This is a genomic window from Vibrio eleionomae (assembly GCF_009874545.1).
Taxonomy (GTDB): domain Bacteria; phylum Pseudomonadota; class Gammaproteobacteria; order Enterobacterales; family Vibrionaceae; genus Vibrio; species Vibrio nitrifigilis.
This window is the reverse complement of the sequence record NZ_WEKT01000010.1, coordinates 1-57,671: the sequence shown is the minus strand read 5'-3', so window position 1 is coordinate 57,671 and position 57,671 is coordinate 1. Positions and strand designations below refer to the sequence as shown.

The 57,671-nt window shown below is 41.8% G+C and carries 48 protein-coding genes and 2 pseudogenes (1 of these 50 running past the window's edge); 34 read left to right on the top strand and 16 right to left on the bottom strand.

The window, feature by feature from the left end; genetic code table 11:
* Both F9817_RS07975 and F9817_RS07970 read right to left on the bottom strand, forming a co-directional pair.
* Positions 1-67 carry the start of a hypothetical protein gene (locus F9817_RS07975; protein WP_161154436.1) on the bottom strand. The gene continues 257 nt to the left of window position 1, outside the view, so 67 of the gene's 324 nt are visible here — the first part of the coding sequence; the start codon lies at positions 65-67; its stop codon lies beyond the left edge, outside the window.
* 63 nt (positions 68-130) lie between these two features.
* On the bottom strand, positions 131-463 hold the full coding sequence (locus F9817_RS07970) for a hypothetical protein (RefSeq protein WP_161154435.1): 333 nt from the start codon (positions 461-463) through the stop codon (positions 131-133).
* Positions 464-1,852: 1,389 nt separating this feature from the next.
* On the opposite strand from F9817_RS07970, the gene F9817_RS07965 reads away from it, so the two are divergent.
* Genes F9817_RS07965 through fecE form a run of 4 tightly spaced genes read left to right on the top strand, consistent with a single transcriptional unit; the run spans position 1,853 to position 5,492 of the window.
* Positions 1,853-2,758 (top strand): Fe(3+) dicitrate ABC transporter substrate-binding protein, encoded by a 906-nt coding sequence (locus F9817_RS07965; RefSeq protein ID WP_161154434.1) that lies wholly within the window; start codon positions 1,853-1,855, stop codon positions 2,756-2,758.
* Entirely contained in the window at positions 2,758-3,759 is a 1,002-nt protein-coding gene (locus tag F9817_RS07960; protein ID WP_161154433.1) for an iron chelate uptake ABC transporter family permease subunit, read from the top strand. Before F9817_RS07965 ends, F9817_RS07960 begins: the two co-directional genes overlap by 1 nt.
* Positions 3,756-4,718 carry a Fe(3+) dicitrate ABC transporter permease subunit FecD gene (fecD, locus tag F9817_RS07955; protein ID WP_161154432.1) on the top strand — a complete coding sequence of 321 codons (963 nt, stop codon included), beginning with the start codon at positions 3,756-3,758 and terminating at the stop codon, positions 4,716-4,718. Before F9817_RS07960 ends, fecD begins: the two co-directional genes overlap by 4 nt.
* Positions 4,719-4,721: 3 nt before the next feature.
* On the top strand, positions 4,722-5,492 hold the full coding sequence (gene fecE / locus F9817_RS07950) for a Fe(3+) dicitrate ABC transporter ATP-binding protein FecE (protein WP_161154479.1): 771 nt from the start codon (positions 4,722-4,724) through the stop codon (positions 5,490-5,492).
* A 35-nt stretch (positions 5,493-5,527) separates the two neighbouring features.
* On the opposite strand, the gene F9817_RS07945 is transcribed toward fecE, so the two are convergent.
* Positions 5,528-6,829 carry a hypothetical protein gene (locus F9817_RS07945; RefSeq protein WP_161154431.1) on the bottom strand — a complete coding sequence of 434 codons (1,302 nt, stop codon included), beginning with the start codon at positions 6,827-6,829 and terminating at the stop codon, positions 5,528-5,530.
* Positions 6,830-6,982: 153 nt separating this feature from the next.
* Positions 6,983-7,699, bottom strand: a complete 717-nt coding sequence (locus F9817_RS07940; RefSeq protein WP_161154430.1) for an NUDIX hydrolase — start codon at positions 7,697-7,699, stop codon at positions 6,983-6,985.
* A 293-nt stretch (positions 7,700-7,992) separates the two neighbouring features.
* Here F9817_RS07940 and pncB point away from each other — a divergent pair, with 293 nt between their 5' ends.
* The 3 genes from pncB (at position 7,993) to F9817_RS07925 (ending at position 11,928) form a co-directional block, all read left to right on the top strand.
* Complete coding sequence (gene pncB / locus F9817_RS07935; RefSeq protein ID WP_161154429.1) at positions 7,993-9,300, top strand: nicotinate phosphoribosyltransferase; 1,308 nt, start codon at positions 7,993-7,995, stop codon at positions 9,298-9,300.
* 286 nt (positions 9,301-9,586) lie between these two features.
* A complete protein-coding gene (locus F9817_RS07930) occupies positions 9,587-10,624 on the top strand; it encodes an oxidoreductase (protein WP_161154428.1) in 1,038 nt (345 codons plus the stop codon).
* A gap of 167 nt (positions 10,625-10,791) precedes the next feature.
* Positions 10,792-11,928, top strand: coding sequence for an amidohydrolase (locus F9817_RS07925; RefSeq protein ID WP_161154427.1), 1,137 nt, complete (start codon positions 10,792-10,794; stop codon positions 11,926-11,928).
* Between the two features lie 15 nt (positions 11,929-11,943).
* Here the strand turns inward: F9817_RS07925 and F9817_RS07920 are convergent, their stop codons facing one another.
* Genes F9817_RS07920 through F9817_RS07895 form a run of 6 tightly spaced genes read right to left on the bottom strand, consistent with a single transcriptional unit; the run spans position 11,944 to position 17,159 of the window.
* Positions 11,944-12,612 carry an HAD family hydrolase gene (locus tag F9817_RS07920; RefSeq protein ID WP_161154426.1) on the bottom strand — a complete coding sequence of 223 codons (669 nt, stop codon included), beginning with the start codon at positions 12,610-12,612 and terminating at the stop codon, positions 11,944-11,946.
* 1 nt (position 12,613) lies between these two features.
* The gene (locus tag F9817_RS07915; RefSeq protein WP_161154425.1) at positions 12,614-13,633 is read right to left on the bottom strand and encodes an ABC transporter ATP-binding protein; all 1,020 of its coding nucleotides are present in this window, start codon (positions 13,631-13,633) and stop codon (positions 12,614-12,616) included.
* Positions 13,630-14,412 carry an ABC transporter permease gene (locus F9817_RS07910; protein WP_161154424.1) on the bottom strand — a complete coding sequence of 261 codons (783 nt, stop codon included), beginning with the start codon at positions 14,410-14,412 and terminating at the stop codon, positions 13,630-13,632. The genes F9817_RS07915 and F9817_RS07910 overlap by 4 nt, the downstream gene beginning before the upstream one ends.
* Complete coding sequence (locus tag F9817_RS07905; RefSeq protein WP_161154423.1) at positions 14,399-15,292, bottom strand: ABC transporter permease; 894 nt, start codon at positions 15,290-15,292, stop codon at positions 14,399-14,401. The genes F9817_RS07910 and F9817_RS07905 overlap by 14 nt, the downstream gene beginning before the upstream one ends.
* A complete protein-coding gene (locus tag F9817_RS07900; RefSeq protein ID WP_161154422.1) occupies positions 15,289-16,095 on the bottom strand; it encodes an alkaline phosphatase family protein in 807 nt (268 codons plus the stop codon). The genes F9817_RS07905 and F9817_RS07900 overlap by 4 nt, the downstream gene beginning before the upstream one ends.
* Positions 16,096-16,109: 14 nt before the next feature.
* Positions 16,110-17,159, bottom strand: coding sequence for an ABC transporter substrate-binding protein (locus tag F9817_RS07895; protein WP_161154421.1), 1,050 nt, complete (start codon positions 17,157-17,159; stop codon positions 16,110-16,112).
* Positions 17,160-17,375: 216 nt separating this feature from the next.
* Between F9817_RS07895 and F9817_RS07890 the strand changes: the two genes are divergently transcribed.
* Positions 17,376-18,113, top strand: coding sequence for a UTRA domain-containing protein (locus tag F9817_RS07890; protein WP_161154420.1), 738 nt, complete (start codon positions 17,376-17,378; stop codon positions 18,111-18,113).
* Between the two features lie 4 nt (positions 18,114-18,117).
* Here F9817_RS07890 and F9817_RS07885 read toward each other — a convergent pair whose 3' ends face one another.
* From F9817_RS07885 to F9817_RS07860, 6 genes are all read right to left on the bottom strand, one after another.
* On the bottom strand, positions 18,118-18,786 hold the full coding sequence (locus F9817_RS07885) for an HAD family hydrolase (RefSeq protein WP_161154419.1): 669 nt from the start codon (positions 18,784-18,786) through the stop codon (positions 18,118-18,120).
* 132 nt (positions 18,787-18,918) lie between these two features.
* Positions 18,919-19,548, bottom strand: a complete 630-nt coding sequence (locus F9817_RS07880) for a glutathione S-transferase family protein (RefSeq protein ID WP_161154418.1) — start codon at positions 19,546-19,548, stop codon at positions 18,919-18,921.
* A gap of 24 nt (positions 19,549-19,572) precedes the next feature.
* On the bottom strand, positions 19,573-20,595 hold the full coding sequence (locus F9817_RS07875; protein ID WP_161154417.1) for an NADP-dependent oxidoreductase: 1,023 nt from the start codon (positions 20,593-20,595) through the stop codon (positions 19,573-19,575).
* 70 nt (positions 20,596-20,665) lie between these two features.
* The gene (locus tag F9817_RS07870) at positions 20,666-21,259 is read right to left on the bottom strand and encodes a TetR/AcrR family transcriptional regulator (RefSeq protein WP_161154416.1); all 594 of its coding nucleotides are present in this window, start codon (positions 21,257-21,259) and stop codon (positions 20,666-20,668) included.
* 56 nt (positions 21,260-21,315) lie between these two features.
* Positions 21,316-22,059, bottom strand: coding sequence for a 2'-5' RNA ligase family protein (locus F9817_RS07865; protein ID WP_161154415.1), 744 nt, complete (start codon positions 22,057-22,059; stop codon positions 21,316-21,318).
* A 143-nt stretch (positions 22,060-22,202) separates the two neighbouring features.
* Complete coding sequence (locus tag F9817_RS07860; RefSeq protein ID WP_161154414.1) at positions 22,203-23,882, bottom strand: RluA family pseudouridine synthase; 1,680 nt, start codon at positions 23,880-23,882, stop codon at positions 22,203-22,205.
* Between the two features lie 126 nt (positions 23,883-24,008).
* On the opposite strand from F9817_RS07860, the gene dmeF reads away from it, so the two are divergent.
* The 26 genes and pseudogenes from dmeF to F9817_RS07735 all read left to right on the top strand — a co-directional run bounded on the left by dmeF (position 24,009) and on the right by F9817_RS07735 (position 57,540).
* Entirely contained in the window at positions 24,009-24,947 is a 939-nt protein-coding gene (gene dmeF, locus F9817_RS07855; protein ID WP_161154413.1) for a CDF family Co(II)/Ni(II) efflux transporter DmeF, read from the top strand.
* A gap of 2 nt (positions 24,948-24,949) precedes the next feature.
* Complete coding sequence (locus F9817_RS07850; protein WP_161154412.1) at positions 24,950-25,366, top strand: MarR family winged helix-turn-helix transcriptional regulator; 417 nt, start codon at positions 24,950-24,952, stop codon at positions 25,364-25,366.
* Between the two features lie 1,127 nt (positions 25,367-26,493).
* Positions 26,494-27,513 carry an SEL1-like repeat protein gene (locus F9817_RS07845; protein WP_161154411.1) on the top strand — a complete coding sequence of 340 codons (1,020 nt, stop codon included), beginning with the start codon at positions 26,494-26,496 and terminating at the stop codon, positions 27,511-27,513.
* A gap of 414 nt (positions 27,514-27,927) precedes the next feature.
* Complete coding sequence (gene tssB, locus F9817_RS07840) at positions 27,928-28,422, top strand: type VI secretion system contractile sheath small subunit (RefSeq protein WP_161154410.1); 495 nt, start codon at positions 27,928-27,930, stop codon at positions 28,420-28,422.
* A gap of 58 nt (positions 28,423-28,480) precedes the next feature.
* A complete protein-coding gene (gene tssC / locus F9817_RS07835; RefSeq protein WP_161154409.1) occupies positions 28,481-29,953 on the top strand; it encodes a type VI secretion system contractile sheath large subunit in 1,473 nt (490 codons plus the stop codon).
* Between the two features lie 2 nt (positions 29,954-29,955).
* A complete protein-coding gene (gene tssE / locus F9817_RS07830; protein ID WP_161154408.1) occupies positions 29,956-30,393 on the top strand; it encodes a type VI secretion system baseplate subunit TssE in 438 nt (145 codons plus the stop codon).
* Between the two features lie 5 nt (positions 30,394-30,398).
* Positions 30,399-32,168 carry a type VI secretion system baseplate subunit TssF gene (gene tssF, locus F9817_RS07825; RefSeq protein WP_161154407.1) on the top strand — a complete coding sequence of 590 codons (1,770 nt, stop codon included), beginning with the start codon at positions 30,399-30,401 and terminating at the stop codon, positions 32,166-32,168.
* Positions 32,132-33,154 carry a type VI secretion system baseplate subunit TssG gene (gene tssG, locus F9817_RS07820; RefSeq protein ID WP_161154406.1) on the top strand — a complete coding sequence of 341 codons (1,023 nt, stop codon included), beginning with the start codon at positions 32,132-32,134 and terminating at the stop codon, positions 33,152-33,154. The genes tssF and tssG overlap by 37 nt, the downstream gene beginning before the upstream one ends.
* A gap of 3 nt (positions 33,155-33,157) precedes the next feature.
* Positions 33,158-34,645 (top strand): type VI secretion system-associated FHA domain protein TagH, encoded by a 1,488-nt coding sequence (gene tagH, locus F9817_RS07815; RefSeq protein WP_161154405.1) that lies wholly within the window; start codon positions 33,158-33,160, stop codon positions 34,643-34,645.
* Positions 34,645-35,148: a type VI secretion system lipoprotein TssJ gene (tssJ, locus tag F9817_RS07810; RefSeq protein WP_202436384.1), complete on the top strand. Its 504-nt coding sequence runs from the start codon at positions 34,645-34,647 to the stop codon at positions 35,146-35,148. The genes tagH and tssJ overlap by 1 nt, the downstream gene beginning before the upstream one ends.
* A gap of 6 nt (positions 35,149-35,154) precedes the next feature.
* Positions 35,155-36,489, top strand: a complete 1,335-nt coding sequence (gene tssK / locus F9817_RS07805) for a type VI secretion system baseplate subunit TssK (RefSeq protein WP_161154404.1) — start codon at positions 35,155-35,157, stop codon at positions 36,487-36,489.
* 2 nt (positions 36,490-36,491) lie between these two features.
* Positions 36,492-37,265: a type IVB secretion system protein IcmH/DotU gene (gene icmH, locus F9817_RS07800; protein ID WP_161154403.1), complete on the top strand. Its 774-nt coding sequence runs from the start codon at positions 36,492-36,494 to the stop codon at positions 37,263-37,265.
* Positions 37,266-37,293: 28 nt separating this feature from the next.
* A complete protein-coding gene (gene tssH / locus F9817_RS07795) occupies positions 37,294-39,906 on the top strand; it encodes a type VI secretion system ATPase TssH (RefSeq protein ID WP_161154402.1) in 2,613 nt (870 codons plus the stop codon).
* 2 nt (positions 39,907-39,908) lie between these two features.
* Positions 39,909-41,226: pseudogene (locus tag F9817_RS07790) on the top strand (sigma-54 interaction domain-containing protein); the annotation flags it as partial.
* Positions 41,227-41,333: 107 nt separating this feature from the next.
* Positions 41,334-41,507, top strand: a pseudogene (locus F9817_RS24485) (helix-turn-helix domain-containing protein); the annotation flags it as partial.
* Positions 41,504-42,175 (top strand): type VI secretion system-associated protein VasI, encoded by a 672-nt coding sequence (vasI, locus tag F9817_RS07785; protein ID WP_161154400.1) that lies wholly within the window; start codon positions 41,504-41,506, stop codon positions 42,173-42,175. The pseudogene F9817_RS24485 and the gene vasI, both read left to right, overlap by 4 nt.
* Positions 42,176-42,183: 8 nt before the next feature.
* Positions 42,184-43,590, top strand: a complete 1,407-nt coding sequence (gene tssA / locus F9817_RS07780; protein WP_161154399.1) for a type VI secretion system protein TssA — start codon at positions 42,184-42,186, stop codon at positions 43,588-43,590.
* A gap of 16 nt (positions 43,591-43,606) precedes the next feature.
* A complete protein-coding gene (gene tssM, locus F9817_RS07775) occupies positions 43,607-47,149 on the top strand; it encodes a type VI secretion system membrane subunit TssM (RefSeq protein ID WP_161154398.1) in 3,543 nt (1,180 codons plus the stop codon).
* A gap of 67 nt (positions 47,150-47,216) precedes the next feature.
* Positions 47,217-48,512, top strand: coding sequence for a type VI secretion system ImpA family N-terminal domain-containing protein (locus F9817_RS07770; protein WP_161154397.1), 1,296 nt, complete (start codon positions 47,217-47,219; stop codon positions 48,510-48,512).
* Positions 48,513-48,753: 241 nt separating this feature from the next.
* Positions 48,754-50,829, top strand: coding sequence for a type VI secretion system Vgr family protein (locus F9817_RS07765; protein WP_161154396.1), 2,076 nt, complete (start codon positions 48,754-48,756; stop codon positions 50,827-50,829).
* On the top strand, positions 50,817-51,539 hold the full coding sequence (locus F9817_RS07760) for a DUF4123 domain-containing protein (protein WP_161154395.1): 723 nt from the start codon (positions 50,817-50,819) through the stop codon (positions 51,537-51,539). The genes F9817_RS07765 and F9817_RS07760 overlap by 13 nt, the downstream gene beginning before the upstream one ends.
* Positions 51,536-52,555 carry a Rhs family protein gene (locus F9817_RS07755; protein ID WP_161154394.1) on the top strand — a complete coding sequence of 340 codons (1,020 nt, stop codon included), beginning with the start codon at positions 51,536-51,538 and terminating at the stop codon, positions 52,553-52,555. The genes F9817_RS07760 and F9817_RS07755 overlap by 4 nt, the downstream gene beginning before the upstream one ends.
* 2 nt (positions 52,556-52,557) lie before the next feature.
* The gene (locus F9817_RS07750; protein ID WP_161154393.1) at positions 52,558-56,349 is read left to right on the top strand and encodes an RHS repeat-associated core domain-containing protein; all 3,792 of its coding nucleotides are present in this window, start codon (positions 52,558-52,560) and stop codon (positions 56,347-56,349) included.
* Positions 56,349-56,663 carry a hypothetical protein gene (locus tag F9817_RS07745; protein ID WP_161154392.1) on the top strand — a complete coding sequence of 105 codons (315 nt, stop codon included), beginning with the start codon at positions 56,349-56,351 and terminating at the stop codon, positions 56,661-56,663. Before F9817_RS07750 ends, F9817_RS07745 begins: the two co-directional genes overlap by 1 nt.
* Before the next feature lie 353 nt (positions 56,664-57,016).
* Positions 57,017-57,220 carry a transposase gene (locus F9817_RS23990; protein ID WP_345789716.1) on the top strand — a complete coding sequence of 68 codons (204 nt, stop codon included), beginning with the start codon at positions 57,017-57,019 and terminating at the stop codon, positions 57,218-57,220.
* Positions 57,221-57,282: 62 nt separating this feature from the next.
* Entirely contained in the window at positions 57,283-57,540 is a 258-nt protein-coding gene (locus tag F9817_RS07735; RefSeq protein WP_161154391.1) for a hypothetical protein, read from the top strand.
* The last annotated feature ends 131 nt before the right edge of the window (positions 57,541-57,671 follow it).

Genomic DNA, 57,671 nt, shown 5'->3' with positions numbered 1-57,671 from the left:
CCGCAGCAGAGGCAGCAAAAGTGGTTGAAAGTGCAGCAATGGCAAATGCAGTAGTTAATGTTTTCATAATATTCTCCTCAAATTCTTTTTTAGTGTTTCATTTCTTTATCAGTACTTAATTAAGTGTTAATTAACTTTCTCGTCCTAAAGTTCTTTTAATAACAATTGGTTGGCCATCTTTTTTACTATTAACGATGAACGTAATTGTTTCTGGTTGATTGCTGCGGTTAATGACAGTCAGTGACCCCTGTTTTGCTGTGTGGTCATTAATTTCATTTGTGGCTTTATCCGCACCTACGACTTGGATTGGATAACCAGATACTGAACGGCCATTTTCAGTCAACGTGATTGTTGCTTGGTTATGTATGGTAAATACATGTGGGGTTAAATCAGCAGCGTTTGCAGCAGTAGCAAATCCTGAAGTAATAGCTGCTAGGGATAATGCGACAGTAAGATTTTTCATAATGACTCCTAAAGAATTTTTTAGAATGTTTCTTCGTTATCGAAGCGATGAATATAGAATAGAACTTCAATATCATTCGATCGATAGATAAATTTGAAATACAATGTTCAAATTTTTCGAATATCTGGATTGTTGTATTGTTTCCATGTTTTTAAAATATCTTTATAAACTCAATGATTTAAAATCTATTATTATTGTTTTAGGTGGTCAATTTAATAAAACAGTGTGCAAATAAGAGATAAGTACATTAAAGACCATCTAAATTTTATTAGTTCAATAATATTGAATTTCTTGTTGAGTATTTTCGATAAACAGAGAGGTATCTCACGGAGAATGGCCGCCTGAATAAAAGCGGTATACAGTAACTAACGCCTTTAAATGAGATTGTTTACTAATCCGTTGAGATAATGTTGAGGTCCATTTCTTAACAATCTTGATTGTTGCAACCAAGGTCTTATTATCGCTACAGCACATTAACTGTTGCGATTTGAGATACGCAAAGCGACTCTGACTCAGAGGCTCTGTAATCTGTTGCTTCACTTACTGAGACAATCACAGCAAGTGACGGCACTATGCTCGTTCATATACTCAAGCCACTTTAGGATGTTGTTTCAATGAGAAGGTATTTGCTCTGAATCCAGCATCTTGAGGCCATTTGAGTTTATCTATTCATCTATGGTGGTTTGAATACCTGACTAAACGACTTAACTTGAGTAGCGATTCAAGTTTCGCTGGTTAGTCCTCATGTTTAAGTCGCATGCATCTTAACCAATCTGTGGTTTAGGTATTCAAATTGCATCAGATAATGACGATTGATTCCGCCAATCGATGAATACACCTTAGCACTGTGATCTGGCTCACGTCCTAAAATTTATAAAAATTTTTATTTTTATATTTTTAGCTGTACTCGCATTAGAGTTTTTATTCTAAAAATGACGTTAAAACATAAGGTTAATGCTTTATAGTCTGCTGCACCAAAGTGAGTCAATTTTGACAAAAGAAAAGAGTTACATTTTTATTGCATTATTTTTGTTATGTATACACAAAGTGTGAGGGAATGAAGCATTGAGTGTTAGATGTGGTTTGAACAAAAATTTAGAGTATTTGTAAGTCAATCAGTGGAAATTAAAGTCACATATTATCGTGACCATCTTGTGTTTTTCATATTACATAATTAATCACTAATGTAGGATTTTTATTTATTAATAAATTTAACGAGAAACAAGAAGATTTTGTATTGATCTATTAGATGTAAATAGAAATAATTATCAATGCTAGCGTGTTAGATTTGTAAAGCGTCAATAAGGTGCCTTTTTCATCAACACATTCATTGCTTTGTAATAGAGTCCGTATGACTCGTAGGCATTTTTATATTGAGTAGGTAATAACATGAAGTGGTTTTCTCAGATAGCACGTGGTGCTTTGGTAGTGATATTTAGTTTAGGTCTTTGTGTCCCTTCTTATGCTGTGACAGTAACAGATAGCCATGGGCAATTTACAATCAATCACACCCCTAAGCGTGTCGTCGCGTTGGAATTTTCGTTTGTCGATGCTTTAGTCTCTGTTGGGGTTAGCCCGGTAGGTATTGCGGATGATAATGACCCTAATCGTTTGTTGCCTGCTGTACGTAAGCAACTTGGCCAATGGAAATCTGTTGGTACTCGTTCCCAGCCGAGTCTAGAAGTTATCGCTTCTCTAAAGCCTGATCTTATTATTGCTGACGCTGATCGTCATTCAGCCGTATTTAAAGAACTGTCTAAGATTGCACCAACATTGTTATTGCCATCACGTCGTGAAACGTATCAAGATAATTTAAAATCGGCAGCTATTATTGGTAAAGTCATTGGTAAAGATAAGGAAATGCAGGCTCGTTTAGCGCTACACCAAAAGCGTATGAAGGGTTACGCTAAACAGTTAGTTGCTTTAAAAGGTAAAACCATCCAATTTGGTGTTGCACGTGAAAATGGTTTTTATGCTCACTCGTCAGACTCATACGATGGTGGCGTGATTGCCTCTCTCGGTTTAACGTCTCCTGCTGGTTTAAATAATGAACAAGCGTCGCGTTTAATCAGTCTAGAGCAGCTACTGGGGTTAAATCCAGATTACCTAGTCGTTGGTGATTATGTAAAAGATAACATTACTAAAAAATGGCAGAAGCAATCTCTTTGGCATGTGTTAAAAGCCGTTCAAGGTCATCATATCTACCATGTAGATGGTAACATGTGGGCTCGTTGTCGTGGTATTCTCGCGGCAGAATACATGGCCCAAGATTTATTGAAGTTGGTTAAAGCTTAATGCTAAAGAATCATCACTGGTTTTATACGAGCGTGGTATCCACGCTCGTTTTGTTTTTAATCCTAGTTATGTGGATAGGTTTATTTGCTTATTCTGCTGTGCCTATCTCTCCCTCAGACGCTTGGTTTGGTATCTGGCAACCTAAACCTAGTGTTGTTGCTCATATTATTGTGCAAGACGTCCGTCTACCGCGAGTACTAGAAGCCATGCTCGTCGGAGCTTGTTTATCCACCGCTGGGGCGTTAATGCAAGGTTTGACTCGTAATCCGTTAGCTTCGCCAAGTTTATTTGGTGTTAATGCGGGGGCCGCTTTGGGGATGGCCCTAGTCACTACTGTTTTTTCTCTTAATTCTTCGATCACCTCGCCAGTGGCTGCTGTGCTGGGGGGATTATTTGCATGGATATTGGTAATGATACTCGGCGGAGCTTGGCGCGCAGGGACCGAGCGAGGCCAATTAGTGTTGGCAGGTATCGCTATATCAGCGTTATGCGGCGCTTTGACTAAAGCGAGTGTTATTTTGGTAGAAGATCAGGCAGTGAGTGTCATGGCCTGGTTGGCGGGTTCTTTCGCTAATGTGCAATGGCAGAATTGGTCATGGAGTTGGCCTGGGTTGTCGGTTGCTCTGATTGTTAGCCTATTATTAGCACCAAAAATTAATTTGCTTGCAATGGGAGATGAGCGAGTTAAAAGCCTAGGCGTTAATTTAACTGCTTTACGTTTTATCATTGCTTGTACAGTACTATTGCTCGTCGGTATCAGTGTCAGTACCGTCGGTGCGCTGTCTTTCGTTGGGTTGATTGTACCTCATTTAGGTCGTCTGCTTGTGGGCTACGATTACCGTCGTTTGATTCCAGTTACTATGTTGCTTGGTGCGATTCTTACGGTGTTAGCCGATATTGTTAGTCGAGCTGTAATTTTCCCAACCGAAACCCCAGCGGGCGCAGTATTAGCGCTGATTGGAGCGCCAATATTCATCTATCTAGTGAGGAAAAGCCGATGAAACACCCTCTTAGAGTGATGATAGTATTGCTTGGACTTGTTGTTGTGATGGCGGTATTGAACCTGTGTTTAGGGGCGATAGATTTATCATTGTCACAAGTTTTCCATGGTTTAAATAAAGGCGGCGAGCAATATTTCACTGTACATGAATACCGTTTACCGCGAATTTTTATTGCCATATTTGTTGGCGCAATGTTGGCAAGTGCTGGGGTATTAATTCAAGGTGTTATTCGTAACCCGCTTGCTTCTCCAGACATTCTTGGTGTTAGTCATGGTGCTGGGTTAGCTGCTGTTGTGTTGATGACCTTACTACCGGGTGTTTCTGTCTATTGGTTGCCAGCAGCTGCTTTAGCTGGAGGTATATTGGCTGCAATTATTCTGGCTATGGTATGTGGTAAACATACTCAACCGGTGAAATTGGCGATTACGGGCGTTGCACTTTCTGCGCTATTTGGTAGTGCAATTGATTTTCTGATGTTAACGAACCCGTTAGAAATCAATAATGCGCTACTTTGGCTAACCGGTAGCTTATGGGGACGTAGCTGGGAACAATGCTGGATGATTCTACCATGGCTGGTATTACTCCCAGCGGTACTGTGGTTGAGTCAGCAACTGAATTTATTGACACTTGGTGATGAACGAGCAAGTAGCTTGGGCGTTTCGGTGTATGCGGTAAGAGGCGGTGCATTATTGATTGCAGTGTTATGGACATCGGCTTGTGTCGCGGTATGTGGTCCACTCAGTTTTCTTGGATTGGTTGCTCCTCATTTGGCGCGTCAACTCGTCGGCGGACGCCATCAGATATTATTACCCGCTGCGATGTTAGTCGGAGCATTACTGCTATTAGTTGCGGATCTGGTTGCGAGAATTATTCATCCGCCGATTGAGCTTCCCGCCGGCATTATGACCGCCATTATTGGGGCGCCTTATTTTTTATATCTATTAGTTAAAATGAGATAAATGATGAACTTAACAACGAAAGATTTACATCTTGGTTATGGCAAGCAATCCATAGTTAAGGGCGTCAATATTACTATTCCTGAACAAAAAATTGTGGCTCTTTTGGGGCCTAATGGTTGCGGTAAATCCACCTTATTAAAAGGACTAGCGCGAATATTAGAACCTGAATCAGGCACTGTTTTTTGGAATGGCCAAGAGATTCACTCAGTATCTTCACGAGAACTCGCTCAACAATTAGCATTATTACCTCAAGCTCAAGAGCCACCCGAAGGCGTCACAGTACGCAATGTCGTCGGTTATGGACGCAGCCCATATACTGGCTTTTGGGGGCAGCTTGCGACAGATGACAAAACAATGGTTGAGCAGGCGATGCAAGCAACCGGGGTTACTGAGCTTGCTGATACACTGATTACGGATCTTTCCGGTGGTCAACGCCAACGAGTGTGGCTTGCTATGACTTTGGCACAAGATACGGATTACATCTTATTAGATGAACCGACAACCTATCTAGACCTTAATCACCAAGTAGAATTAATGAAATTGATGCGTCGATTAAATCAGCAAGGTAAGACGTTGATTACCGTTTTGCACGATATTAATCAGGCATGTCGTTACTGTGACTATTTAATCGTGATGAAGGATGGGCAGGTGGTGACTCAAGGAGAGCCAGAAAAAATATTGACTGCAGAATTGCTGCAATCGGTATTTGAACTTGATGCTGAGATTCACCGAGACCCGATTGCCGGGACTCCGATGTGTGTCGTTAGAGACTAAAAAAATCCGCCATCTTGGCGGATTAAAGTATCCATCTATAAATAAGGATGCTGGAACGCATAAAGCCACAGCGTTGCCGCACACACAATGAACATGATTAATACATAACGCCAATTTAATCGTAGCAGTGTCTTCGCTTGTAAATCATAGCGAGATTGAATACTGAGTTGTACCCCAGAAAATGATGAGAACGTAATTCCTAAAGACCAACCCATCAAAAGTGTTAGGCCGAGTAAGTTAGGATCGGTGACGGAAGGCGCAAGAATACTGCCAGCTAAAACAACACTGGTCACCGGGTGCATACCTGTCATTGCAAGCACAACGAGTACCAAAAGCGTGATGATGGCGGCTACAGCTCCAAAGTGGTCTGGTGCGAGTTGAATATTTAATGAAGTAAGAATCGATGCGACACCAGATGCCAGCATTGCAGCGGCGGCGAAGAGTACCACTTCACCTGCAGAGCTCGCAACGCCGACTTCAATATGGCGTTTAGCGATTTTTGGCCTTTGTTTGCCTTTTTTAATAAATAGCCATAAAGCAATAAAGGTGACCGATGTCAGCGCAACCAGAGATAGCACACTAGCATTAGGCCAAATGTTGTGTTCAACGATAACAATGATTGCGAGCAGGCAAGGCATCCACAGTGATTGGACTCCGATGGGGTATCCCAAACATTGCTCCGCATCAGGTTGATTACGAATTTCCCAAGCACTTAACAGTAAAGCGATAATACTGACCGGAATACCATAAACGATCAGTGTACTTAGATGTGAGCCAGGAGCGCTCGTTAATGTCATGCCCATCGCAGCAAAAAAAGGGGACCAGAACGCACAAATCGCAAAGCCGCGTAAAAGAGTTAAACCTTGAGTTGGTGAGAGTGGACGTTGCATGGCTAATTTATCACCCACAATGACGACAGATGACATATTCAACACTGCGCCAAAGAGATGAACACCGAACAGTGTTTTTGTTAGAGAATGTCCTCCCTTAGGGAGAGCTTCTTTTGTTTGGACGTTATCGGCAGCAAAAATACGCAAAAAACCAACGCCAATAAGCATGGTGACTACCGTTTGGTTGGCTTCCAGAGTACGAATGAAATAACGAGCATCAAGATGATGCATGGTTCCATACAGTAAACCGAACATCCCGAAGATGACCAAGATGATAATTTGTTTTTTTTGTGTCGGTTTAACGTAAGGGAAAAAGAAGAGGGAGCTTATCCAAATAGGGACACCAGCCCAGTAGGAAGGCAATAGGTTCAGCAGTTCAGAACTTAATGATAAAACCAGGCTGACAATCATTAGCCAACCACATAGCGCGGCTATTTTGGGATTCATGGTATCGTCGAATTATTGAGTAAAGGTCATGCTAAGCGAGAAGTTAGCATGTAGGTAATGTGATTAGTATCACATGAAATTTGGCGATAATCTACCCAATAAAATCGATTTGTCACAATTTGTTAACGCTAAAACCTATTGGCTAGCCGTGAACTAGCCGCGTAAACAGGTTTGAAAATAAGTGACTTCTTTACTTGGTAACCGATATACCGTTGCTGGCTTCCCGCCGCGGCCTTTACTTGAAGAGGCGAGCTTGTTAGCACTAACGATAACCCCTGTATCAATTAGACGGCGCTTAACTGTCATACGGTTTACATCAACACCAAACTTGGCATAAGCATCAATAATATCCGCCACCAAAAATTCTGTTTCCAGAGAGAATAACACCACGGATGTATATTCGACCGCCGCTCGAAGTTTACTCCAAGCATGTTTAATTTGAGAGCTGTGGTCAAAAGCTAAGTTCATTTCGCCTTTAAGTAGGTCTTCTAAATCAAACCAATCGGCGCGATCTTTGTCCATGCCGGAGTTATCAATTTGCTCGACATTGGAAGGGTTTAATAACGCATAATGAGAAATACTGACACTCCAACCATCAGGGTCGCGCTTTGGATTACCATTTACGATGGGATCACTTATAAAGTTAGGATAAGTATGAATTTTTTGACGACAAATGCGGCGTCGCGCTGAATCGAAATCGTCATCTGCGGGGTCTCCGCCCTTCGTTGACCAGTCTTCATCGTAAACTAATCCTCCTGGGATGGCCCATTTCCCGCAATCAGGACGTGTAGGGTTTTGTCGTTTTACCAGCAGAACCTGAATACCCTTAGGAGTGAGACGTAAACAGACTAAATCAATCGAGACAATCATAAAGTATTCCTAATTATTGATGGCACCATTCTAGGCATGCGTTAAGTTTTGGTCAATTGTAAATAACAGAATGTGACAAACTAATTTTTACAATTTAAAGATTGCCTCGGTTCATTAGGTAACTTATTGCGATAATTTGATTTGTATGTAACAAAAATGGAACATGGGAGTACATTTGTGCTAAATAGGTTTGTCACATAAGTTGACAAACCTCGCAAACTCGCTTATTGTCGCACAAAAGGTTAGCAACATAATGTTACTAACGTGATGAAAGTGAAATGAAGGACGGCATAATGAACTCTCGCCTGTTTTCTCCACACATTATTCGTAGCTTGCTAGATTTGGATGCGTACAAAATTACGATGATGCAGGCTATCCACTCTCTTTATCCTGACGTACAAGTACGTTATGAACTGATTGTGCGCAGTGATGAAGATGTCAGTGATCTTCTTGAAGAAGTCCGCACTGAAATTCGCCAGTTAGCATCACTACGTTTTTCTGATGCTGATATTGTGTATCTGGAGCAAAGCTCGCCACATTTGAAGCCCGCTTTCCTTCAATCATTACGTTATTTCCATTTTCAACCTGATCGCCAGGTTCACTTTGGGGTGATCAAGCATGATGGTAAAGAGCAGTTGCGTATAGGTATTGAAGGATCTTGGCGTGATACGATTCTTTATGAAACTATCGTAATGTCTATTTTATCTGAGGTACGGAGTCGTCGCCGTTGGTCTGAAGTGCCAGAGACACTACCAATGGATATTTTAGACGGTAAAATCCAGGCGTTGAAAGCCGAGATTAAACGCCGTGGGATTACTAATTTCTCATTAACAGAAATGGGAACTCGTCGCCGTTTCTCCGGTCAAGTTCAACGTGATGTGATGGAATATCTAAAAAGAGAGATTCCTGAGTTGCTACTTGGTACCAGTAACTACCATTTTGCTCGTGAGTTTAATTTAAAGCCAATTGGTACAATTGCCCATGAATGGTTTATGGGACATCAAGCTCTGGTGAATGTGAAAGATTCACAGAAAATCGCCCTAGAACAATGGTTACGAGCATTTGATGGCCAGTTAGCGATAGCACCAACAGATACATTAACCATCGATGCTTTCCTCGAAGATTTTAATGTTCATTTAGCAAAAGCTTATGACGGTATTCGTCATGACTCAGGCAACCCATTCGTTTGGGGGGATCGCATGATTGAACACCTTGAAGGGTTGGGCATCGATCCTATGTCGAAAGTATTTATCTTCTCTGACGGGTTAAACTTTGATGAAGCGTTGGAACTGTGTGAATATTTTGCTGGTCGAGTGAGAATTTCATTCGGGATTGGTACGTTCTTAACTAATGACCTTGGTGGTTGGACAAATACCAAGGGTGAGGCTTATAAGCCGCTTTCCATTGTGGTTAAATTGACAGAATGTAACGGTCGTCCAGTGGCTAAAATCAGTGATGAACCTGAAAAAGCGATGTGTGAAGATCCGATATTTCTCGCTAACTTAAAGCGTCGTTTTAACATTGATGTTGATGTCGATGATTTAATTGCTGAGCTAAAACGTCAAAAGCGGACCAAACGTCAGTATATCGCTGCAGCTTAGTTTATAACGGTTGAACACTCTTTCTTTAAGCCCTTGTTAGATGACTAACAAGGGCTTTTCTTTTATTCTCATTGAACTAACACTTTGGGGGTTGAACTTAAAGGGGTTGTCCGTATTGCTTATGGGGACGCTCAATCAGCAAATTTACGAAGCGACTCTCATTAATCAAGCTAGTGTTTCGTTATTGTAAATAACGGTATAAATATTTCATTTATAACTGTAACCTATCACTCATATTCATTGCTGTTTTAATCAATATCTCTATGAACTACATAAGGAAAATGTTATGGATTACGACCCGATCAAAGTTGCCGTTGTTGGCTATGGTTTTTCTGCGCAAACTTTCCATTTGCCTTTTATTAACACATTGGAGCAATTTGAGCTTGCTGCGATCAGTTCTAGCAAAAAGGAGCAAGTGCTTGCCGATTGGCCACAAGCGACCTATTTTTCAAGTGCTGAACAACTTATCCAAGAAAGCAACGCTGAGCTAGTGATTATTACAGCACCTAATGATGTGCATTACTCTTTGGCTAAACTTGCTTTAGAGAATGATAAACATGTCATTATCGAAAAACCGTTTGTGACTCGAGTTACTGATGGTGAATCTTTAATCCACCTTGCTGAAGAAAAACAACGAGTGCTTAGTGTTTTTCAAAATCGACGTTGGGACAGTGACTTTTTAACCCTGAAAAAAGTGGTTGAAGATGGGCAAATCGGTGAGGTTAAATTCCTCGATTCTCATTTTGATCGTTTTCGTCCCGATGTGCGTCAACGTTGGCGTGAACAGGCTCAAGATGGCGGTGGGATATTATTTGATTTAGGGGCACATCTGATCGATCAAGCTGTCGTTTTATTTGGTCAGCCTTCTTCTGTGACTGCGCAGTGTTTAAATATGCGGCCTGGATGTGAAACCGTGGATTTCTTTAATGTGATACTTCATTACAAAGAACGGTTAGTTCAGCTCCATGGTAACTTATACAGTCCTGAGCCGAATGTCCGCTATAAGGCGTTAGGAACTAAAGGTAAGTTCTTGAAGTTTGGACTTGATCCTCAAGAGCCTCAACTGATTTCAGGAATGACACCAACTGATAAAGGGTGGGCCGTTGAAAGTCCTGATAATCACGGCGTGATTTACCATGAAGATACCAAAGCAGAAGAGGTCATTTCACAAGTCGGTGGCTATGAGCACTATTTTATGGCACTGGCAGATGCCATTCGAACTGGTACTGCTAATCCGGTTCCCGCCCAAGAATCACTCAATACTATTCGTATCATTGAAGCGGCAATGGAAAGTAGCCAAACAGGTCGTTCTATCACGTTGTAGTCGGACTGCTAAAAATGAAGCCATACATCCCAGTATGGTTTCGTTCTTTACACTGTAAATACAAGTTAACTAGCAGGTTTTTCACACTAAAGAGTTGGCGAGTAGCGCACAAATCGGTGTATTTTTAGTACACTGACTCTACAGGATATGGAGATAGGGACAAATCCATGAAAGAGCTCAACTGGACTGAGTTTCGTCAAACATTACATCAAACCCCAGAGTTAGCGCTGCAAGAAAAAGAAACTGGGAATTTTATTAAATCTTACTTTAAGTCATTTGGTTTCGATGAACTTGTTGAAGGCATTGCTGAAACAGGTTTCGCTTATGTTTTTTATGGTCAAGAGATGGGCCCAACAACATTGATTCGTTGTGAGCTTGATGCATTACCTATTGTTGAACAAAGTGATGTGGACTACCGGTCTCAATATGATGGCATAGCGCATTTATGTGGCCATGATGGGCATATGAGCATCGTAAGCGCTCTAGGTGAGTTTATGTCACAGCATAAACCAATCAAGGGTAAGGTTATATTGCTTTTTCAACCAGCAGAGGAAACGGGGCTAGGGGCTGTTGCTGTCTCTCAGGATCCTAAGTTTTTAGCGCTTGCACCTGATTATGTTTTCGCCTTACATAACTACCCTGGTCTGAGGCTTGGTGAAGTGGCGGTTAAGTCTGGGCCATTCAATTGCGCATCAAAAGGAATCATAATCCACTTGCGAGGTAAACCTACGCATGCAGCACATCCTGAAGATGGTATTAGCCCGGCGTTGGCTATGGCTGAACTGTTGCAAGGTCTAGGAAAGTTACCGACTAAAACAGACGAAAAAACGTGGGTAACTATTATTCATGCTCGATTAGGTGAGATTGCTTTTGGTACCGCTCCTGGTGATGCGGTTGTTATGGCGACCTTGCGTAGTGAAACCAATGAAGGGATGTATTTCCTACAAGATACAGCCACGTACTTTGCTCGTGAAGTCGCAGAACGGTATGGACTCCAGTGGGCAATTGATTATCAGGATGCTTTTCAAGCCAGTATTAACTCTCCTGAAGGATTCCAACAAGTAAAAGATGCCTGCCAATCACTGGATATCCCTTGCCATGAATTGGAGCAGCCCATGCGTTGGTCGGAAGATTTTGGCCAATTTACCAACGTCGCGGAAAATGGTGCCATGTTTGTATTGGGAAGCGGTGAAGAGTGCCCACAATTACATAATGAGCACTACGACTTTCCTGACAGTCTTATCCCTGTGGGACGCGATATTTTTGCACAATTAGTTCGTCAGATTAATGGACTTGACGAATAAACGTCGGCGTGACGTCTATTGTGCTCTTGTCCAATGCAGTGTTGTCCAGTTTGGTGTCTCAGCCCATTTTTCTAAGTGGCGATCTGGGTTGATTAAGTAAGCGTAATCACTATGTTGGCACAGTGGTAAGTCATTGATGGAATCGGTAAAAAAGTGTGTTTCATCGAAGGTAACATCGCTACCATCTAGCCATTGAGCCAGACGTTGTACCTTTCCTTCACGGTAGGTGGGAATGCCTTCTATTTGCGACGTGTATTTATCTTCTTTGATTTGCATATCAATACCGAGTGCTTCGGAAATCCCCAAACGTTGGGCAACTGCTTGAACAATAAAACTCACAGTGGCTGAAATGATAACTACTGGGGTTTGACTGCATTTTAGATTATCTAACAGGGTCTTGGCTTGAGGAAATACCCTGTCCATCACTTTAGTATCAATATATTCTTGCACGAGTTTGTTCACGACGCTTGTGGAAAGCGTCAGAATGGGTGCCAATGTATATTCGAGATACTCTTCCATATCGAGTTTGCCATCAGCATAGAGAGCCATGAGCTCTCTATCTTTTTTCAAGAAGTTTGGGTCTGTTGCAATCCCTTTTTCCACTAAAAATTGGTTCCATAACATGGATGTATCACCGTCAATTAATGTGTCATCCATGTCAAAAATATACAAAGCTTGAGACATACTACGCTCGCACAGGTTGGATTTCGTTAAGGTCAAAAAGTAATTCTAATGATGTTCCTTCGGGAAACAATCGTTTTGAAGATCGGTTTAATAAATCGACCGTTAATTCGCACTGTTCCAACGCGACTCGGTAACGAATAACATTCCCCAAGAGTTGATGATCGAGTACTTTTGCTGTCTGAGGTGCAGAAATATGCGTTCCGTAATTTCTCCCTTGCTCCTTGATATAGATAGATTCAGGGCGTACAGCAACTTTGGAGTCGGTATCAATAGAAAAAAGGCGGTTGGCTAAAGGGGCATCAATCACATTGTAATTACCCATAAAACCGGCGACGAACTCATTAGCAGGTTGGTTATAGATCTCTTCAGGTCTGCCTTGTTGGATAATTTTGCCACTGTCCATTAAAAAAATACGGTCAGAAAGTGTCATGGCTTCTTCTTGATCGTGAGTCACAAACACGGTCGTGAGATTCAACTCTTGTTGGATTCGGCGAATCTGATTACGTAAATGACGTCTGATTTTCGCATCAAGAGCCGATAAGGGTTCATCTAGAAGTAAAATATTAGGTTTTACGATGAGTGCACGAGCTAATGCGACGCGCTGACGTTGTCCACCAGATAATTGGGCCGGATACTGTTTTTCTTTGCCTTGCAGTTCAACTAACTCAATAACTTTACTGATTTGCTTAGTTCTTTCAGCTAATGGCATTTTTTGCATTTTTAGCCCAAAGGCGATGTTTTGTTCAACTGTCATATTGGGGAATAAGGCGTAAGATTGAAACACCATACCGATCCCACGCTTTTGCGGCGCTTGATGAGTGATGTCGACGCCGTTGACGATGACTTGCCCACCGTCTACAGAATGCAGCCCAGCTAGGCTGCGTAATAACGTTGATTTACCACAACCACTTGGACCTAATAACGTGATGAATTCACCTTGTTCAATATCGAACTGAATATGATCGAAGACTGTGTTATCGCCAAAGCGTTTGGTCAGTTGTTGAACCGTTACATAACTCATGATTTAGACCCCAAGCGGCTTGCTAGCCATGTCGATAAAAAGATAAAAATGAAGTAAGTCATCACTAACGCAGAGGTGTAGTGACCGCTTTCTGCGCGTACGCTGTAGAGATAGATCTGTAATGTTTCAAAGCGAGTGCCCACTAACATGTTGGCAAAGACAAATTCACCTAATAAGAATGAGAAAGCTAAAAATAGCGATGCCATCAACCCTTTTTTAAGGTTGGGTAACACGATTAAGAAAAAAGCTCGGGGAGTGCTTGCTCCGAGTAGATGAGCCGCATCCATCAAGTCGCGTAAGTTGATAGCAGTGAATGCGTTGGCGATTGCACGATACATAAATGGTAAGGCAATCGTGAAATAGGTGCCAATCAATATCCAAGGTGTACCAATTAAGGACACAGAGCTATCCGCGTAAATTTGTAACATGCCAACAGAGGATACGACAGGTGGTACCGCAAATGGCAATAATATTAGTAGATTCATTAGCCTATCGAGTTTTGGAAAGTAGTAAAAAATCACAAAAATCGCAGGTAAAATTAATACGCAACTGAGTATTAGAGCGCTGATACAGATAAATAGAGAGCGTCCAAATGCGGCCAGAAAGCGTGGTGTAGTGAGTAATTCACGATACCAGCTAAGAGTAAATCCTTCAGGTAATATGGTTGCTCCCCAATGGGTGGATAAGGAATAAGCCAGTGTGGCGATAATCGGAATTAATAATAGCCCGACAATGGTGTACACCACGATACGGTGAAAAATAGGGTTACTGTTTTGCATGGTAACTCCTTGCGATTAACCATTGGTTGATTCCGGTAATGATGGCGAGTACGACGATCAATACGACTGAAATCGCTGCGGCCAAATTAGGTTCTAAGAACAGGTCACCAGCAACCAAACTCGCTATACGTATGGTAATCATGTTGTAGTTACCTCCAGTGAGAGCGTAAACACTGGCGTAAGCACCCATTGCATTCGCAATTAAGATAATAAATGTACCGAGTAATGCGGGAGTTAACACTGGAAGTGCAATTCGAGTCCAGTATTGCCAATGATTAGCACCAAGTAGGGCAGAGGCGGATTGCCAGTCATCTTCTAACGCATCAAAGGCAGGATAAAGTAGCAGAGCTGCTAAAGGTATTTGAAAATAGATATAGAGAATGAGCAATCCCCATTGACTATATAAATTGAATGTTTCGATGCCTAGCCAATTTCTCATCAGTAGTGTCACGGCACCGTTTGAACCAAGAATAATGATAAAAGCGAAGGCCAGTGGAACGCCTGCAAAGTTACTGCTCATGTTTGTAAAAGACACGATAGCATTTCTTAACCGTCCACCCACTCTACGTAATGAACTGACCAGCAAAGCCGCGATAGCCAGGCCAGCGATGCTTGACCACCACGAGATCCATAAGCTATGAGTAAAGCCTTGTTGTATGAAGGGCGAGTCGATGATCTCTTGATAGTTATCTAAAGACCACTCGTCATCAACCTTAAAACTATTGACCAAAACCCAAATAAGAGGCGCTATTTGAAATAAATAAAAGAACACGGCAAAAGGAGATAGGCACGCCAGTGGTCTCAATTTTTTTACGCGGGAAAGCGCACTGAAGGTGCGCTTTGTTTTCATATTTTGTTGAGTGAGGACGATTGATTTCATGAGGTTAATACTCCCTGAGGATAGGGTTTTTCATGTTCCAATCCTAATAGCTGGCAGACGAGACCGCAGATCTCGGTTTGTTTAATGGGAGCATCATGCTGACTAAATTGCTCACCGATAACAAACAGCGGGACAGCTCGTTCACACTCTAAAATCCCCCCATGACTTTTGTCATTATTCATACCATGGTCGCTCGTAATTAATATCTGATAACCATCTTCAAGCCAGTTATCGATAAAGTGCGAAAGAATGACATCAATGTGTCGAGCGGTATTGCGGTACTCACTACTATCTAAGCCAAACTTGTGTCCCATATCATCGATATTCATTGGATGGAACAGTAAAAAATCAGGTTGGTATTGGCGACGTAAGTAATCGCCATCAAGAATTAACGCTTCATCAGGATAATGATCCCAGTGATAAAAGCAGCCATGCTGGATATTTAGAGATTCATCATGAGTAACACGATCGCGCACTGCATCGTAAGGCGCACGATTATATAATTCACTAACCCAGTGATATGCCGCAGCGGCGGTGACGCGATTCTGTTGTTTTGCAAGACTAAAAATCGAGTCGTAATGGGAAAGACGTATGACATTATTACTCACAATTCCGCTTTGAGTTGGAGTGACTCCCGTGAGTAAACACTCGTAAAGCGGTCTAGATAGAGAAGGTAGCTCAGATTGCAGCTGATAAAGCGCTGCACGTTTTTGTTCAATCAAGCCTTGTAAGTAGCCCATACAATCATGGGCTACGTGGTAATTAAGGCCGTCAAGAATAACAAGGATAACCTTATTTTGCATGACGATGCTCCTTGCTACTGTTGGTACATCATGACTTGAGATTGCCATTGGCGAGACAACTTGCGAGCGGATTTTTCCCAAGCAGCAAAGTCTTTAATTGGATGTACATTTTTATATTCAGCGTCAGGTAGCAATTTTGCTTGCACTGATTCAGGAAGAGTTACGCTAGAGCGGATAGGGCGTGCATAGCCTTTAGCGAGGTTAATTTGGCCTGCATCACTAAAGATATATTCGCGAGCAAGTTTTGCTGCGTTAGGATGTTTAGCGTATTTATTGATAAGAGTCGCATAGCCCGAAATGATCGAGCCCTCTTTGGGAATATGAACACTAAAGCGATTGTGATCAATTTGATCTCGATAGTTAAGCGCATTGAAATCCCACATTATTGCGACTTCAATTTCCCCTTTTTCTAAATTTGAAACAGAAGGTTCAGCAAGCGATAAGCGGCCTTCTTTCGCTAATTTGGCAAAGAATTCTAAGCCGGGTTTCAGATTTTTTTCACTTCCTCCAAAAGCCATGGCTGCTGCCAAAATCGCATTATTGGATTGTGCTGCAGTACCCACATCCCCAACGGCCACTTTATAATGACCTTTTAAAATATCGTTCCAAGATGTTGGCGCCTGTTTGACTAAGTTATTATTGGAAATAAACGCAATCGTTCCGGTATAACCTAATGCCCAATAGCCCTTTTTATCTTTTGCCCAAGTCGGAATATCATCCCAAGTTGTTGGTTTATAAGGTTGAACTACCCCTTTTTTTACAGCAACACTCGCAAAGGCAAAACCTACATCGCCAATATCCGCGGTGGCATTTTTCTTTTCTGCTGCAAACTTCGCAATCTCTTGCGCTGAGCTCATATCAGTATCTTGGTGTTGCAATCCATACTTGGTATTTAAGTCTTGCCAAGTATCTTTCCAGTTAGCCCAAGTATCTGGCATACCAACACTATTTACAGTGCCTTCTGCTTGAGCTTTCTTAACCAAAGGTTGAAGAGTGTCTTGTGCGTAAGCACTTGATGTTAAGCCAATAGCTAACAAACCTGCGGTAAAAAAAGAGTATTTCATAATAGTCGCCTTCCTCTGGACTAGTTCAGATTGTTCCTTTTTTACACTATAGATGGAATGTGACAGGATTAGTGCGTTTTTATTAAGCAAAAATTAACATATTTAGGCTACTTTTTAATCAATGTCCGAGTTTCATATAAATGTTCCAATAAATTCATAATTTAATTATTAATTTCTTATATGATTGATTTATCTTAATGGACTAGGCCAAAAAATATGACGGAATCTGCGGGAACGCCAATTAAAATTAAAGACATTATCCGTGAGCAAATTACCTCCGAGGTAATGATACCGGGACAAAAACTTCCTTCAGAAAGAGAAATGACCGAGCTGTTTTCAACGACTCGTATTACCTTAAAAGATGCACTCATAGGATTGGAAACGGAAGGATTAATCTATCGAGAAGAGAGGAGAGGATGGTACGTTTCGCCCGAACGCCTACGCTACAACCCTTTATCCCGCAGTCACTTTCATAAAATGGTTCGTGAGCAATCTCGAGTCGCAAAAACAAAAGTGATTACAGTGCGCTCAGAGATGGCTAGTGGCGACATTGCTAAAGCGTTAGAAGTCAGTTCATTTACACCGGTACATGTTATTGAAAGAGTTCGTTTAATTGATGGAAGGGCAGTGTTGTTTGTTGAAAACTGCCTGATTGAAGCATTCTTTCCTAACATTCTAACCCAAGATTTGTCTGCATCACTGACAGAGCTTTATCAAATTCATTATGGGTTTGAAACGTTACGGTCTCGGTTTGAGGTAATACCGACGGCAGCTCCTACTCATGCAGCTCGGGCATTGAACTTAGCGGCGGGACAACCGGTATTGAAAATCTGCCGAGTCAATTATAATCAGAACGGACAATTGATCGATTGCGAGTTTGAGTATTGGAGACCTGATTCAGTGATGATCTGTATAGATAGCCAAGGAGAGAAGATAATCCTCCCTCCTCGCTAAAATATTATGCAGAAATCAGTGCTTGCTGTTTCAATTCTGCTAATACCGTCTTAAGAGAAGGTCGAATGTGATGGCCTAGTTCAATAATGTCAGCGGATGGCTCAACGAGATCTGGTATTTGGTAGGTGATCATCTGCGCTGCAACGGCTGCTCTAACACCATTATTGGAATCTTCAAATGCGAGACATTGTTCTGCTGGAATATCTAAACGGCTTGCAGCAAGCAGATAAATTTCCGGATCTGGCTTACCATTTGTGACTTCACAACCTGTTGATGTGGAATCAAAATATTTATCTAAACCGGCTAGGCGTAATTTAATTTCCGCGATTTCCCTGCGCGTAGAGGTCGCGACTGCGGTAGGAATATTATTCTCTTTCAACCAACTGAGTAGTTCGATAACCCCTTCTTTTACCGGTATTGCTTGTTGGGTTACCACGGCATCGTAACGAGAACGCCATGCTTCGTGTAAAACCGGATAATCGAGGTCTGGTCCATAACCTGTCCGTAGTGTTTGTTCAATACCAGCCGCATTACGGCCAATAATATTTAGGTATATGTCTTTTAAAAAAGGCACATCAATGGCTTGGCAGGCTTGTTGGAAAACATTCATACATACTCGCTCTGTATCGAGTAATAGTCCATCCATATCGAAAATCGCAGCTTGAAAAGTCATAGTGTCCTTCAATTTAAAAAATGTGATCTCTATTGTCACACATCTTGGCTTTGATTGGGAATAAAATGAAACACCAAACCCGAAGGTTTGGTGTTGAGGCATAAAGGCAGGTGTGGATTGAATTTAGTGGCCTTATGCTGATTGGGTATCGTACTGGGCTTCGAGCTTATTAGCTTTTTGGAAATGGGGATTTTCACTCAAGGTTGCATAGTAGCGCTGTAAGTTCGGATAATTTTGTAGGGCGCCAAGTTGTTGCAGAACTTCGGGAATAAAAGACATGATGATATCTGCACCGCTAAGTTTATTTCCGACCAAGTACGCTTTGTTGGCTAATTCTTGATTTAAATAGCCCATTACTTTTTCTAACTCTACTTGAGCGTAATGATCAAGAAACTGAGTGTCGTTAGGTTCTAATGCTAAGAAGATTTTTAGTAATGTTGGAACCATGGCTGAGCTTTCAGCAAAATGTAACCATTGTAGATATAGAGCATAATCTTGCGTGCCTTTTTCTGGTACCAAGGTATTTTCGGCAAATCGACCTGCTAGGTATTCTATAATGGCACCTGATTCTGCTAAGACAAAACCATCTTCATCGATAACCGGCGATTTACCCAGAGGATGGATCTCTTTTAATTCTTGAGGTGCTAGTTGGGTTTTACTATCACGCTGATAAGCTTTGATCTGATAATCAACACCAAGTTCTTCGAGTAACCAAATGATGCGCTTAGAGCGTGATTTATTTAAGTGGTGTAATGTAATCATGGTTTAATCCTTAATTTTTGTTGGTTAGCTTATTTTCACTACCAGCTTGCCAAAATTTTTGCCTTCTAATAGGCCGATAAAGGCTTCGGGAGCATTGGCTAATCCGTCCACGATTTGCTCCTTATATTTAACTTTGCCATCGTTAACCCACTGTGTCATTTGTTCAGCAAATTCTGGGTAACGGTGTCCATAATCATCAAAGATGATAAAGCCCTGAACTTTTGCGCGTTTGATGAGTAGTTTTACCATCAATTGGCCCATACGGTCTGGCCCTTCAGGAAGTGATGTAGCGTTGTATTGAGATACTAAGCCACAGAGAGGTATGCGAGCTCCTGTGTTGATTAGTGGTAATACGGCATCAAACACCTTGCCACCAACATTTTCAAAATAAACGTCAATGCCTTTATCGCAAGCTTTCGCGAGCTTTTCTGCAAAATCATCTGCTTTATGATCAATACAATCGTCGAATCCTAGTTGGTCTTTTGCGTATTGGCATTTTTCTGCGCCACCAGCAATCCCAACGACACGACAGCCTTTGATTTTACCTATCTGACCAACAGTCGCGCCTACTGGCCCTGTTGCCGCCGCAACAACAATGGTTTCTCCCGGTTGAGGGGTACCAATATCTAAGAGTCCCATATACGCAGTGAAGCCGGGCATACCAAGCACTCCAAGTGCCCATGAAGGATGAGTCGGATTGGAACCGAGTTTGAGTAAGCCTTCTCCGTTCGAAATAGCGTAACTTTGCCAACCGGTATAACCTAAAACCCATTCTCCAGTTTGATAGTCTGGGTGGCGTGATTCAATAACCTGGCTAACCGTACCGCCTACCATGACATCATTAATGGCTAAGTTAGCTGCGTAGGATTCTGATTCACTCATACGCCCACGCATATATGGGTCGAGTGATAAATAGATGGTTTTTAGTAATACCTCACCGTTTTGCACGGACGGCACGGATATGCTCTCTAAACGAAAATTTTCTTTAGTTGGAGCACCTGTTGGGCGAGATGCTAGAACGATACGTTGGTTGTTTAGAACTGTCATAAAGAACCTTATTAGACCGGTCGTCTAGTTGTTGGTGGCAAAAAATCCGCTTTCAATTAAGCGGATTCAATTAATAATTTTGACCTTTTAATATCTGTTCGGTCACTTCTAATGCTTGATTTAAGCTTGCATCATCCTGACGGATTTTTGCGATTAAGCTGGCTCCAATCCAGAACTCATATAAATATTCAGCGGTTACAGAACAATTGCTGACATGCAGCTCTTTTGCTTCAACCCCTTGCTTTATATAGTCTGATAATTGCGTGATTACTCGATTGGTTCCCTTAAGTAATACTAAGCGCATGCTTTCTGATAGATCACTGACTTCTCCAGCCAGTTTAACCACTAAACATTTGTTGCTTTGAGCACTGACACTATTGTGTTCAACCCAGTAGTGCCAATAGCGCATTAAGTTTTGGTAGTAATTCCCTGGTGCTGAGTTAAACAAACTTGCTACTGATTGTAAGTATTGTTCAAAATAGTCTTGCAGCAAAGCTTCACCAAATTGTTCTTTTGAATCAAAGTAGTGATAAAACGAGCCCTTTGGCACTTCAGCAGTTTTTAGTAATTCAGATAACCCCACGCCAGTAAAGCCTTTTTTGCTGACTAGTTGGTATCCGGTTGAAATAATATGTTGTTTTGTATCTAGGGTTTTACTGTTCATGGGCGCTACTATAACAGCGATTAGACCAGTCGTCTAGTCGCTGTTAGGTTAACATTTTAGTGAATATCCGAATGGTCATTGCTGTTTGTGTGAGTAAAAAGATACTCACCTAAGATTTTTTTCTGCTGGCCCCATTTATCAGTAACACCAACGCCGATCCCGATCACTGCGCCTTGAGCTTTGGGCTGTTGGGTTGTCATCATACGGCTAAAGTTGATCAGCTCAGGGCTATTTTCTTCTGCCAGCAAGGTCAAATGGGGGGCGAAATTTTGGAAGACATTAGGACTACCATAGCGTTCGAACGCGGCTTTTTTATTGGGATAATTCGCGACCCAATTAGGGATCGGGCTATTTTTGTTTCTCAGTGGTTCTATTGCTAAGGTGACTTCGTCCGCTAATCGTTGTAGTTCAGTAGAATTATCAACGTTGATAAATGCCCACTTGCCTTTGGTTACTGTAAAGCCTTTTGCTGAAATAGGCAGAGCATGATATTTTTCCGCAAGTTGACTGACGATTTTTTGAATGTTTTTTTCTTTAGCTTGATCGAATGTCGATAGATATAAAGTGATATGTACCGGTTTTCCTTGGCGATAAAAACTGGTCATGCCGTAATCATTGAGTTGATCGCTGGTTTTCTTAACTAAATCAACAATGGGCTGTGAAGGAATAGCAAAGACATCGACGCTTTCAGTGCTGACACTCGGTGTCTGTGTGTCAGCGTAGGAAGGTACAGAACTGAAAGTAAATGCGAGTGTGCCAATGATACTTACAATACGTGTAGTTCGTTTGAAATATGTCATGGAGTATCTCAATAGTTGTTCCAAAGTTACTGATATCAAAGCAATCGTAACTTTGGAAAGGAATATTTGTTTAGTAAAACAGTTCGATTAATGTACGCTTTTGTGTACTCATTGGCGATAGCTATCTTATTTCTCCTGAGTACTTAAAAATCAGGCTTAGCGTTGAATACCATGAGTTGCAGAGTATAAGGATGCGTAAATATTAACTCTTCGGCATGTAAATGCAGCCGTTGATCTTTGGTGCCGTATAAATCATCCCCTTTAATCGGCATATTAAGACCTTGTTGGTGGGCACAGTGCACGCGGAGTTGATGTGTTCTTCCTGTATGTGGAGAAAGACTCACGCGACTACAACCGTCTTCGTCATCGCCTAACCATTGCCATGTAGTATGAGAGGCTTTTCCATGTTCAAAACACACCATTTGACGTGGTCTATCTTCCAAATCAGCTCGAAGAGGGAGTGTTATCTCTCCCGATTTTTCTGATAATTTGCCTTCTAAGACGGCCACATACTTTTTCTGCACTTGGCGAGTAATGAACTGTTTTTGCAAATGCTTATTAGCTCTTCGCGTTAAGGCAAACACCAATAGTCCGGATGTAGACATATCCAAACGATGTAATACAAAAACACCTTCACAATCGCCAAATTGTTTTTGTAGCCTTGTTAAAGCGGAGTCTTTCACATGCACGCCAGGTACAGAAAGTAACTCTGCTGGCTTATTAATAACCACAATAGCATCGTCTTGGTAAACGATATCGATCTGTGTGTGTTCACCTGGGTTCTGTAATAATGGGTTGTCGTCGACTTCCATGCCTTGCAGCATATGGCCAAGGATAGGAAAACATTTACTCTGACAAGCCGGGTAATATTTTTGATGCTTGCGAATCTCTGATTTTGGAGAACGACCCCACCAAAATTCAGCCATGCATATAGGTTCTAATTGATGCTGAAACGCATATTGCAACATTTTTGGCGCAGCACACTCCCCCGAACCTGCTGGTGGCACTGGGTTCGGTAGCGGCGCAAAAATATCTAGTAGAGGTTTCGCCTCTCCGTTTTTATTCAGCATTTGATATTGAGAAAAAAGATGTTGCTGTAAAGCGGCAGACCGTTGACGACGCTCTTTTTTGAGCTGTTCGATTTTCTTCTTCACTGCATCAAGTTGACTCTGATAATAATCAGATTTTGCCTGCCATTTTTCTTTTAAAGCAAGCTGCTGTTTTTTCTCGGATACACTCTGTTTGCCCAAAACATCAAGCTGTTGTTGCAATTCGTCATCACTCAACGTGTTCTCAAATATCTTTCTTTTTTCCTTACGGATTTTACGTTGTTCGATAATGTGTAAACGTAATGCTTCTAACTCGTCCTGTGCATAGTGATGCGTTTCAGCGAGTTTTGCTTGTAATTGGTTTAATTCTTCCGAATTACTCAGGGTTCGGACTTGCGCGTTAATGTCGGCAATCGCATCCGCTTCTGGCTTGAACACTTCGCTGTTCTTGATACGGTCGAATAGTGGTGGCACAAATCCGGGTTGATTAAGTTCCCCTGCAAGTAGGCCAGAAAAACCAGCTAAATAGCCAAGTTCACCATCGGCATTTTTTACCACTAAAACCCCAAACATTTTTCCATGTCCTTTTGGCTCTGATTCATTGAGACCAAAGGGATGGTTCCATATTTGTTGCTTCTCTATATAAAGTTGCAACTCTTTTGCTGCGATGACGCATAAAGGATGAGGGTCATAACAAAAGGGATAGGTAAATTTTAATGGCAGCTCTATGTGAGAGATGTTCGATGTAAATGGCGTAAAGCAGTTTGGGCTCATAAAAATAGCCGTATCAATTAAGGTCAGAGGATTGTACCTAGTGACAAAAAATATTCCATTGCCATTTTACTTTGATTATCAAACAAACTACCATGACTATAGTTTGATAATCAAAGTGTGTGAGTTATGAGTAATCAAAATTGTATAAAAGCAGCCACGTTTTCTTATCTGAATGAGTCAGGGGAGAAAAGTACTATGTGGGTACTGCTGTTAACATTGACCATGATGATAATAGAGATCTCGACCGGAACCATTTTTGGTTCTATGGCGTTATTGGCGGATGGTTGGCATATGGGAACCCATGCAGCAGCGTTTTGCATTACGTTGTTTGCTCTTCGTTATTCCCGGACTCATCGAGACTCCCGAACTTATTCTTTTGGCACAGGAAAGGTGAGCGTTCTTGGTGGTTTTACGAGCGCTGTAGGGCTGGAAATTGTCGCCATTATTATGGTTATCGAATCGATAGCGAGGATAGTTTCACCGGAATCTATCGAATTCAATGAAGCCATTGGGGTTGCGATTATTGGCTTGACAGTCAATGTGGTCAATCATGACCATCATGACCATCATGACCATCATGACCATCATGACCATCATGACCATCATGACCATCATGACCATCATGACCATCATGACCATCATGACCACAACCTGAAAGCAGCGTATATGCATGTATTAGCCGATGCTTTAACGTCGGTGTTAGCGATTATTGCTCTCATTGTTGGGAAATACTGGGGATGGATTTGGTTAGATCCAGTCATGGGGATTGTAGGTGCATTAGTCATCACTAAATGGGCGTGGGGATTAATGAGGCAGACAGCGCCGATTTTGCTGGATGCCCAAGTAAATTTATCTTATGAGAAGAAAATTCTCGAAAAATTAGAAAGTTTGGGTGTAGCGGTAAAAGATTTACATATGTGGCGTGTCAGTGCGGATCATTATGCCGCTATGTTGACATTAGAAACTAAAGGTAATGAAAATTCTGCGTTTTTTAGACACCACCTCAGAGAGTTTGATAGAATATCGCACCTCACTATAGAGGTCTCTCATCCATCAGGTAATTAGATATGCAGCATTTAGCCAAACTGAACAACTTGATCACTGAGTTTTACGACAAAATGTCTTCTTGGGAGCTTTCTGTGGTTAAAGAAACTAACTTTTCTTTAGCTCAAGTTCACACACTGGAAGTTCTGGGTAGCCATGGTGCAATGCGCATGAAAGAGTTAGCTAATCATTTGGGTATTACGACAGGGACCTTGACCGTACAAGTAGATAAGCTAGTAAAAGCAGGGCTAATCGAAAGGCAGTCGTTAGAAGGAGATAGGCGTTCTATTTTGGTGAATTTAACCGAAGAGGGCACTCAAGTGTTCAAGATTCACAATGATCTTCATTTGCAGTTGACAGAAGATCTTACTCGTCACCTTTCAGAACAAGAACAACAAATCCTTGCCGGTATGTTGAAAAAAATGAATCAAGAATTCTAAGATATGGTTTATAAGCTAGGTCCCTTACCATATCGTTTCAGAGAGCATGCATTCGCTATCAGTCAAGGCAATGATTTGAAGATAGAGTTATTCTGCTTTCAGAACTAGTCACACAGCCTTAGAGTCAATAAAACTTGCTCTTGGGGCACGCATCAGCAAGCCTATTTCTATTTCTTCATTCAATCTCGTTGAAAGGGAACAACCATACCTTTAAAGATGTTACGCTTGGCCTGTGCTCTTTGATGAGGCTCTGAATTCTGCATCTTGAGGCCATTTGAGGTATAGCGTAGTTACTAAAACAAGTATCCGTTTAAAGTATAAAATCCCAGCAACCTCCGTCTCTATGTATTTAGAAAGCTAATTATTCATTTTCAAGCATTTGTATTTTTTATTTCTTCTGTTGTTAAGAGCCGATATGTTAAAAAATTGACTTTAATAGATCAGAGACTTTTAAAAATTTGTTTTTGTGATGTTTATCCAAAAAAATATATTTTAAAGGTGATTGTTAAATGTTTTATGCAAAGTTTATGTAAATTATTGGTCGTTAATGGGTTATGGCTTTTTAGGTATATAGAATGATGTTTTATTAAATTCCTGATTTTATTGTGTCTTAATGATTAATTATTTTTTTGTTTTAATTTTGTCAGAAAATGGTAAGTATTTTAAATTTGGAATATCTATCGCAAAGTTGAATTGTTGCTTTAATGAGGTGATTATTTTTACTTAAATTTACGTCATTATAGGGCCACTAAGCAGAGGTACTAATAAGCAATTGGCTTATTCGTATTGAAATCGATAGCTTGTCGGTCTGCTTAACTGAATTCTAAATAACAACGTCACCAGAATGTTTGGGATGAGCGATAATCTACCATGGCTAGGGTTATTATCACGAAGGCAATAAGTATCAGATATTCAAAAAAAGAGCTTAGAAGCCCAATCCAAACATAAAAAAGGCTTATGGAGAGTTGATATGGACAGCAACGTTTTAGTTTGTTGCAAACAAACTAACATAGTGCGTCACTTGATGATATCTATCATGTATTGGTCACGAACCCTTGACGATAAACTTACGGTGGCTTTTGAGGCTGCAACATTAACAAAAATAAATGTCTTTAGAGGTCGTGTCTGTGGCAACTTTCACTAATAGTATTATCGCGTCTTTGATTCTTTTAGGGTGTACGAGTCATGCTTATGCCGAAGATACATCCAGCGATAAGTCTTATGATATTAGTAGCTTGAATGCTAATGAAGCTTATCAAGAAGGCAAACTTCTTCGGGCTCAGCTAAAAAATACCAAAGCTCGACCTTATCTAAAGTATTCTGCAGATAAGGGAGATGCAAAAGCTGCATACCTCTATGCAATGGAATTGTCGAACTACAATACAACAATTCGTACCCCCCCTAAGGCGCAAGAATATTTACTAAAAGCGGCTCAAGGTGGTAATCGGCAAGCTATGCGCCATTTGTATCTCGATGGTAACTGGTTGAGATTACGTGAACGTAACTACTGGAAGAAACACTATTACAATAGCTTGATTACTTTAGGTCAGACAGAACCAGGTCAAGCTATGTTCGAGTTGGCTAATTTTTATCGTAAATCGGATCAGGAATTATCGAACTACTATCTCAATAAATCGCTTGATTTTGATATTCCAAAGGCATTAATGGAAAAAGCAAAATCGATAGAGTCTGGGGAAGGCACTTATATTTTCCCTGGTAGTCGAGAAAAAACAATAGATAAGATGTATAAGGCTGCAGCAGATACAGGGTATATGCCAGCTGTACGTAATTACATTCAACGCCTTGAAGATTTGGGTAATTATCAAGAGGCTTTTAAATGGCGCCAGAAAGCGGTGAAGGAAGGTGATTTAACTTCACTTGCAGCTGTTGCAATCATCTTGAGTGGATTTAGTACTGATTATCAGTTTGTAGACCAAGACTTAGCCACGGCCAAAGCCTACTACGATATATACTTAGAAACGGCAGGGACAGATCGACTGGGTGTTTTGTATGACAATATAGAACAACATTATTCAGATATTATGAAAACAATTTCACCAGAAGATTTATCGAAATCGAAAAAGATTGAAGCGAATTTACGTAAAGAGAAACCTTTTTATAACCATGATGTTTATTGGGATATTTGATCTAACCCGTTGGTGGTAAAGCTAATCCATAAGTCTGACAAGACATTATTAATAGGATGGTTTTTTTTGGAAACTAGATCATATTTTAATACATTAATGTGATGGTATTTTGTTCTTAGTGAATAGAATAGGGTTGTTCTGAATTAAATGAACGTTGAATAACAAAATAGTAGCTTGTATATTATTGAACGTTCGAATAGAAGATAAATAATATAAGTGCCATTGTCTTACTCAAATAAAAGATACTAACTATTTGGTTGCACTCAATTAAACGGCTTAAAGCAACTAAATATTAAGACAGTGATACGCAAAGAATTTGATATATAAATAACGTCAGAATGTATAGGGTTATTTTTGTGACTTTATACATTCGTATTCATTAACAGCGATTGGTATAGGTAGTGGAGACATAGTATGTCTAAAGAAGGAAGTGTAGCTCCTAAAGAGCGGATTAATATCAAATATGTTCCGGCAACGGGAGATGCACAGGCTGAAATTGAATTGCCATTAAAAACTCTAGTAGTTGGTGATTTTAAAGGCCATTCAGAGGAAACTCCAGTTGAAGAGCGTGCGACAGTTTCAGTTGATAAAAACAACTTTGAATCTGTTATGCGTGAAAGCAACCTTAAACTTAGCACCTCAGTGAAAAGCAAATTGTCTGATGACGAAAATGCTGAACTGCCCGTCGAGTTAAGTTTTAATACCCTGCAAGATTTTGCTCCAGATTCTGTAGCAGCTCAGGTTCCTGAATTGAAAAAGTTAATCGAATTACGTGAAGCACTTGTTGCGTTGAAAGGTCCTCTAGGAAATATCCCAGCGTTCCGCGATCGTCTACAAGAGCTCCTTAATTCGGAAGAATCACGTGAAAAACTACTTTCTGAACTGAACATCGTTAGTTCGGAAGAGTAATTCGCTTAAAACTTGACTCATAACTTTTGTCACATAATTCACGGTTAGGAACAAAAAGATGTCTACTACAGAATCAGCATTAGAAAGTGCTCAGCTCGCCGAAGGTGGCTTGCTAGACGAAATCATGTCTCAAACTCGTATTGCACCGAGTGAAGAAGGATATGATGTTGCGAAAAAGGGTGTTGCAGCCTTCATTGAAAACTTAATTGGTTCAAATCAAACGGATGAACCTGTAAACAAGTCACTTGTAGATCAAATGCTTGTTGAACTTGATAAAAAAATCAGTTCTCAAATGGACGAGATTTTACATAATGAATCTTTCCAACAGCTTGAATCATCATGGCGTGGCTTGAAGCTATTTGTTGACCGCACAGATTTTCGCGAAAACAACAAAGTCGATATTTTACATGTAACGAAAGCAGAACTGCTTGAAGACTTTGAATTTGCTCCAGAAACATCTCAGTCTGGTCTATACAAACATGTTTATTCTTCAGGTTACGGTCAATTCGGTGGTGAACCAACAGGCGCGATTATCGGTAACTACGCCTTTACGCCATCTACACCAGACATGAAGCTTCTCCAATATATGGGTGCTTTGGGCGCGATGGCGCATGCTCCATTTATTTCAAGTGTTGGTCCTGAGTTCTTTGGCATCGACTCTTTTGAAGAATTACCAAATATCAAAGATGTAAAATCTATCTTTGAAAGTCCAAAATACACTAAATGGCGTTCACTACGTGAGTCTGAAGATGCACGCTATCTTGGCCTTACTGCGCCACGTTTCTTGTTGCGTGTTCCTTATGACCCAACAGAAAATCCAATCAAAACCTTTAATTACCAAGAGAATGTGACTGAATCTCACGAGCATTATCTATGGGGTAATACAGCGTTCGCTTTTGCAACTCGTCTAACCGATAGCTTTGCAAAATACCGCTGGTGTCCAAACATTATCGGTCCACAAAGTGGTGGTGCTGTTGAAGATCTTCCTGTGCACGTTTTTGAGTCAATGGGTGCACTTCAAACGAAAATCCCAACGGAAGTACTTATTACAGACCGTAAAGAATTTGAATTAGCAGAAGAAGGCTTTATTGCTCTTACTATGCGTAAGGGGAGTGATAACGCAGCATTCTTCTCTGCAAACTCAATTCAGAAACCAAAAATCTTCCCTAATACCAAAGAAGGTAAAGAAGCGGAAACTAACTACAAGTTAGGTACTCAACTTCCTTACATGATGATTATCAACCGTCTTGCTCACTACATTAAAGTTCTACAACGTGAACAAATTGGTTCTTGGAAAGAACGCCAAGATCTAGAACGTGAATTGAACGGCTGGATCAAACAGTATGTTGCTGACCAAGAAAACCCACCAGCAGACGTTCGTAGCCGTCGTCCTCTTCGCGCTGCGAAGATTGAGGTTGCAGATGTTGAAGGTAACCCAGGTTGGTATCAAGTGTCGTTAGCAGTTCGTCCTCACTTCAAATACATGGGTGCGAACTTTGAATTATCACTGGTAGGTCGCTTGGATCAATAATCATGACATACATTGCACCTGAAGAGAGTGCATTTGGAGTTGGCTTCTTTGAACGTTTAGAAGCCGGCTCTAAGCCTATGTCACTGACCCAAGGGCCAGAACCTGGTGATGTACTCGAATCTGTAAAACGTAATGTTGCGAATATTTTGAATACACGAGTTGGAGGCGCTGAAAGTGCCCCCAATTTGGGATTGCTTGATTTTAATGACGCAACACTAGAGACAATGGACTTGTCGTTAAGGATTCGTCTTGCTATCCAAAACTGTTTGCAAACTTATGAACCGCGTTTAATTAACGTGCAAGTAAGAGCAGACAACGGTGGTCAAGATCCATTAACGCTAAGATTCCATATTGTCGCAACGCTCAACAGTGAAGCACTGCACGACAAAATACAGTTCAATTTGCTGTTGGATCAAAATAGAAAATATCGAGTGTATTAAGCTATATGACTCAAGATAAGTACTTCAGAGAAGAACTCGCCTTTTTAAAAGAGCAAGGGAAAGAATTTACTGAAATTCACCCCCAGCTAGCGCGGTTTCTCCATGGGCGTAATACGGATCCTGATGTGGAACGTTTGTTGGAAGGCTTTGCTTTTCTGACTGCACGCTTGCGAGAAAAAGTGGAAGATGAGTTTCCTGAACTTACTCACTCGATCATCAATATGCTATGGCCTAACTATCTACGCCCAGTGCCTAGCATGACAATTATGTCCTTTTCTCCAGACAAAAGTGTGAGTGAAAAGCAGACAGTCGCGCGAGGAACTCAGCTAGATAGTAAGCCGGTTTTCGGTACTAAATGCCATTTTAGAACTTGCCGAGATGTCGACTTATATCCTTTAAATTGCTTTGGTGTACATGCTGAACACACGAGAGAAGCGACCACAATTAGTTTAGATATGTGTCTAAACGGCGATATTAGTGCTGGGGATGCTAAGTTAGGCAAATTACGTTTTTATCTAGGCGGTGATCAGTACAGCTCTCAGATGCTATATCTTTGGTTAAATCATTATTTGGCCAAGATCAGTGTTGAGGTAAATGGTGTAGAGTTTTCACTACCTAAAAATGCATTTTCAACTGTTGGCTTTGAAAGCGAGCAGTCTTTATTGCCATACCCTAGTAATGTTTATGAAGGATATCGTATTCTTCAAGAATACCTGTCTTTCCCAGAAGCGTTTCACTTTATTGATATTGCCGGCTTAAGCCACGCATTGCCAAAGAATGTGCATGGTGAGTTTAAGTTGAAGATTAGTTTTTCTAAAACATTGCCGAGTGATGTTCGTGTTCGTAATGAAAATTTCCAATTGTATTGCACACCAGCAATTAATCTATTCGAGCACGATGCCGATCCTATTGATCTCAACGGTAAGAGAACCGAATACCGTGTAATACCTTCAAGTCGCTATCCATCTCACTATGAAATTTTTAGTATCGATAGTGTGACTGGGTGGCAGGACTCAACCCAATCAGGGCGTCGAGTTCGTGGTGAAAAACGTGTTTATTCTGCTTTTGAAAGTTTTCAACATGAAGTTGAACGTGCTCGTAATCGCAAGGCGTTGTATTACCGTAGCCGAACTCGTGACAGCATTCGTGGTGACGGATTTGATACTTTCCTATCCTTTGTTCGTAGCGATGAAACTGCTTCAATTGGTATCGATGAAGCTGTTTCCGTAAAGATTACCTGTACTAATCGCCTATTACCTTTAGAACTAGGTATTGGCGATATTTGTGAAGCTACAGATACTTCTCCGCCTTTTGCTGCTTTTAGAAATATCACCATCCCAACGCAATGTTTACGTCCAGTTTTAGATGGAAGTTTGCTTTGGACATTGATCTCAAACTTATCTCTCAACTATCTGTCACTACTATCAAAAGATGCTTTGAGCAGCGTTTTAAGAGCTTATGATTTCCGCGCATTAGTCGATAGACAAGCTGAGCGCATTGGTCGTCAACGTTTAGAAGGCATCGACAAAATTGAATCAAAACCCGTGGATAAAATTCTACGAGGTTTACCTGTTAGAGGTTTGCAGTCAATTATTTATGTTGATCAAACTAAATTTGGTTCGGAAGGTGATTTGTACTTATTTGGCACAGTACTGAGTCACTTTTTTGCACTTTACGCCAGCATTAACTCATTCCATGAGTTGGTGGTGGTTAATATCACCAATCGAGAGAAGTACACATGGGGAACTCAGAGCGGAATGCAGCCGTTGATCTAATGATTGACGATGAGCATACGCAAGTGCCCCATGGGCATTTGCCCGAAAAAGTACATTCATACAACTTCTATCAGTTGGTCGAACTGCTGCAGAGGTTGAATGATCTCAATCCTGAATCTGAAGAATGGGAGCGTGAATGTCGCTTGGTGTTTAGTGCCAACACAAGTTTGGGTTTTTCACCATCAGACGTAGCTTCATTAACCGAGCGCGATGATGACCGTTTGGTAATGCTGACTAACTTTTTTGGTTTGTCAGGTGCTCAATCACCATTACCTGGTTTCATTACTGAGCAATTAGCATGCGAAGAGCCTGGTGGTTATCGGCAACCATTTTTTGATTTTTTTAATAATCGCCTCATCAATCTGGTTTACCGAGTATGGCGAAAGTATCGCTATTACGTGCGGTATCAACCAGATGCAGAAGACGATTTTTCAGCACAACTGTTCGCGTTAGTAGGTTTAGGCGATTCCCGTTTACGCGGTGAAGCGCCGATCAACTGGTGCAAAATGTTGGCATATGCTGGCACGTTAGCGGGTCGCAGCCGTTCACCGCAAGTAGTGGCAGGGATTATTGCTCACTGTTTCGATTTACCTAAAGTCGAAATTCAGCAGTGGGTACGCAGAAAAGTCAACATTGAACGCGAACAACAAATGGCGCTAGGGATGCAAAACGCACAACTCGGCGTTGATTCGATTATTGGTGAAACCGTTATGGACTGTAACGGTAAGTTCACCATCCAGATTAGTGAACTGACTCGAGAACGGTTTGCTGATTTTCTTCCTTCAGGCAAAGAGTACCAACCTCTATGCAAGTTGGTGGAAGTGATTCTGCGTGAGCAGATGGCTTATGACCTTGAGTTAAGTATGGCGGAAGATGAAGCGCCTGCAATGCAATTGAACTCTAAAAGAGGTGTTGCATTGGGATGGACTACTTTCCTCGGCGAAGAAGCTCAAGATCAACACGTATTAATACAAGTGAGGCAATAAAAAATGAATAAAACAACATCGCCTTCACTCACTTTATTGGTGACCAACGTTCAGTTATTGGAATCAGGCTTAACTGCTCAATCAACGTGGACCGAATCTGGTGGCACGATTGGCTCTGACACATTTGCGACATGGCGATTAAAAGATTCGCAAAATAAAGTAAGAGCTGTGCACTGTGAATTGGTGATGATTGATGGTGCGTTTTGTATTAAAGACCGTTGTGGTGAGACGTATGTGAATGGATCTCATATGCCGCTTGGTTTGAATCAACTCGCTAAGTTGGAACATAAAGATGAAGTGGGTGTCGGCCCATATCAATTACGCGTGCTAATGGGCACAACGGTCGATGAACCAACAGTAGGTTCACTCGATACCATGTTTACGGACGGTGAGGTTGACTTGCTTGCTGATGCGACTGAAGACGAAGAAGAACGCACAGAAGAAACCCGCGTTGACGCTGACCCATTGCTGGCGTTGGATGCCGTCAAAACGAGAACAGAAGAAACGGAATCGTTAATTGATGATCCTGTGCCAGAAGTTAATGAAGAATCAGATTCTATCGTGCCTGAGGATAATCTGGTTCTGAACGAATTGAACTATACACCTCAGGCCGATAGTGAGTATGAAATGACTTCTTCTATCAGTTTAAAACGAATTTTAGGTTTTGGTTCTCGTAAAAAGGAAGCAAAAAAAATTGCTGAAAATCAGTCTCATGCAGAACCAATACCACAATCACATTATAACGACACAACGCTAAACAACGTATCAGAGGGCTCCCCAATGGATGACAAAGTACTAGATTTGCTTGAAGAGGAAGTTGCAAAAAGTTTCCAATCAGAACAAGCAGAGACTCAACATCAATCTAATGAAACATCGGTATCACCAACAGGCAGTAGTAAGCACCTGCTAACCGGTCCGATGTTGCAAGGTTTAGGTGTTGATATCAGTGATGATAATGATATGAAACGCATGCATATGTTGTCAGAAGAAATGGGTGAGTCCTTACAGGCGTGTGTTAAAGGTTTACTTGATCTCCACCAACAAGTCAGTGAAGGTCGATTTGGTACGATGAACCGTAACCTTCAACCGATTGAAGATAACCCGCTTCGTCTTGGTTTGTCTTATGAAGAAACCGTGCGCACTATGTACGATTCTAACAAAAGCTTAGTTCACCTATCTGCGCCAGCCGCTATTTCTGAAAGTTTGAAAAACGTTCGTGATCACAATGATGCGATGCAGCATGCAACATCAGAAGCTCTCACTCAAATCTTGGCCGCGTTTTCTCCAGAAGTGCTTTTACGCCGTTTCCAACACTATCGCCGTAATACCGACGCACATGCATCGAACGATCAAGCGTGGGCGTGGGACATGTATTGCAATTACTACAAAGAACTGACGTCAAATCGCCAACGTGGTTTTGAAAAATTGTTCTGGGAAATCTTTGAGCAGGCGTACGACAAAAAAATCCGTGAGAAGCAACTGGAGCTGTAATGGTGAAAAAACTGCTGTTGTTGCTGTTGCCGCTCATGTTGTTGACCGCTTGTAGTAGCGGTGGCTCTTCTGAAGAACAACCAGAAGATGCGTACAACCCAGCGAAACAGCCGACGAAGGTGACACTCAGCCTTGTCGCAGATGAAGGGGTGAATCCGAATATTTGGGGTGAAGCATCACCCGTTGAAATTCAAGTGTTTGAATTACAAGATGATTCTATGTTGATGTCTGCTGATTATGACCAACTGAAAACAGACTATGAAAAAGCACTACGCAGTAACTTTATTAAAAGCTATGACTACGTGTTGATGCCAGGACAATTTAAGTTTGTTAATTCTTTTGAAATTAGTAAAGACACTCATTACATCGGTGTGATTGCACACTTTGCGGACCCTGAACTGAGTGAGTGGAAAAAAGCGGTCAAAGTGATCAATAAGGGGCGCGAGTACCACTTATTAATGCTTTTTAAAGATTACAACGTCAAATTAGATCGGGTGGAGTGATAGGCCATGTTTGCACGTAACCGAGTTATCTGGAATGAAGGGTTGTTTATTAAACCTCAGCATTTCCAGCAGCAACAGCGCTACACGGAATATTACATTGATGAACGCATTAGCGCGGCTAGTCGTTATCTTTATGGTGTTTCTGAGCTGTCACTAAACCCAGAATACCTTTCTTTTGGACGTATCGCTATTGAACGAGCCGTTGGAATTATGCCCGATGGCACCGCATTTCGTATTCCTCAAGAAGATGCGATGCCTGATGCACTAGAAATTGAAGATGCTTCATTGGCAAACCAGCTTATTTACCTTGCGGTTCCATTGCGCAGTGAGTCGTTGATGGAAGTGAACTGGCCAGAAGAAAAAGGGACGGGTCGTTATGTGAGCCGTCGCATGGAAGTTCGCGATGTTCACAGTGCACAAGGTGATACGACAACTATCGATGTGTCTCCTGTAAGAATGCAGTTGATGCTGGAAAAAGAAGATCGTAGTGCCTACGCATCCATCGCTATTGCTCGTATTTCTGAAAAGCGTCCAGACGGTAGTGTCGTTCTCGACCAAGAATTTATTCCCTGTCACTACAATGTGGTTGGACTATCGGGTTTGCACCGTTTCATTAATGAAATGTCTGGCTTGATGCGTGAGAGAGCTAAAAATATCGCTCAACGTATCGCGGCCCCATCACAAGGTGGTGTTGCTGATGTATCCGATTTTATGTTGCTACAAGCATTAAACCGCTTACAGCCGCAAATGCAACATTTGGCAGAATTACGTAGTCTTCATCCTGAACGTTTATTTGAATGCCTTTCGACTGTGTGTGGAGAGCTCTCAACGTTTACAAGCGAAAGCCGTATGCCACCGAGTTTACCAAGTTATAACCACGATATGCCGGGACTGTCATTCGGCCCTCTGATTCGTAACTTACGTCAGAGTCTAAGTGTGGTACTTGAACCTCGTGCAGTTTCAATTCAGCTAGATAAACGTAAATACGGATTGATGGTTGCGCCAGTACACGATCCACAATTGATGGACAGTGCTGAATTTATTATTGCTGTTAAAGCACGTATGCCGCTTGATGAACTTCGCCGACTCTTTACTCAACAAACTAAAGTGTCATCTGTTGAGAAAATTCGCGAACTCATCTCATTGCAATTGCCAGGTGTTCCACTTGTTTCTCTACCTGTAGCACCTCGCCAGTTACCATATCACGCTGGTTATACATACTACCAATTGGATAAGACTAGCCCTGCTTGGGATATGCTGAAAAATTCTAGTGGTTTTGCATTCCACGTTGCAGCAGCGTTTGATGATCTAGACCTGCAGTTCTGGGCTATTAGGAGTTAATCATGGCGTTAAATAAAAAAGAACAACAATACAGTGAGTTATTGTTTGATGACGTCGAACAAATCAACTATGACCAGGACTACTGGTTCCAACTACGCGGGGATAACCCGAACGTACTGATTGATGCGGCGACCCCGTTATTCGGGTTATCTCTACGTGTTCGCTCTCTGTCTGATTGCGACAATATTGAAGAGATTTATCACCAAACGATCGAAGAAATTAAAGCTATTGAAATTGAGTTATCTGAGCAAGGTTTTGAACATGCTGTTCTCATGGCTTATCGCTATATTCTATGTGCATTTTTAGATGAGGCGGTGATGGGAACTGAATGGGGAGCATCCAGTGTTTGGGCTGAACACTCTATGCTTTCCCGTTTCCATAATGAAACGTGGGGCGGTGAAAAAGTGTTTACTATTTTAGGTCGTTTGGAAGACGAACCTAAGCGTTATCAACCACTATTAGAATTCATTTATCACTGCTTAGTCTTAGGCTTTGAGGGTAAGTACCGTGTGATGGATGGTGGTCACGTTGAACGTGAACGAGTGATCACGCGATTGCACGATTTGCTATCAAGTATAGATGAAAAAACGGTGCCATCGTTGGCAAGTGCCACAGACCATGTTGTTCAATCAAAATATAAATTAAGTGCTCAAATGCCAGTTTGGTCGGTATTTGTTGGTTTTTTCATTCTGTGGGTTGGGGTATTTCTTGGCTATACCTATGTCCTACATGAAAAAACAAGTGACGTCATTAATCAATTAAATCAAATACTTTAACTATAAAATAAAAGGCTAGGTGTTCGTCGTGATCCGTATTGAATTACCCACACTGATTTCAAAGTTGAATGCTCAAAGTAAACTGGCTTTAGAGCAAGCAGCGTCCCTCTGTATCGAGCGTCAGCATCCAGAGGTAACACTAGAGCATTATTTAGATGTTCTTATCGATAACCCACTATCGGATGTTCGCTTAATCCTAAAACAAGCAAACATTGAAGTAGATGCCGTAAAACAGGCCTTAGCATCAAGTTATGCTCGTGAACAAGCATTGGATACTTACCCTGCTTTTTCACCATTATTGGTCGAAGTGTTACAAGAGGCATGGTTACTGTCTACCACTGAACTTGAACAAACGGAACTACGTTCCGGTGCGGTATTTTTGGCTGCAATTACACGTGCTGATCGCTACTTACCTTTGAAATTGATCAAGCAGTTTGACAGTATCAATCGTGAAAATTTAAAAAAACATTTTGTAACGATTCTTGCTGATTCATCTGAAACAAATGTCGAAAAATCAGGTAAATCATCAGCACAATCATCAGTGTTAAATAGTGATTCTTCACCATTAAATAAATACTGTACTAACGTAACAGAGCAAGCTCGGAACGGTGAATTAGACCCAGTACTTTGCCGTGAAAATGAACTGAACCTGATGATCGATATCCTGTGTCGTCGTCGCAAAAACAACCCAATCGTTGTTGGTGATGCAGGTGTAGGTAAAAGTGCGATGATCGAAGGGTTAGCTCTTCGTGTTGTCGCGGGTAACGTACCGACACAACTTAAAAAAATCGACCTTTATTCATTGGATTTAGGCCTGCTGCAAGCCGGTGCTTCAGTGAAAGGTGAATTCGAAAAACGTCTTAAAGGTGTGATAGATGCAATTAAGCACGCACCGAACCCCATCATTCTGTTTATTGATGAAGCTCATACTCTGATTGGTTCTGGTAATCAAGAAGGGGGAAGTGACGCGGCCAACCTTCTCAAACCGGCGTTGGCACGTGGTGAACTAAGTACCATCGCAGCTACGACTTGGAAAGAATACAAAAAGTACTTTGAAAAAGATCCAGCGTTAACTCGTCGCTTCCAACTTGTTAAGTTGGAAGAGCCAAGTATCACTCAAGCCGTTGATATCTTACGTGGCCTGAACGGTGTGTATGAAAAAGCTCATAACGTTTTAATCACAGATGATGCGCTTAAAGCCGCAGCTGAATTATCAGCACGCTATATTTCTGGCCGTCAACTGCCCGATAAAGCGATTGATGTTCTTGATACAGCATGTGCTCGAATTGCGATTAATATGACCACACCGCCGACGCGTATTTCACTCCTTGAAACGGAATGTCATCAACGTCAGCTAGAAATCGATATGCTTGAACGAGCGGCTTACCTTGGTCAGGATGTTGATCAAGCTCGATTGGATGTTCTTCATGCACAAGAAGCTCAAGATGAGGAAGAGAAAGAAGCCTTAACTAATGCTTGGAATGAGCAACGCTCTTTGGTTGAAGGTATCGTCGAATTGCGTGCTGAGTTGATGGAAGCAAAGCAAGCAGAAGAGCCTGAACAAGAAGCGATTGAGGAGTTAACCGCCGAGCTTAAAAATAAATATCAACAGCTTAACAGCATTCCTCATGGGGAACGTTTGATGTACCCGCAGGTGGATACCGATCAAGTGGCAGAAGTTATTGCTGATTGGACCGGCGTACCCGTTGATCAAATGAACACCGACGAACTGCATAAAATCACTCACTTAACTGAAATTTTGGGTAAAGCGATTAAAGGGCAAGACCCTGCGATTGAACGCGTTCACCGTCATTTACTTACCGCACGCGCTGACTTACGCCGCCCTGGTCGTCCAAAAGGTGCATTCTTACTGGTTGGTCCTAGTGGTGTTGGTAAAACAGAGACCGTGGTGCAACTTGCTGAGCAATTGTATGGTGGTCAACAGTTCCTGACGACTATCAACATGTCTGAGTACCAAGAAAAGCACACAGTTTCACGCCTAATTGGTTCACCTCCAGGTTATGTCGGTTACGGTGAAGGTGGTGTGTTGACGGAAGCAATCCGCAAAATGCCATATTCAGTGGTTCTGCTCGATGAAGTTGAAAAAGCACACCCAGAAGTACTCAATATCTTCTATCAAGCGTTTGATAAAGGTGAATTGAATGATGGTGAAGGCCGTAAAATCGACTGTCAAAACGTGGTCTTTTTCCTAACTTCAAATTTAGGTTTCCAAACCATCGTCGATTACTCAGATAATCTAGCAGAGCTTGATGACGCATTGTATCCAGAATTGGCTGCGTTCTTTAAACCTGCATTACTTGCTCGTATGGAAGTGATTCCTTATATGCCACTGAACAAAGAAGTGTTAGGTGACATTGTGAAAGGTAAGTTAGCGCGTTTAGAAAATCTATTAGCAGAACGATACTCTGCAGAGGTGGTGGTTGAAGAATCATTGATTGATGAGATTCTTAGCCGTGCAACTCGCTCTGAAAATGGTGCGCGTATGCTTGAAGCTATTATTGATGGTCAGTTATTACCGCCAGTGTCACTTGCATTATTAAACAAACTTGCAAGTAAAGAGCCTGTCATTCGAATTTCATTGTCTGCACAAGATGGTGAGTTCATCGGTGAGGTCGAGTAATCATGAGTAACTGGTTAGCTTTCGCGACCGACCTTGTAGGATTGAGAAAGCCTCATCAGCTTGCGACACGTTTTGTCGATATTGTGTCGCAAGAACTCGGACTCTCAACTTGCATGTTATTGATGCCCACTTCGGATGGGCGTCTGTTGGTCCCACACGACTCAACATTAGAGTGTTCATGGGCAGTAACGGATTTTGATAACCCGTTTGCTCATGTACTTCAATCCGCGAATGCCATGCATTTAACCGCAGACGAATTAGTTTTTTGGCAAGCCAATCGTCCGTTTTCTCAATTGGTTTCCAATGTTGGTATGTTCGACTCAGTACTGATACAGCCATTACCATTAGGTGATCAGCATGTGCAGTCGATATTACTAATGGTGGGTGAAAGCCATGTGGTGACTGGCGCGTTTGATGATGAAACGTTCGTCAAATTTGTAGAGCTTTATCTACAACAACGTGCGTTATTGATGACCATGGAGCGTGACGAGCATGATCGTCGGGCTTTATCGGAATCACTTAACGATATTAAACGTTGTTCTGTTAAACAGTCATTGGCGCAAAATTTGTCGCAAAAATTAATTGGCAATAGCGATGTGATGCAAAAACTTCGTCAACAAATTGCGAGTGCTGCTCAATCGCAACTGTCAGTTATGGTTCAGGGAGAAACCGGCACTGGTAAAGAGTTGGTTGCTGAAGCAGTACACCAGTTATCATCACGTAAAGATCAACCATTTGTCGCTATTAACTGTGCTGCCATTCCAGAGAATTTGTTAGAAAGTGAGTTGTTTGGTTACTGTAAAGGCGCTTTTTCTGGTGCAGATAGTGACAAACAAGGTCTGATCGCTCAGGCGAATGGTGGAACACTATTCTTAGATGAAATTGGTGACATGCCGCTTGCATTGCAAGCGAAACTGTTACGCGTTCTTGAATCTCGAACTTTCCGTCCAGTAGGGGGGAAACAAGAACAAGCGTCTGATTTTCGTCTGGTATCTGCTACTCATGTCAACTTAATTGAACAAGTACGTAACCGTGAATTTCGTCAAGATCTCTATTATCGGTTATTCCAATATCCAATTACGTTGCCGCGGTTAGCTGCACGACTGGACGATATCGAAGTACTTGGCCAACATTTTGTCGATCTGTTTAATGAGCAGAATGGAAAAAATATCAGAGGCTTGCACTTCAAGGCGGTGGATTGTCTTAAGCAGCATAATTTCCCTGGTAATGTTCGTGAACTCAAACACTTGATCGAGTTTGGTTGTGCGCAAACAGAAGACGGAACACAAGTTGAGGAACACTGTTTTGCTCATCGTATTATGGCGATGGCAGATATTGCCCCTCAACCGCAATCGGCGGAAGTGGCCGTTACATCTGCTGCGTTTGCAGCAGCACCTACCACATCGACTCCTGACATTAATGATGTGAACTGCGAAGTCATTAGTGACCTTAAAGCGGCATTAAATGACTTTGAAGCCAAGATCATCACTGAGCGTCTAAAGCGTTACTCCGGTGATCGTGCCAAAGCAGCGCTGAGTCTGGGTATTCCCAAACGAACCCTAGCTTACAAGTGTCAAAAATTGGAGATCAAATCTCAATGAATACTCAACGACGAATTGTCTCACTGTTTAGCTGGGTTGCCTTTTCATTTTGTGTGTTTTCTAGCCCATCGATGGCGGCTGGTAATGATACGAAATTGGTCAAAAAGGCGCAGCAATGTCGACTTATCACTGGCAGGTTAGAGAGGCTAGACTGCTTTGATCGCGTATTTAAAACACCGATTCAAGTCGCGCAAAAAGATGGTGAAGCGTTCCCAGAAGCTTGGCAAAGAGCAATGGATGCGGCTCATCAAGATGGTGATAAGGATCGTGCTTTAGTCACTCAGGGGGAAGGGCGTGGCAGCAGCGCTTGGATCGCTTTAACAGCGACTAACGATAACACTCAATTCAAAGGAAATGCTAAGCCAGTGTTACTGATGAGCTGCATGAATAACCTAAGCCGAGTTGAGCTTGCACTTCCACAACCGGTTGAAGATGGCCGCATTCGCGTTGCAGTAGCTGGTGGTGATCAGCAGTATTGGCGTAGTGATGATCTCGGTGTATTGATGTCATCAGCACGGGGGCTACCGGCAATTCGCATGATGAAATCCATGGTTAAAGAGCCTCGTCTCGTTTTGCGTTCTAATGCAAAATTTGCCGACGGGCTTAACTTTAATACACGAGATATCGCCCAAGATTTATCAGCGCTTCGTCAGCGTTGTGGTTGGTAGGTGACGATATGGAATTAGCAGAATATCGTCGTCAGATTACCCAACCAATCCCAGGTGATAGTCCTGTGGGTGAACGTTTGTTTGATGATCCGTTGTTTGATTTCGTTGAAGACCAAATGATGAAAGTGGGTTCACTTTCCCACGCTAGCGTGCAATGGGAAGAGGTGGAGCACAGTACGGTCAAATTGTTAGGCGAAAAAAGTAAAGACATTAAATTATTGGTGTATTTACTACAGTGTCTGCACAACGATCCGACACCATCACGTTTCAAAGCATCTTTTGATGTGATGAGTGATTTCATGGAAAACTTCTGGGAAGACAGTTTCCCAGCACCGGGTAAACGCGGCAATTTACCGCGTCGTAAATTTTTTAGCCAAATGGCACAGCGATTTGCTCTCGTTCTCGAAAAATTAGAATTTAATCGCTATGACTCAACCGCACGTGAAGCGCTACTGCAATCGGTCGCGACATGGGAAAAAAATATTGAGTCCCATGGCTTAACTTCCGATGTCGTAGAATCTGTGGTTTTGAAGATTCAAAACGAATTACGCAGAGTTGAAGAACGACAAAAAGTTGAGCAAGACAAGCCGGCACAAGCTCAGGAAAGTGAGGCTCGTCCAACGACAACAACGACTTCATTGTCAGTCGATAATTCCAGTGATAAAGCTGCCAAGCAAACTTTGCTTAAAGTCTCTGAATTTCTTGCAGAACAAGAATATGGAATTGCGTTATCAGTGCGTCTTCGTCGTTATGCAGTATGGGGGAGTATCACCTCTTTGCCTGACCACAAAGCGGATGGCGAAACCATGTTGCGCGGTATGCAACAAGATAGAGTTAAAGATTATCAAGACCAAATGCGTCACCCTGATTTGGCCTTATGGCGCAAAGTAGAACAAAGTTTGACCATGGCACCCTATTGGTTTGACGGACATTTGATGAGCTATCAGATTGCCGAAAGCCTAGGAAAAAAAGAGTGGTGCCAAGCCATCATAGAAGAAACAGAGCAGTTTCTTACCCGCTTACCTTCTTTGTACGATTTAAAGTTCAAAGGTGGGGAGCCGTTTGTCTCTGAAGAGGTAAAGGAGTGGCTAGCTTCTAAACCGGGACAAGCGGCAACACAATCTGGTGGCGGCGGTGATTGGCAAGAAAAACGCAAAGAAGCTTTTAATGTGGCTAAAGAAGGTGGAATTGCGGTGGCTTTATCGATGCTAAACGATGGCTTAGTGAGTGCAGTGGAACCGCGCGATAAGTTTTATTGGCGACTCTTGTCTGCAGACTTGATGCAGGCAAATCATCTTGATGCTATGGCTAAAGAACAGTATCAAACATTACACAACCAAGTGACAACCATGAGTGTAACCGAGTGGGAACCGTCACTGATTGAACAATTAGAAAGAAATACAACGTCAGAGTAAACGAAGGACACAATCCATGTGGAAAGTTATTGTCGGGATAGTGAAAAAGCTTAAACCAGGAATGGTTTCTGCGCTTCCTATTTTACTATTCACTGCATTCATTCTATTGAATGTAGCGATTTGGTGGGCAGGCCCATGGCTTAATATTTATGATGTTAAGCCATTAGAATCTATAACAGCTCGTGCGGTAGCCAGTGCGCTATTTACATTAGGCTGTTTTGGTCTTTGGGGGCTTTGGCAGGCACGTAAACTGAGATCATTCCAAGTTCAGCAGCAACGTGAAGAACAGTTGCGTGAAGATCCGATTAAAGTTTATGAGGAGCGCCAGGAAGCAGAACTCAACCAAGTTATGGTTGATATGAAACAGAACATGAACAAACGCAATTATCTCTATGCGTTGCCATGGTATCTGGTTATGGGGTTGGAAAATGCAGGTAAAACAAGCCTGATTAACCGCTCAGGCCAGAACTTTGTGTTCTCTTCAGTTCGTCGAGCTTCTGGTAAGAAAAGTGCAAACCCTTATTCTTTCGACTGGTGGATTGGTGACGAGTCCGTATTGATCGATCCTGACGGTGAGTTACTGACTCAAGGCAGCCGTGAAATGGACAACGACGGTGAAATGGAACGTCGTTTATGGCAACACTTTGTTCAATGGCTCGATCGTAACCGCAGTCGTCGTCCGCTCAATGGTATTGTGTTGACCCTTGATGTATCTCATCTAGCGGCTGCAACTGCGTCGGAGCGTAAGGCATATGCAAGTTTACTCCGTGCGCGTTTGCGTGAACTGATGGAAACCTTGTCAACCCGTTTACCTGTCTATATTGCTCTGACAAAACTTGATTTGTTGTATGGTTTTGAACCTTTCTTCAAGCATTACTCCAAAGCAGAACGTGAAGATGTTTTAGGTTTTACATTCTCGCTCGATTCAATTGAAAACCTTGATCATTGGTTAGAAGAGTTTTCTCGTGATTATTCTGAGTTTGTCTCTCGCATTAACACATTGTTGCCAGAAGCTGTCTCGGAAACGATGCCTTTAGATGAACGTAACGCGATTTATAGCTTTACTCGTCAAATGGCGGGGCTGAAAGATATTCTGGCGCAGTTCTTTGAAGATGCATTAGCCAGTGACCAATTCTCTACATCAGCATTAGTTCGTGGGGCTTACTTTACTTCTGTGTATCAGCAAGGCGTACCGACAAACGCGTTCGATGATGCCGCATCACGTCGTTATGGCCTGTCTCATGCGGTTAACCGTGCACAGCATGCGAAAAACTCAACGGTTTACTTTACGCAAAAGCTGTTTAACAAGATTATTTATCCAGAAGCCGGTTTGGCGTCGGATAACTTTCGTGTGACGCGTCAAAAACGTCGTATCATGGGGTTATCACTCCTTTCCTGTTCGATTGCCTCTGTTCTATTAATTGGCACATGGCAGCGTTACTACGAAGCTAATATCGAACATGCCGATGCAGTATTGGCGAAGGTAAACCAGTATAAAAAAGAGTTTCCTTCTAATTTACAAATGGCATCTCAACGTGAAGTGTTAGAACCTCTGAACAAGATTCGCCAAGCGACACTGGAATTTGGTTTCTTCCGTGATAAGCCGCGCTTTATTTCTGATTTTGGTCTTTACCAAGGTCACACTATTGGTCCACGTGTTGAAGCAACCTATCTGAACTTGTTAGAAACTCGCTTCTTACCATTGCTGATGTCTGATGTTATCGTTGATCTGAAAAATGCGAAAACAGATGAGGAAAAACTCGCTGTTCTACGTGTTTACCGCATGATGACAGACAAAAGTGGTCGCTATAAAGACTATGTGATGGATTACTTTGCTCGTCATTGGCAGCAAGATTTTTCTGGTGAAAGTAAAGTTCAAAACGAACTACTGCAACACTTAGATTACGCAATGCTGCACACGGATTTGACTTCAGATCGTAAACACGGCGATGTAATGGCGGATAAAGTGATGAAGCCATACGATCAAACCATCGCTAAAGTGCAAGACCAACTTGGCTCAATGCCTAATGAGCAGCGTGTTTATCGTAACTTAAAACTGAATGCTCAATCTGTATTAGGTCCTGCAATCAATTTACGTAGCCTGATTGGCCCAGTGTTTGATGTGGTCTTTGAAGAGCGCGTTATGAACAGTGGTAACCTATATATTCCACAAATGCTGACTAAACATGGCTTTGAAGATTACTTTATGCCTCAGTCAGAGTCGGTTTCTGAATTGGCACTGATTGATAGCTGGGTACTGGGACAAACCAAGTCGGCTAACTTCAGCGAAGCCGATAAAAAGGCTCTACGTAGCCGGATTCGCCAGCTATATGTATCTGATTACAATAATACTTGGCGTAATGCATTGAATGAAATTGATGTAAAATACTTCAAAGACATTAACGATGCGGTCACTGTGTTAGAAAACATCACTGGCAACGTTGAACCGCTACAACGTCTATTGCGTACTTTAGATACCAATACCGAGATGTACGCTGCTGTGGATGACGATGATGCGAAGAAAGAATTGATCAAGTCATCGAAATACAAAGTCGCATCGATGATTGAAGCTCCGTTCTCTGAACTCAACGACATGCTAAAACCAATGGGGGATAAGCCAGCTTATTTCCAAGAAGTTCTCGCATCGATTGAAGAACTGCAAAATTATCTGAAATCGATTCAAGATGCACCGGATGTTGGTACAGCAGCGCTGGATGCAACTAAAGCTCGTCTCAAACTGGTGAATGCCGATCCTATCTATACGTTGAAACGTATTGCATCGGGGCTACCAAAACCACTAGATGCGATGATGACTAAGCTGGCAAATGAAAGCTGGTATGTTGTGAAACAAGCTGCGATTAAACACTTAGAAATTCGCTGGCATGAAGATGTATATAAAACGTTTGAAGAGAAACTAGCCAATCGTTATCCGTTTAATCCAGATTCATCAAAAGATGTCTCTTTGGAAGATTTTGAATCTTTCTTCGCGCCAAATGGTACGTTAGATAGCTTCTATAACAATCAGCTGAAGATGTTTATTGATGAGAATATAAGTGTTGGTGACAACGGTGCTGATCACTCTATCGTTCGTAAAGAAGTGCTGGATGAAATCAAACAAGCACAGCGTATTCGCCGCGCGTTCTTTAACCGTAAAGGTGTATTGGATGTCAGCTTCTCTGTTGAGCCGTTGCGCTTAACTGGCAATAAACGTCGCAGTGTATTGAATGTCGATGGTCAGTATCTGTCATACAGTCATGGACCACGTGAAAATGTGGAGTTGATTTGGCCTAATACGCTACGTGATTCAGCGGTATCTAAAGTGACGTTGGTACCAACCAAAACGAACGTCTCTCCACGTAGTATCAGTATTCAGGGTCCATGGGCATTCTTCCGCCTTCTTGACCACGGTGATGTCGTTTCTGCTAGCCCTACATCAGTGGATTACAAATTCCATGTTGATGGTGGCGATATGATTTACCGACTGAACTCTGAAGCGGATGCAAATCCATTTACTGAACGCTTATTCAAATCGTTCAAGCTGTCCGAAACACTGTACTAAAACAATAACATTTCATTATAAGGAGCGAGGTAACTCGCTCCTCTTTTCAGATTAGAGCGGAATACGTATGTCGAATGCAATTTTCCTGGATGGTCAATATTATCAATTAACCAATGACTCCAATGCGATTCGGGAATTAGAAAACTATCAAATTATTCGTGATGAGGTAAATCGCCGATTCAACCCTTTAGCTGGCGGTACTGATTGGGAAAAGGTCTTTGCATGTTGTGAACGTTTAGCAAAAGCGCCAGGCATGGATTTTCTGATCACTGGTTATTACGCGGTGGCCAGTTTAAAAGTCCATGGCCTGGCGGGGTTTGCGAATGGGTTAGAGCTTCTTAGCTATAGTCTGAGTAACCTTTCTGAGCCTGATACTAAAACCGCAAAAATGCGCAAAGAAGTGCTTGATTGGGTCAATGGCAAGGTTGTTCAAGAACTGAAATCTCTGAAGCCCACTTATGAAGCATTACGTGAACTTTATCGTGCAGAAAGTCATTGCGAACGCTTACATCAATTACTTGAAGCGCAGCAGCCAGACCATTTAGTCGATTTTGAAGGGGTGGGTTTTGCCCTTTTTGAGCATATTGATCGTATCGAAACGCAATACCACACGTTGATGAAACGTCAGCACAAAGAAGAAGCTCAGCAGGTTCCTTCTGTGCCTAAAGCTCGTCACTGGTTATGGTGTGGCGTCATGTTTTTGATCGGCTTGGCAGTATGTGCGTTTGGTCAATGGGCTTATGGACATTATGCGTGGTTTCATAAAGATGACTATGCTCAATATCGCGCGACCCCTCTTATTCAGACTGAAGCTGCTCTCTCACAGTATCAAAATCAGGTATCGAAAAGTCAGCTCGCTCGCTGGGAGGATGATTTTATTGCTCTCTACAGCGGTGCCGCAACAAACAACATGCAGCAATCTGTTGAGAAAACTAAACTCGATGCTCTTAGCCAAATAACAACATTGCGAACGTTATATCCAGAATCAGCAAAGGTTCAACAGGTAGATAAAGCGTTTTCAGCGGCGCAGACAAAAGCATTAGAACAGACCGAATATTTCATTGAACGTTTTCGCGATATTCGCACCAAGATGGCGAATATCTCCCTGTTAGCTCAGAAACAGCGCTGGTCTGCATTGCAGCGTAATGCCAAATCGTTGGAAGATTTTGCTGTTAGCTTATCCCCGGTTTATGGACGCGTAGACTATGTGCAAACCTTGATTAAGCAAGGCGATTTAGTTGAAGCGAAAAAAGAATTTAACGTACTGAAAAAGCGTTTAAATAATTTGAGCTGGCAAATAGCTCAGCTCGATAACCAATTACAAAAACAAATCACCGCTCTTGAAAAGACGGGCAATAAATAGCGATGTGAAGCAGAAACTTGCTCATTTTAGGCAGATTGTTGCCTTAATTGTGAGTTTGTAAATGTAATGCATTGATACTTAGATATATTTAGTTGGCATTGAGTTTGCTGCAATTTGTGTTAGTTCGGATGTTGGGCTGTGGCATCGGTGTCCATTAGGCATTCATCATAAAAACACAAAACGCTGCAAATTCAATCGCAGGGTCAATCCCACGTAGAATGGGTAGAAAGGAATTGGCAGGATGGCTACGTTAGGTTTTAAATTAGAAGTAGAAGGGTTAGAGGAAAACGCGCTTGTTGTACGCAGTTTTGATGGCCAAGAGAGCCTCTCTGACGATGTATTTCATGGTGAGGCTTGCTATGGGTTTCGTTATTACTTAAACCTAGCGAGTCGCCAATCAGATTTTACGCCAGATCAGTTAGTCGATAAAACGGCAGAGCTGACGTTTTATCGCAATGGTGAATTAGTTCAGCGCGTTAATGGCGTCGTGCGTAGCTTCACTCAAGGCGATATTGGCCATAACTATACTTTCTATTCTCTCACGCTCGTTCCTGCTTTAGAGCGCTTATCTTTGCGTCAAAATAGCCGTATTTTCCAATTGAAAACTGTGCCTGAAATTATCTCGGTTTTACTCCAAGAGATGGGCATTGATGATTATGCCTTTTCAGTAAAGCGCACCTGCGCACAGCGGGAATTTTGTGTTCAATACCGCGAGACCGATTTAGCGTTTCTTCAACGCCTCGCGGCAGAAGAAGGCTTGGTATATAGCTTTATTCATGAAGAAGGTAAGCACACTGTTCTCTTTACGGATTCAACAGCAAGCTTGCCCAAACTTGGTGGAGAAATCGCTTATAACTCGATTTCTGGTGGTGTGGTTGATACGCCTTATGTATCTAGCTTGATCGCTAAAACAGAAATGGAAGTCAGTAGTACTGCTCTGCAAGACTACAGTTTCAAAAAGCCAACCAATACCTTTGCACAAAGCGCTCAGGGTACGGATATGGATTATCAACAAGCAATTTATGAGCACTTTGATTCTCCAGGTCGTTTCAAAGACGATACCAACGGCCAAGCTTTTAACCAAATTCGCTTAGAATATTTGCGTCGCAATGCGCGGACGTTGGATGGCAAAAGCAACCAACCCAAACTTCGTGCCGGTTACCAATTTACCTTGGCAGAACATCTCAATGATACGATGAATACTGACTATCTCGTGGTTCGTATTCGCCATCAAGGTGAGCAATCACAGGCGCTTGAAGAAGAAGCCGGTAGTGGTTCAACGCGTTATGCGAACCAGTTTAAATTGGTGCCATCAACAGTAAATTGGCAAGCGAAACCGCAGCCTAAACCGCAAGTTGATGGTCCGATGATGGCCATGGTAGTTGGCCCTGAAGATGAAGAAATTTTTTGTGACAAATATGGACGCGTAAAAATTCATTTCCCATGGGATCGTTACTCGAACGCGGATGACCAGAGCTCTTGCTGGGTACGTGTTTCTCACGGTTGGGCTGGTAGTCAATACGGTATGGTAGCGATTCCTCGTATTGGACACGAAGTGATCGTATCGTTTTTAAATGGCGATCCTGATCAGCCGATCATTACAGGTCGTACCTATCACGAAACCAATATTCCGCCGTATACCTTGCCTGATAATAAAACCAAAACGGTGATTCGCACGCAAACTCACCAAGGTGATATCAACGGATATAACGAACTGAGTTTTGAAGATCAGGCCGACAGTGAAAAAATTTATATGCATGCGCAGAAAGACTTTGAAGCGCAGGTAAATAACGATCATACCGATGTGATTCATAACGATAAGCATCTCACCGTTGATAACGATAGTTTCACCAAAATTGGTAAAAATAAGCATCTTACAGTCAAGGGAGAGAGCCGCACTAAAGTCACTAAAAACATGAGTGAAGAAGTCGGCACATCCAATATTGCCTCATCCGATCAATACAAAATTGGCACCTTAATGGCAGTGCAAGCGGGTAAGACTATTTCAATCTCTTCAGGTGCTAAGTTAGTGGTTGAAGCTGGTTCAGAAATCACCCTGACTAATGGCAGTAACTTTGTCAAAGTCGATGCGAGTGGCGTAACGATCCAAGGTTCTGTTGTGAACTTAAACGCCGGCGGTAGTGCTAGCGCAGCAACGGCTTATGGTGGTTCAACGGCTGTGTTACCTGGCAAAGTGGATGCGCCACCTACCGATCCAAAAGCGATATTGACCCCTGCTCAGGTTGCGACCATGAAATCGGCAGCACCTTTCTGTGAAGAATGTGAAAAATGTAAGGAAGGGGCATGCTCAGCGTAATTAAAGAACATGCAGACCTAAATTGGTTTGTTGTGCTCAACACAACTAGTGATGAGCCCATTCTCAAAACATTCTATGAACATGGCGGCGAAGATGTACAAGGGTTATGGCTAGGAACCCCTTACTCTGATTGGCGTGAAGTGATGCCCCGTATAGCACCTATTACTCCAGAGCACCCATTTTTAGCGTGGGCTGATAGTGAGGATGCCGCCAAAGATTGGGGCATGGTTGTTGGTTCTGAACTGGAATTCAGCGCGGTAAGAAATCACTTACAAAGCTTAACGCAAGTGTGGATGCCAAACGTTGAACATGTGTTCTTTCGTTTTTACGATCCACGCTTTGGCATTAAAACGGCAGATCTTTGTGACGACGTAGAACGCGCCAAATTAATGGGACCAATGACTATCTGGGCATCCACAACAAGCTCAGTGGTGAACCCAACCCCAAAAGACATCAATAAAAAAGAATTTCCGTGGTGGAATGTGCCGGAGAGTGTCGTAAAAGCACTGACGGAAGACGATCCATCTACGTTGATTATGAACAGTTTGCAATGGCTTAAAGAAGAGTGTGCGGACCTTTATTTCGCCTACCCTGAAGCAATTGTAAAAGCCAAAACAACCCATTTAATTAAACGCTATAAAAAAACTAATCCTGATATATCCCTAAATCGATATTTATATCAAGCGTTTTACCAAGAGGTTTACCGATGAGTGAAGCTGCTAGCACGTCAGTACAAAATGATGAAGTTGAAAAATATCTTGATGACAAGTTTGCAGAGATCAAAACCGACTTCATGCAATCTCTCGATCAATATAAAGAAGCGTCAGGTAACTGGCTTTATGGTTGGGCGCTTGATATGGAACAAAAAGTGATTGTTAATGGCAATGAAAAATCAGCTGATCTCGATGATAAAGCGATCGAAGCTAGTATGATTACATGCCCTAAAGATGGCAAATTGACGTTAGTCCACTGCTTTGAGTCCGAAGCGTTTGTACCTATCGGAAACACTGATTTTACGATTGTAGCGGTCGAAAAAGGCACAGTATACGGATACAACGATATAGCGGGTACTGAGATGACCGGAACAATTGATGATAGCGGGTGTGCTCAGCTCCAATTAGATACTACCGTTTACGGTGGTAAAAAGCTGAAAATTACATTTGAAACGTCAGTGACGGAGGATGATGTACAATCGTTAATGGATTCTTACGATACCACTATTTCAAACCTGATGAATTGGTTGCAATCAGAATGGGATAGTGAATTACGCGAAGAATGGAAAGATTATTTAGTTAACGGTGTTGATGTTGGCGAAGAAGTCGAAAAGTTCATGCATAACATTATTAATGAATTAATGAGAGCTTGGGACGATATCTCTAATTTATTTGATCTCCTATCACATCCTACAAAACTAGCACATTTATTGAGTAAATACGTAGCTAATCCGGAAGCAATCGCAGAGCAATTAAAAAAATCGAAAGAAGAAGCGACGAAAATGTTAATGCTTTTACAAGATGAAGCTAGGTGCTTCTTATGTGTAAAAGCAGTCTATTGTTGGTTGCATTTAATTAGTCCACGCCAAATTATAAATTTTATTTCCACAAGCTTAGCTTCTCTATTAGTAAAAGTGATTATGATGATTGTTATTCCAGGTGGGGCAGCTTTAAAAGCGATAGATAAATTGCTTGAAGTAGGGTCTTACGCAACAGCACTGGAAGGAGAATAATAATGAGTAAAGCAAAAGCGTTAGATATTATTGGTAAGCTGAAAAAACTCGTTAAGATACTCCAAGAAGATGCAACCAAAAGTTTAGAAACACTTAAAAAATTAGCGACTCATGGTAAAGGTGATTTTAGCCAACATAAAAATACCACGCAGTCTGTAAATAGCACCACGACAGAAGGAGCTGGCGCTCAAAAACGGAAAGGTAAGATTCGCGCGCGAATTAAGCAAATTTTTAAAAGAGATAAATCAAACGAATCAGGAAGTAATCCCAATAATCACTCTTCCCAGTCAGATAGTAATACATGTAAGAACGGCTGCCCAGTATCAATGGTGACTGGCGAGGAATTGTTAACGTTAGAGGACTGTTCACTTCCGGGAGCACTTGGCTTTACATTTAAACGGACCTACCGAACATCGGCTTGTGAGTTACTCGATGGATTAGGATATGGTTGGAGCCACAGTTTGTCGCATTTGCTGACATTTGAGGATGGTAAAGTCTATTGGCGTAATAGTGAAAATGTCACTGTACCCTTGCCAGAACCGAGTACAGAGCGTCCGGCAATTTATAATTTATTAGGTGATGCTGCAGTTTTTCTTGGTGATACCCCAAACGAGCTTATTGTTTCTTCATCAGAATATGATTTCCTGCATTTTGAACGTGATGGAAATATCGCTCGCCTAACAAAAATTTCGGATAACTATGGTAACTGTTTATTAATTAGTTATAACAAAAGTAAACAACCGCAAGCTGTTATTAACCCAGTTGGTATTGCGTTCTGGTTCAATTATCAAGATAACCTTATTACATCCATTGAACTTAGAACTTTTTCGGATGAGGACGGTAGGAAAGTTTGGCATACGGAAAGAACGCTACAGCAATATATTTACAATGAGTCATATCATCTAATTGGGGAAAGAAATGAAGCCAACGAAGGCGAAGACTACAATTATGATAACGATAATGTCATCACATTGCGCCGTATGGCTGGTGGAGTTGAATTTTTTTGGGATTGGGAAGGGACCGGAAAAAGTGTTCGGTGTGTTCGTCACTGGAGCAACCTAGGGGATGATGCTCAATATGTCTGGAACGATGCTGAAAATAGTGTCGAAGTTGTTAACCCGGATGGTAGTAAGCTTGTCTATCAGCACGATGAAAATGCCCAGCTATTAAGTTCAGTCGATCCTGATGGTGCCGAGTCATTTAAAGAATATGATGAAGATGGCAATGTCGTTAAAGAGATTGATGCGCTTGGTAATGAAACCACTCATGTTTATGACGAAGCCGGTTTTAGAGTTCAAACCATTACACCTGATGGCAACATTCTAGAGTTCGAATATCTTCAAGGCAAAATATTTAAAGTTCATAGAGGTGACGCGAGTTGGCGTTATTTCCACAACTTTGAGGGCGACCTAACCGAGAAGAAAGATCCAGCGGGTAACACAACCTATTACGAATACAACGAGCAAGGTAACCTATCCACTATCAAATACCCTGACGGCAGTGAGCATAAGCTTTCTTGGAACCGCTTAGGAATGTTGATTGGTGAAGTGTTACCGGATGGTTCGAGTACTCGTTATCGCCATGATATTTCTGGTCGAGTTATTTATGAGCAATCCTCTGTTGGTGGTGTGACCGAATACCAATGGGATAAAGCCGATCGACTTATTTATCTAAAACGAGCGAATGGCACGTCGAAGCACTTTGCATACAATGCGTATGGCAAAGTGACCGAAGTATTAGATGAACATGGTAATAAAACATCCTATGAGTATGGCGAGAATAGTCACCTTGTCAGTCGAGTCATTAATCCAGACGGAACGAGTCTTAGCTATCGTTACGATAATCCAAAGAACTTCGTTAGCCATATCACCAACGAACGGGATGAAACCTATCAAATCGATTATTTCCCTAATGGTTTAGTCAGTAAAGAAACCACATTTGATGGGCGTAGTCTAGCGTACACCTACGACCTAAACGGTAAGCTCCTCAGTAAAGTTGAGACTGGGACAAATGGCACTGAACTTGAAACCGTCTTTGAGCGAGATTCTCTCGGCCGTTTGCTTGTTAAGACTCTGCCAGACGGCTCAAAAATAGAGTATCAATACGACAACAATGGCAATCTAATTTCTGTCGATGATGGTGAAACACCATTAGCGTGGCGTTATGACATCATGGATCGCGTGGTTGAGTCTCACGCGGGGTGGTCATCTCAATACTATGAATATGACGAGCTAGGGCTGCTGAGTAAATGGCAACTGCCTGATGCCAATGTGTTGGAGTACCAACGCGCTAAAGGCGGCGTGTTAAGAGCGATAAATCTGAATGATGAGGTACTAACGCAACATATCTTCCAAAATGGTTTGGAAATGATGCGTAATCAAGGTGAGCTCAAAAGTCATTTTAATTATGACGACCAAGGCCGCCTAGTTAATCAATCACAAATGCTTGAAGGGCGTGAAAAGCAACGTCGTCAATACCAATACGATGGGCTGGGTAACCTTGTTCAAATTTCCGACAAACAGCGCGGCGACACGTTTTATGATTACGATCCACTGTCTCGTTTAACCGCGGTACGTGGCAACCTTGATGAGCAGTTCACTCACGATGCGACCGGTAACTTAATACCTAATCATATAAGCTTGCAAAGCAGCGAGCTATTTGACCACGCACCGGGCAACCAGCTAAAACTCCATGGTGATAGCCATTACGAATACGATGAATTTGGTCGTTTAGTTAAAGAGAGCCGTGGTAAAAATCAAAGCCTAGTGACGGGTTATGAATACGATTGCCAGCATCGCTTAATTAAAGTCACGATGCCAGATAGCAGCCAAGCGCATTACCGTTATGACGGATTTGGTCGCCGTATCGAAAAACGAGTGATGGATAAAACCGGTTTAGAAACCACCACCGAGTTTCTCTGGCAAGGCGATAATTTAATCGCCGAAATGACCAACAGCGAGCAGTATCAAAGCTATGTTTATGAACCGGGCACCTTCCGCCCGCTCGCTTTACTCAAAGGCGAAGGTAAAGAAGCAGAGGTTTATCATTACCATCTAGACCAAATCGGTACGCCGTTAGATATTACAACCACACAAGGTGAAACCGTTTGGTCAGTGCAATATCGCGCCTATGGTAACGTCTTTAAGAAAACCGTTGCGGAAATAGACAGCCCATTGCGCTTCCAAGGTCAGTATTTTGATACGGAAACGGGGTTACATTACAACCGTCATCGATACTATAATCCCAATGCAGGGCGCTTTATCACCGTCGACCCCATTGGACTTGCCGGCGGATTGAATAACTACCAGTATGTGCCTAACCCCACGGGATGGGTAGATCCGTTGGGGTTACATAATGAAACTGGGCTGGGGCCATGTAAGGACCCATCAGAAGAGCAAGCTCCTGAACCTAAAGTGGATGAGGTAGAAAATCCTGAGAGTGATGTTTCAAGCCCTAAAATATCTAAAAATGCAGAGGCTCTTAGAACTGGTGGTAATAACACGGTTATAAATGTAAGGACAAAATCGGAAGCAGACAAATTACTTAAAGAAGCTTTCCCTGATTATCAGAAGGTCAATGGTGTGGGGCATAATGACCCTGCAGGTATAAGGAAAAAACGTAAAATGGACCGTTTTAAACAAGGCGGAGCATATCATAAAGATTATGCAATTGACCCATCTACTGGAACAGTTAAGGGGCATGCTCCAAATAATGATCATGGGAAATATCCTCATATCAATATTAAAAGAAGAGATGGTGTTAAAGTACTTATTAATATCGTAGGTAAGAAATAATGGTTGATTTAAAAAAAATAAAAGAGTGGGTGCTAAATAATAAACAAGTCGGAAAAGTTTTTTCTTATGAAAAAGGTGGTGAGTTATGTTGGTCTTCTGTCGCGATACAAAAATATGAAGGGATTATAAAAGTGTACATCGATGAAATACTTGAATCTCAAATGGATTCCGAGAATTATTTACGAGAAGAAATTCTAAAATTTTCCACTATAGAAGAAGCTATAGATTATCTTTCGAACGAAAGCCAAGTTAGAATAGAGGATTTATGTCCTTGTAAAGGTCAGAAAATATTCAATCCTGCATTAGGCAATTAAATGTAATAACGGGTCATAGCTCATTACGAAGCCGAAGACTTGATGAGACCGATAGGTGCGGATTCCATCGGGGTCCGAAGTGTTAAAAACTTCATTCCCAAGTCCGGATATATGGACGCAGAATAATGGGGGCAAGTCTTACCTTTTGACTAACTGGCTGTGAAGGACTTCATTTATCTTATACACAGTAGTCGGTAAGAAAAGATAAGTCGCCCATTACGGATTGAGTACTCAGGAGCTTTGTATCACGTTACGTCCAGAGGAAATGCCCGAGCGCCGATTTATTTGGATGAGGCGGATTACGGGGTTTTTCTTGAGGTGTTAGCCTCAACCTGTGAACGGTTAATTGGGGGATTCACAGCTTCTGCCTAAAGACCAACCATTATCATCTTTTAGTCGAAACACCAGACGGCAATCTGAGTAAAGGGATGCGCCAACTAAATGGTGTGTATACCAAGAAATTCAATCGTAAGCACAATCGAGTAGGATATGTGGTTATACACAGGAGTAAATTGGTGAATACTTTGAATTACATTATTCTCGTATCGGTCGAATAGTGGCAAAAAGCAAGGCTTGATCACATTTTGACATCTCTATCTTTTTAAAAACGGATATTAAGATGAACTGGTTAGATATTGCTGATAAGTCGGATGAAATATGGTTTCATTTATTTGGTAATTATGAAGTAAATGAAAGTGTTTTTATTGAGCATGTAATATTTAAAGGGGATAGTGTTAGTGTCATTTTTTCAATATTTAGACCTAATATTAAACTCCCAGAACGTTGGCTTAGTAAAGGGTTTGATTCTATTTTACTAAACCTAAAACTAGCATCATTAAATGAAGATACTATTATCATAGGCAGGGCAAAAGCATGAAGGTGCCCATCATTAAAGGGCTGCGAGAACCTTCTCTAAATACGCTTCACTCATTCCGGCCATCTTCCTTTTGCGTTTTACTCCACCTTTGAACGTTTTTTCATTCGATATCAGTGATACACACATGTGGC

Coding starts and splice junctions, on each gene's coding strand:
- F9817_RS07970 (WP_161154435.1), bottom strand. CDS start 463: ATGAAAAATCTTACTGTCGCATTATCCCTAGCAGCTATTACTTCAGGA.
- F9817_RS07965 (WP_161154434.1), top strand. CDS start 1,853: ATGAAGTGGTTTTCTCAGATAGCACGTGGTGCTTTGGTAGTGATATTT.
- F9817_RS07960 (WP_161154433.1), top strand. CDS start 2,758: ATGCTAAAGAATCATCACTGGTTTTATACGAGCGTGGTATCCACGCTC.
- fecD (WP_161154432.1), top strand. CDS start 3,756: ATGAAACACCCTCTTAGAGTGATGATAGTATTGCTTGGACTTGTTGTT.
- fecE (WP_161154479.1), top strand. CDS start 4,722: ATGAACTTAACAACGAAAGATTTACATCTTGGTTATGGCAAGCAATCC.
- F9817_RS07945 (WP_161154431.1), bottom strand. CDS start 6,829: ATGAATCCCAAAATAGCCGCGCTATGTGGTTGGCTAATGATTGTCAGC.
- F9817_RS07940 (WP_161154430.1), bottom strand. CDS start 7,699: ATGATTGTCTCGATTGATTTAGTCTGTTTACGTCTCACTCCTAAGGGT.
- pncB (WP_161154429.1), top strand. CDS start 7,993: ATGAACTCTCGCCTGTTTTCTCCACACATTATTCGTAGCTTGCTAGAT.
- F9817_RS07930 (WP_161154428.1), top strand. CDS start 9,587: ATGGATTACGACCCGATCAAAGTTGCCGTTGTTGGCTATGGTTTTTCT.
- F9817_RS07925 (WP_161154427.1), top strand. CDS start 10,792: ATGAAAGAGCTCAACTGGACTGAGTTTCGTCAAACATTACATCAAACC.
- F9817_RS07920 (WP_161154426.1), bottom strand. CDS start 12,612: ATGTCTCAAGCTTTGTATATTTTTGACATGGATGACACATTAATTGAC.
- F9817_RS07915 (WP_161154425.1), bottom strand. CDS start 13,633: ATGAGTTATGTAACGGTTCAACAACTGACCAAACGCTTTGGCGATAAC.
- F9817_RS07910 (WP_161154424.1), bottom strand. CDS start 14,412: ATGCAAAACAGTAACCCTATTTTTCACCGTATCGTGGTGTACACCATT.
- F9817_RS07905 (WP_161154423.1), bottom strand. CDS start 15,292: ATGAAATCAATCGTCCTCACTCAACAAAATATGAAAACAAAGCGCACC.
- F9817_RS07900 (WP_161154422.1), bottom strand. CDS start 16,095: ATGCAAAATAAGGTTATCCTTGTTATTCTTGACGGCCTTAATTACCAC.
- F9817_RS07895 (WP_161154421.1), bottom strand. CDS start 17,159: ATGAAATACTCTTTTTTTACCGCAGGTTTGTTAGCTATTGGCTTAACA.
- F9817_RS07890 (WP_161154420.1), top strand. CDS start 17,376: ATGACGGAATCTGCGGGAACGCCAATTAAAATTAAAGACATTATCCGT.
- F9817_RS07885 (WP_161154419.1), bottom strand. CDS start 18,786: ATGACTTTTCAAGCTGCGATTTTCGATATGGATGGACTATTACTCGAT.
- F9817_RS07880 (WP_161154418.1), bottom strand. CDS start 19,548: ATGATTACATTACACCACTTAAATAAATCACGCTCTAAGCGCATCATT.
- F9817_RS07875 (WP_161154417.1), bottom strand. CDS start 20,595: ATGACAGTTCTAAACAACCAACGTATCGTTCTAGCATCTCGCCCAACA.
- F9817_RS07870 (WP_161154416.1), bottom strand. CDS start 21,259: ATGAACAGTAAAACCCTAGATACAAAACAACATATTATTTCAACCGGA.
- F9817_RS07865 (WP_161154415.1), bottom strand. CDS start 22,059: ATGACATATTTCAAACGAACTACACGTATTGTAAGTATCATTGGCACA.
- F9817_RS07860 (WP_161154414.1), bottom strand. CDS start 23,882: ATGAGCCCAAACTGCTTTACGCCATTTACATCGAACATCTCTCACATA.
- dmeF (WP_161154413.1), top strand. CDS start 24,009: ATGAGTAATCAAAATTGTATAAAAGCAGCCACGTTTTCTTATCTGAAT.
- F9817_RS07850 (WP_161154412.1), top strand. CDS start 24,950: ATGCAGCATTTAGCCAAACTGAACAACTTGATCACTGAGTTTTACGAC.
- tssB (WP_161154410.1), top strand. CDS start 27,928: ATGTCTAAAGAAGGAAGTGTAGCTCCTAAAGAGCGGATTAATATCAAA.
- tssC (WP_161154409.1), top strand. CDS start 28,481: ATGTCTACTACAGAATCAGCATTAGAAAGTGCTCAGCTCGCCGAAGGT.
- tssE (WP_161154408.1), top strand. CDS start 29,956: ATGACATACATTGCACCTGAAGAGAGTGCATTTGGAGTTGGCTTCTTT.
- tssF (WP_161154407.1), top strand. CDS start 30,399: ATGACTCAAGATAAGTACTTCAGAGAAGAACTCGCCTTTTTAAAAGAG.
- tssG (WP_161154406.1), top strand. CDS start 32,132: ATGGGGAACTCAGAGCGGAATGCAGCCGTTGATCTAATGATTGACGAT.
- tagH (WP_161154405.1), top strand. CDS start 33,158: ATGAATAAAACAACATCGCCTTCACTCACTTTATTGGTGACCAACGTT.
- tssJ (WP_202436384.1), top strand. CDS start 34,645: ATGGTGAAAAAACTGCTGTTGTTGCTGTTGCCGCTCATGTTGTTGACC.
- tssK (WP_161154404.1), top strand. CDS start 35,155: ATGTTTGCACGTAACCGAGTTATCTGGAATGAAGGGTTGTTTATTAAA.
- icmH (WP_161154403.1), top strand. CDS start 36,492: ATGGCGTTAAATAAAAAAGAACAACAATACAGTGAGTTATTGTTTGAT.
- vasI (WP_161154400.1), top strand. CDS start 41,504: ATGAATACTCAACGACGAATTGTCTCACTGTTTAGCTGGGTTGCCTTT.
- tssA (WP_161154399.1), top strand. CDS start 42,184: ATGGAATTAGCAGAATATCGTCGTCAGATTACCCAACCAATCCCAGGT.
- tssM (WP_161154398.1), top strand. CDS start 43,607: ATGTGGAAAGTTATTGTCGGGATAGTGAAAAAGCTTAAACCAGGAATG.
- F9817_RS07770 (WP_161154397.1), top strand. CDS start 47,217: ATGTCGAATGCAATTTTCCTGGATGGTCAATATTATCAATTAACCAAT.
- F9817_RS07765 (WP_161154396.1), top strand. CDS start 48,754: ATGGCTACGTTAGGTTTTAAATTAGAAGTAGAAGGGTTAGAGGAAAAC.
- F9817_RS07760 (WP_161154395.1), top strand. CDS start 50,817: ATGCTCAGCGTAATTAAAGAACATGCAGACCTAAATTGGTTTGTTGTG.
- F9817_RS07755 (WP_161154394.1), top strand. CDS start 51,536: ATGAGTGAAGCTGCTAGCACGTCAGTACAAAATGATGAAGTTGAAAAA.
- F9817_RS07750 (WP_161154393.1), top strand. CDS start 52,558: ATGAGTAAAGCAAAAGCGTTAGATATTATTGGTAAGCTGAAAAAACTC.
- F9817_RS07745 (WP_161154392.1), top strand. CDS start 56,349: ATGGTTGATTTAAAAAAAATAAAAGAGTGGGTGCTAAATAATAAACAA.
- F9817_RS07735 (WP_161154391.1), top strand. CDS start 57,283: ATGAACTGGTTAGATATTGCTGATAAGTCGGATGAAATATGGTTTCAT.